Raw genomic sequence first — 55,538 nt, 5'->3', positions numbered from 1 at the left:
GTGATCGCAGCCGTCAGCGACGTCTTGCCATGATCCACATGGCCGATCGTGCCAATGTTGCAGTGCGGCTTCGTCCGCTCGAACTTCGCCTTCGCCATTGTCGTGCCTCTGCCCGGACGGGTCTTCTATGGGTTTGTCAGCGCCGCACCCCTCGAGGAGGGGCCGAGCGGCTTACCAGCGATAGTGGCTGAAGGCCTTGTTCGCCTCGGCCATCCGGTGCGTGTCTTCGCGCTTCTTCACAGCTGCGCCGCGGTTGTTGGCCGCGTCCATCAGCTCGGCGGAGAGGCGATCTTCCATCGTGTGCTCGCCACGCTTGCGGGCCGACTCAATGAGCCAGCGGATCGCAAGAGCCTGGCGGCGCTCGGGGCGAACTTCGACGGGCACCTGGTAGGTAGCGCCACCGACACGCCGCGAACGCACCTCGACGGCGGGCTTCACGTTGTCCATGGCCTCGTGGAACACGCGAAGCGGATCGGCCTGCGGACCGCCACGACGCTTGAGCGTGTCCATGGCGCCGTAGACGATCCCTTCGGCGGTGCTCTTCTTGCCGTCATACATCAGCACGTTCATGAAACGGCTAAGGACGACATCCCCGAACTTCGGGTCCGGCAGGACTTCGCGCTTCTCTGCGCGATGGCGACGCGACATCTCTCAGTTCCTCACTTCGGCCGCTTGGCGCCGTACAGCGACCGGCGCTGGCGCCGCTTGGCAATGCCCTGGGTATCGAGCACGCCGCGCAGGATGTGGTAGCGAACGCCCGGAAGGTCCTTCACGCGGCCGCCACGGATCAGGACGACTGAGTGCTCCTGGAGGTTGTGACCCTCGCCAGGGATGTAGGACACCACCTCGTAGCCATTCGTCAGGCGCACCTTGGCAACCTTACGAAGGGCCGAGTTCGGCTTCTTCGGCGTCGTCGTATAGACGCGCGTGCAAACGCCGCGCTTCTGGGGGCAGCTCTGCAGGGCCGGCACCTTGTTGCGGCTCGGCTTCGGCTCGCGCCCCTGCGCGATAAGCTGGTTGATCGTCGGCATGACGCCCCTTCGTGACCCTTCAGTGTCCGACCGCATCCAAGCGAAGGCGCCCGCAAAACCGCGCATGCGCGGCCCAGCGGGCTACTCTCTCGTCCCCGGCCTGACCCGCCCACCGAACCCAGGCAAGCCTGGCGTTCAATCAGGGGCGGAGGCGTCGGCAACGCTGAATTGGTCGTCCAAACTCGTTCGAACCCTTGGCGCTGCCGTGGGGCTCGTAGAGGGGCGGACACCTACCCCCCCCTACCCCATGAGTCAAGCGATTTAGGCCCAGGTTAAACTGGCGTGACAGAGGTTCCTGCCCCTGCCGCGCCCATAGCCCGCTCCGGGGCCCTGCGAAGGACCCCGGAACGCTGTCGTACTTACTCGGCAGCCTGCTGTCCGGTACCCGGCAGCGCGGGCTGTGACGCCGGCAGGCGCCCCTTGTCCCGCTGCGCGGCTAGGGAGCGCAAGCGATTCATCACGGAACCCGTACCCGCCGGGATAAGGCGCCCGACGATGACGTTCTCCTTCAGCCCTTCCAGGCGGTCCACCTTGCCGGCCACGGCCGCCTCGGTGAGCACCCGGGTCGTCTCCTGGAAGGAGGCGGCCGAGATGAACGAATTGGTCTGCAGGCTGGCCTTGGTGATGCCCTGGAGCACTGGCTCGGCCCGGGCGGGCCGCTCCTTCATTTCCAGCCGCTTCTCGTTCTCGATGTCGAACTCGATGCGGTCCACCTGCTCGCCGATCAGATAGGTCGTATCTCCCGGCTCGAGGATCTCGACCTTCTGCAGCATCTGGCGAACGATCACCTCGATGTGCTTGTCGTTGATCTTCACGCCCTGCAGTCGATAGACGTCCTGGATCTCGTTCACGAGGTAGTTCGCGAGAGCCTCGACGCCCAGAACGCGCAGGATGTCGTGCGGCACGCGCGGACCGTCCACCAGCGGGTCACCGGCCCGAACATAGTCACCCTCCTGGACGGAGACGTGCTTGCCCTTGGGCACCAGGTACTCACGAGAAGCAGGCTGCTCGTCACCGACGGCGTCGGGCACCACCACGATGCGGCGCTTCGCCTTGTAGTCCTTGCCGAACTCCACCCGCCCGTCGATGTCGCTGATGATAGCGGCATCCTTGGGCCGGCGCGCCTCGAACAGTTCCGCCACACGCGGCAGACCGCCGGTGATGTCGCGGGTCTTGGACGATTCGCGCGGCAGCCGGGCGATGACGTCGCCGGCATGGACCGTCGCGCCGTTCTCCACGTTCAGGATGGAGGAGGGCTGCAGCGCGAACTGCGCCACCACCTTGCCCCCTTCCCGCAGCACCATGCTGGGGCGGAGATTGGCGTTCTTGGCCCGTTCGACCGGCTCGCGCACCACCTTCGAGGTCAGGCCCGTCACCGGGTCCGTCTCCTCGTAAAGGGTGAAGCCCTCAATGAGGTCGGTGTACTCCACCACGCCCGCGCGATCGATGATGATCGGCAGGGTGAAGGGGTCCCAATCGGCCAGCTTCTGGGCGCGGACCACCTCGGCACCGTCCTCGACCAGCAGCCGCGCGCCGTAGGGCACACGGTACCGGGCGCGCTCACGTCCCTGCGCATCGCTCAGCACGATCTCGCAGTTACGCGCCATGACGATGTTGGCGCCCTCACTGTTCACGACGACGGCCTTGTTCAGGACCTTCACCGAGCCGTCGCTGGTCGCCTCGACATGCGACTGCTCCGCCGAACGCTGGGCGGCGCCGCCGATGTGGAAGGTGCGCATGGTCAGCTGTGTGCCGGGCTCACCAATGGACTGGGCGGCGATGACACCGACCGCCTCACCGGTGTTCACCGGCGTGCCGCGGGCGAGGTCACGCCCATAGCACATGCCGCAGACGCCCTGGCGCGCGTCGCAGGTCAGCACGGAGCGAATATAGACCTCCTCCGCGCCGGACTGCTCCACCGCATCCGCCATCACCTCGTCGACCAGCGAATTGCGGGGGGCGACCACCTCGCCCGTCTCCGGGTTGGCGACGTCCCGCTGGATCGTCCGGCCCAGGATCCGCTCGGACAGGGAGGAGACGACCTCGCCCCCGTCCATCACGGCGCGAACCGTGATGCCGCGCTCCGTGCCGCAATCGTTGTCGACGATGATGCAGTCCTGCGCCACGTCGACGAGGCGACGCGTCAGGTAGCCCGAGTTGGCCGTCTTCAGCGCCGTGTCCGCGAGGCCCTTACGGGCGCCGTGGGTGGAGTTGAAGTACTCAAGGACGGTCAGGCCTTCCTTGAAGTTCGAGATGATCGGCTGCTCGATGATCTCGCCCGAGGGCTTGGCCATCAGGCCGCGCATTCCTGCCAACTGGCGCATCTGCGCCGGCGACCCACGCGCACCGGAGTGGGACATCATCCAGACCGAGTTGGTCTGCACGCCGATCTCCTGGCGGGAAATCTCCTTCATCATCGCACCGGCGACCTCCTCGGTCGCGCGCGACCAGGCGTCCACCACCTTGTTGTAACGCTCGCCGGCGGTGATCAGGCCGTCGAGATACTGCTGCTCGAACTCCTTCACCTCGCCCTTGGTGCGATCGATCATCTCGGCCTTAGAGGCCGGGATCATCATGTCATTCTTGCCGAAGGAGATGCCGGCCTTCGCAGCGTTGCGGAAGCCGAGGCCCATCAGGCGGTCGGCGAAGATCACCGACTCCTTTTGGCCGCAGTGGCGGTACACCGCGTCGATCACGTCCGAGATGCTGCGCTTGGTCAGCTGCCGGTTGATGATCGAGTAGGGCACGTTGGGATGATGGGGCAGAAGCGAGCCCATCATCAGGCGGCCCGGCGTGGTGATCACCGTCTCCCGGCTCGGTTTGCCATCCTTGAAGGACGGCACAGCGGCCAGAATGGCCGTGTGCAGCGTCACCGCACCGGCGGCCAGCGCCTGCTCCACCTCACCCAGGCCGTCGAAGACGGTCGGGCGGAAGGACAACGCGTCGCGCTCCTCGGCGGAGAGCTTCTCCGCCGTCTTGCCGGACGTGCCAGAGATCAGGCTGCGCTTGGCCTCGATATTGGCGTGGGCCGCGCGGAACTCCGGCGTCTCCAGGCTCAGGTAGTAGAGGCCCAGCACGATGTCCTGGGACGGCACGATGATCGGCTTGCCGTTGGCGGGACTGAGGATGTTGTTGGTCGACATCATCAGCACGCGCGCCTCCAACTGAGCCTCAAGGCTCAGCGGGACGTGCACGGCCATCTGGTCGCCGTCGAAGTCCGCGTTGAAGGCGGTGCAAACCAGCGGGTGAAGCTGGATCGCCTTGCCCTCGACGAGAATCGGCTCAAAGGCCTGAATGCCCAGGCGGTGCAGCGTCGGCGCCCGGTTCAGCATGACCGGGTGCTCGCGGATCACCTCCTCGAGGATGTCCCACACCTCGGGACGCTCCTTCTCCACCATCCGCTTTGCCGCCTTGATGGTGGTGGCGTGACCATACTTCTCGAGCTTTGAGTAGATGAACGGCTTGAACAGCTCGAGCGCCATCTTCTTCGGCAGGCCGCACTGATGCAGCTTCAGCTCGGGACCGACGACGATCACCGAACGGCCGGAGTAGTCGACGCGCTTGCCGAGCAGGTTCTGACGGAAACGGCCCTGCTTGCCCTTCAGCATGTCGGAGAGCGACTTCAGCGGGCGCTTGTTGGCACCCGTGATGGCGCGGCCGCGACGCCCGTTGTCGAACAGCGCGTCCACGGCCTCCTGCAGCATGCGCTTCTCGTTACGGACGATGATGTCCGGCGCGCGCAGCTCGATCAGACGCTTGAGGCGGTTGTTGCGGTTGATGACGCGGCGATACAGGTCGTTCAGGTCCGACGTCGCGAAGCGGCCACCATCCAGCGGAACCAGCGGGCGCAGCTCCGGCGGGATCACCGGGACAACGTCCAGGATCATCCACTCCGGACGCGCGCCACCTTCGGCAAAAGCCTCGATCAGCTTCAGCCGCTTGACCAGCTTCTTGCGCTTGGCCTCGGAGGTTGTCTCCTTCAGCTCGGCGCGGAGCCGGGTGCTTTCCTTGCCCAGCTCGATGCCGGTCAGCATCTGCTTGACGGCTTCGGCGCCGATACCGACGGTGAAAGCATCCTCACCGAACTCGTCCTGCTTGGCCTGGAACGCATCCTCGGTCAGCAGCTGGTGCAGCTTGAGATCGGTCAGACCCGGCTCGAGAACCACATAGCTCTCGAAGTACAGAACCTTCTCCAGCTCCTTCAGCGACATGTCGACCATCAGGCCGACGCGGCTGGGGAGAGACTTCATGAACCAGATATGTGCGACGGGCGAGGCCAGCTCGATATGGCCCATGCGCTCGCGGCGCACCTTGGCCAGCGTCACCTCGACGCCGCACTTCTCGCAGATGATGCCGCGGAACTTCATCCGCTTGTACTTGCCGCACAGGCACTCGTAGTCCTTGATCGGACCAAAGATGCGCGCACAGAACAGCCCGTCCCGCTCCGGCTTGAAGGTGCGGTAGTTGATCGTCTCGGGCTTCTTAATCTCGCCATAGGACCAGGAGCGGATCTGCTCCGGGGAGGCGATCGTAATCTTGATCTGATCGAAGGTGACGGCCTGGCCAGTCTGGCCAAGGATCTTCATCAGCTCGTTCATGGGGCCTTCCTTCTACGTCCAGCCTGCCCTGCCGAAGCAGGGCAACATCAGCGGCCGGCCCCGCTGGGATGGGGCCGGCGCGATCCTGTCAGCGGAAAATCAGCTGCCGCGGTTCTCGAGATCCACGTTCAGGCCAAGGCTCTTCAGCTCCTTGGTCAGAACGTTGAAGCTCTCGGGAATGCCGGCCTCGAAGCTGTCCTGGTCGCGGACGATCGCCTCATAGACCTTGGTGCGGCCGGACACGTCGTCCGACTTCACCGTCAGCATCTCCTGCAGCGTGTAGGCGGCGCCGTAAGCTTCCAGCGCCCAAACCTCCATTTCGCCGAAGCGCTGGCCACCGAACTGCGCCTTACCACCCAGTGGCTGCTGCGTGACGAGCGAGTAGGGGCCGATGGAGCGGGCGTGGATCTTGTCGTCCACCAAGTGGTGCAGCTTGAGCATGTAGATGTAGCCCACCGTCACCTTGCGCTCGAAGAGGTCGCCCGTGCGGCCATCGACCAGCTGAACCTGGCCGGAGGTGTCGAGCCCCGCCTTGGTCAGCATGTTCTCGATGTCCGAGATGCGGGCCCCGTCGAAGACCGGCGTCGCGATCGGCACGCCGCGCTTGAGGTTGTCGCCGAGCTCGAGCAGCTGGTCCTCGCTCATGCCGACAATGTCACGATCCGTGATCTCGTCGCCATAAACGTCGCGCAGCTTGTCGATCAGCGCCTCGCGCGCAGCCCCGGCGCGGCGGTAATCCTCGACCACCTCGCCAATCTGCTTGCCGAGCGTGGCACAGGCCCAGCCTAGATGCGTCTCGAGAATCTGGCCGATGTTCATGCGCGAGGGCACGCCCAGCGGGTTCAGCACGAGGTCGACCGGCGTGCCATCCTCAAGGAACGGCATGTCCTCGATCGGCACGACGCGGGAGACGACGCCCTTGTTGCCGTGACGGCCGGCCATCTTGTCGCCCGGCTGCAGCTTGCGCTTCACCGCCACGAACACCTTGACCTGCTTCATCACGCCGGGCGGCAGCTCATCGCCGCGCTGCAGCTTCTCGACCTTGCTCTCGAAGCGCTTCTGCAGGCGCTCAACCGCAGCGTCGAACTCGCGCTTCAGGGCCTCGAGCTGCGCCTGGGCGGCGTCGTCCGAGACGCCGATCTGGCGCCAGGTCATGCGGTTAAACTCGTCCAGCACCTCGTCGGTGATGACCGTGCCCTGCTTCACACCCTTGAAGCCGCCCGCCGCCTTCCGGTTGAGCAGGATCTCGCGGAGACGCCCCGTGAAGGACCGCTCCTGGATGGCCCGCTCGTCGTCGCGGTCCTTGGCCAAACGCTCAATCTCGGCGCGCTCGATCGCCATGGCGCGCTCGTCCTTGTCCACGCCACGGCGGGAGAAGACGCGCACGTCCACAATCGTGCCGGAGACACCCGGCGGCAGGCGCAGCGACGTGTCGCGGACGTCGGAAGCCTTCTCGCCAAAGATGGCGCGGAGAAGCTTCTCCTCCGGCGTCATCGGGCTCTCGCCCTTCGGCGTCACCTTGCCGACCAGGATGTCGCCCGGCTGCACTTCGGCACCAATATAGACAATGCCGGCCTCGTCGAGGTTCCGCAGCGCCTCCTCGCCCACATTCGGGATGTCGCGGGTGATCTCCTCCTGGCCCAGCTTGGTGTCGCGGGCCGAGACCTCGAACTCGTCGATATGGATCGAGGTGAAGATGTCCTCCTGGGCGATGCGCTCGCTGATCAGGATGGAGTCCTCGAAGTTGTAACCGTTCCAGGGCATGAACGCGACGAGCGCGTTCCGGCCCAGGGCCAGCTCACCCAGCTCCGTGGAGGGGCCGTCGGCAATGATGTCGCCGCCGCGCACTTCGTCACCCACACGGACCAGCGGGCGCTGGTTGATGCAGGTGGACTGGTTGGAGCGCTGGAACTTCCGCAAGCGATAGATATCAACGCCCTGGGTCGTGCCGTCCTCGCCGGTGGCGCGCACCACGATGCGCGCACCGTCGATGCTATCCACCACGCCATCACGGCGCGCGACGATAGAGGCGCCGGAGTCCCGCGCAACCGCGGCCTCCATGCCCGTGCCCACCAGCGGCGCGTCGGAACGGACCAGCGGCACCGCCTGGCGCTGCATGTTCGAGCCCATGAGCGCGCGGTTCGCGTCGTCGTTCTCGAGGAACGGGATCAGCGCCGCGGCCACGGAGACCAGCTGCTTCGGCGACACGTCAATGGCGGTCACCTCCTCCGGCTTCACCAGCCGGAAGTCGCCACCCTGACGCACCGAGACCAGCTCGGAACGGAACTCGCCGCTCTCGCGATCCACGTCGGCATCCGCCTGCGCGACCACGAGGCGCTCCTCCTCCATAGCGGAGAGATAGCGCGGGTCGCCCACGATCTTGCCGTCCCGCACCATCTGGTACGGCGTCTCGATGAAGCCGTACTTGTTCACCTTGGCGAAGGTGGCGAGCGAGTTGATCAGGCCGATGTTTGGGCCTTCCGGCGTCTCGATCGGGCAGATGCGGCCGTAATGCGTCGGGTGCACGTCGCGCACCTCGAAGCCGGCACGCTCGCGCGTCAGACCTCCCGGGCCAAGCGCCGAGAGGCGGCGCTTATGCGTCACCTCGGACAGCGGATTGGTCTGGTCCATGAACTGGGACAGCTGAGAAGAGCCGAAGAACTCGCGCACCGCAGCAGCCGCCGGCTTGGCGTTGATGAGGTCCGTCGGCATCACTGTATCGATGTCGACCGAACCCATCCGCTCCTTGATGGCGCGCTCCATACGGAGCAGACCAACGCGGTACTGGTTCTCCATCAGCTCGCCGACCGAACGCACCCGGCGGTTGCCGAGATTGTCGATGTCGTCGATCTGGCCCTTGCCGTCCTTCAGCTCGAGCAGCGTCTTCACCGTCGCCAGGATGTCCTGCTTGCGCAGGGTCCGCAGCGTGTCCGGCGCCTGCTCCAGCGTGAAGCCGAGGCGCATGTTCATCTTCACGCGGCCGACTGCGGAGAGGTCGTAGCGCTCGCCATCGAAGAACAGGCCGCGGAACAGCGTCTCAGCCGTCTCGGGCGTCGGCGGCTCGCCCGGGCGCATGACGCGGTAGATGTCCATCAGCGCGTCGTCGCGGTTGGAGTTCTTGTCCACCGTGAGCGTGTTGCGCATCCAGGGACCGACAGAGGAGTCGATCGCGAGCGTCGGCAGCCGGTCGTAGCCAGCGGCCTCAATGGCGGCGAGCTTAGCCTCGGTCAGCTCCTCGCCGGCCTCGGCATGGATCTCACCGGTGGACATGTCCACCAGATCCTCGGCCACAAAGCGCCCCATCAGGTCGGCGCGGCTGACGAGCACCTCCTTGGTGCCCTCATCCGCGATCTTGCGGGCGGCGCGGGGGTTCAGCTTCGTGTCCTTGGCGGCCACGACTTGGCCGGTCGCGGCGTCGATCAGGTCCTCGGTCAGCTTCAAGCCGCGGAAGGCGTCGGGCTCATAGGGGCGCGACCAGCCCTGCTTGCCGTTGGAGAACACCACCTGGCTGTAGAAGGTGGAGAGGATCTCCTGCGCGTCCATGCCGCGCACCTCGCCCGGCTCCAACGGCGTCTCGCGCTCGGCGCGCTTCGCCTCCGTCTCGGAGGAATCCAGGGCGAGCAGCAGCGTAGAGGCCGGCAGCTTGCGCTTCCGGTCAATGCGCACGTAACAGATGTCCTTGGCGTCGAACTCAAAGTCGAGCCAGGAGCCGCGATAGGGAATCACGCGGGCAGCGAACAGGTACTTGCCCGAGGAGTGAGTCTTGCCCTTGTCATGGTCGAAGAACACACCGGGCGAACGGTGCATCTGCGAGACGATGACGCGCTCGGTGCCGTTGACGATGAAGGTGCCGTTATCCGTCATGAGCGGGATATCGCCCATGTAGACGCCCTGCTCCTTAATGTCGCGGATCGAGCGGGAGCCGGTGTCCTCGTCGATGTCCCAGACGATCAGGCGCAGATGGGCTTTCAGCGGGGCGGCATAGGTTAGCCCGCGCTGGATGCACTCCTCCACGTCGTACTTCGGATCCTCGAACTCGTAGCGGACGAATTCCAGGCTGCCGCGGCCAGCGAAATCATTGATTGGGAAAACGCCCTTGAAGACCTCCTGAAGGCCAGCATTGGCGCGCATCTCGGGCGCGACCTCCGCCTGCAGGAACGCCTCGTAGGACGCGCGCTGCACGTCGATGAGGTTCGGCATCGGTGCCACCTCGGGCAGCCGTCCGAAGGACTTGCGGATGCGCTTGCGCCCGGTGAAGCCCTTGCCCTCGAAACCCTTCGAGATCGCGTTCATGCCAGCCCTGCGTCCTCTCACCACCCGGGAAGACCTGGACGCCGCCGCGCGCCCCGCCCCTCCCGCAGACCCACCGGATGGAACCAACCACCCGGCGAAAAGCGGGCACGGGCGGAAACCCTGAGGTTTCCGCCCGGCCCTTCGAACCACTCTGTCTCCCCGGCCACTCCCTCGAGAGGAACGGCCAGGGGATAGCCGACCGAGGTCTTACTTGACCTCGACCTTCGCGCCGTTCTCCTCGAGGACCTTGCGGATCTTCTCCGCCTCGTCCTTGGAAACGCCTTCCTTCACGGTCTTCGGAGCGCCCTCGACCAGGTCCTTGGCCTCCTTCAGGCCCAGGCCGGTGATCGTACGGATCTCCTTGATCACGTTGATCTTCTTGTCGCCACCGGCGGCCAGGATCACCGTGAACTCCGTCTGCTCCTCGGCGGGAGCAGCGGCGCCGCCACCACCGGCAGCCGGGGCCGCAGCCATGGCGACCGGCGCCGCGGCGGAAACGCCCCACTTTTCCTCAAGCATCTTGGAAAGCTCGGCGGCCTCCAGGACGGTGAGGGAGGAAAGCTCGTCAACGAGCCTCGCGAGATCAGCCATGATTATGTCCTTCGATCTAATGGCTTGGCTTGATGTTTGCAACCCCGGGCAGCAACCCGCCTGGTATTGCGGCGTTTCAGGCGGCTTCCGCGCCCTCTGAAGACCCATCCTTGTCGGCATAGGCCTTGAACACCCGCGCCAGCTGCCCGGCCGGAGCCTGCAGCACGCCCGCAATGCGCGTCGCCGGGGTCTGGATCAGACCCAGGAGCTGCGCACGCAGCGTTTCGAGCGAGGGAAGCTCGGACAGAGCCCGGACGCCAGCGACGTCCAGGGTCTGCGTACCGAGCGCCCCGCCCAGGATCACGAACTTGTCGTTACCCCTGGCGAACTCCACGGCAGTCTTCGCCACGGCCACCGGATCTGTCGACCACGCGAGCGCGGTCGGACCCTTCAGCAGCGGCGAGATGCCCTGGAAGCGGGTGCCGTCGAGGGCAAGAGTGGCCAGCCGGTTCTTGGCAACCTTGTACGTCGCACCAGCCGCCCGCATCCGGCGCCGCAGATCATCCACCGCCGCGACCGTGAGCCCATTGTTCTGGGCCACGAGCACGAAGGAGGTGTCGGCGAACACCGAACCGAGGGAGGCGACGAACGCGGTCTTCTCCGAACGGTCCATTCCCGTCTCCTACGAAATACCGATGCCTTGTGGAGGGGCCCCGGCCGGTTCACGCAGGAGCAGCCCCGAAAGGGGCCACTCCGGTTCGCCTGTCAGATGAAAGCCGGAAGCCAAGCCAAGCCCACCGGGACGAACCCGGCGGATCATCGTCTCTGGCACCCCGTCTCCCCGTTGCGGGCTCTCGCCCATCAAGCCCCACCAAATGAATGGCTTCGCACACCGGGTCTCGGACAGGTCAGGCGGGTTACCCCGCCCTGCCCGCGCGGCTCCGAAGAGCTGCGCGAATCTCGTTCAGGCGGACAGGCTCGCCACGTCCACCTTGATGCCGGGCCCCATGGAGGAGGACACCGCCACCTTCTTCACATAGGTGCCCTTGGCACCCGTCGGCCGCGCGCGCTGGATGGCGTCCACGAAGGCGCGGGCGTTCTCAAGCAGCTTGTCGGCCTCGAAGCTCGCCTTGCCGATGCCGGCATGGACGATGCCGGCCTTCTCGGCGCGGAACTCCACCTGGCCGGCCTTGGCGGCCGTGACGGCGCCCTTCACGTCCATGGTGACAGTGCCGAGCTTCGGGTTCGGCATCAGGCCACGCGGGCCCAGGATCTTACCCAAGCGGCCAACGATACCCATCATGTCCGGGGTCGCAATGCAGCGGTCGAACTCGATGGTCCCGCCCTGCACGGCCTCGAGCAGATCTTCGGCGCCCACGACGTCGGCGCCGGCCGCACGGGCCTCTTCGGCCTTCGGCCCACGGGCGAACACGCCCACGCGCACGGTCTTGCCGGTGCCGTTCGGCAGGCCGACCACGCCGCGGACCATCTGGTCGGCATGGCGCGGGTCGATGCCCAGGTTCATCGAGATCTCGATCGTCTCGTCGAACTTTGCGTTCGCGTTGGACTTGGCCGTCGCGATGGCCTCGGCCAGCGCGAGGGACTTCTCGAGGTCCAGGCCCTCAGTGATCTTGCGGAGACGCTTGCCCTGCTTGGCCATCGATCAGCCCTCCACCACGCTCATGCCCATGGCGCGGGCAGACCCGGCCAGCATCCGAACCGCGGCCTCTTCGGACTCGCAGTTCATGTCCTTCATCTTCACCTTGGCGATCTCGGCCAGCTGCGACTTCGTCACGCGGCCGATAACGCCACCCTTGCCCGGGGTCTGGCTGCCCTTCTCGAGCTTCGCCGCCTTCAGCAGGAAGTAGGTGTTCGGGGGCGTCTTGGTGATGAAGGAAAAGGTGCGGTCCGAGAACGCGGTGATGACCACCGGCGTCGGGGTCCCGGGCTCCATGCCCTGGGTCGCCGCATTGAATTCCTTCACGAACTGCATGATGTTCAGGCCGCGCTGACCCAGCGCGGGGCCCACCGGCGGGGACGGATTCGCCTTGCCCGCGGGGATCTGCAGCTTGATGTAGCCGACGATCTTCTTCGCCACTCTCTGGCACCTCTCAGTTCTGAGGCCCGCGGTGCCTGCGGCCCGCCCCGATAGGCTGGGGCCGAACCTCCCGCGTTCCTGTCATCCCGCATTCCGGGAAACGCGCGACGGCCAGGCGGGGAAGACCCCAGCCTGGCCGACGCGGAGGCGGCGTATAGGCCCGGGCAGACCGGGAGTCCAGCGATAGTTGCAGGTCGATGAACCCAGGAACGGAAAAGGGGGCCCGGCGCATCCGCCAGCCCCCCTGCCCCTTGCCTTCGGTAAGTGCCCCTGCGGGCCGGTCCTCAGGCCTTCTCGACCTGACCGTATTCCAGTTCCACCGGCGTCGCGCGGCCGAAGATGGAGACGGAGACCTTCACCCGGCCCTTCTCCTCGTCCACTTCCTCGATCACGCCGTTGAAGCTTGTGAACGGGCCGTCGGCTACGCGGACATTCTCGCCCACCTCGAAGGTGACGGCGGGACGGCGCGGCTTCTCGACCGTGTCCTGCACCTGCTGGAGCATGCGCATTGCCTCGCGCTCCGGGATCGGGCTCGGCTTGTTGCGGGCGCCCAGGAAGCCGGTGACCTTCGGCGTGTCCTTCACCAGGTGCCAGGCGTCGTCCGTCATCTCCATCTTCACGAGCACATAGCCCGGGAAGAATTTGCGCTCGGAATTCACCTTCTGGCCGCGGCGCACCTCGACCACCTCCTCAGAGGGGACGAGCACGTCCTCGATCTGCTCGGCCAGCCCCTTCTGGGCGGCCTGCTCCTTGATCTGCCCGGCGATCTTCTTCTCGAAGCCGGAATAGACGTGCACGACGTACCACTTCTTATCGGCCATGGCCGCGACGCTCCCGATCTGTGGCGCCCCCACCTCCGGCCCGGGGCGTCCCCCGGCCTCCGGCGCGGCGCGCTGAAAACCAATGCCTGAAAGGGGGAACCCCCTCAGGCGAAACCGAACAGCAGCCGCATGCCGAGCTGGATCAGCCAGTCCGTCACCAGGAAGAACACCGCCGCCAAGGCCGAAAGCGCCAGCACCAGCCCCGTGGTGATGAGCGTCTCCTTGCGGCTCGGCCAGGTCACCCGGCCGATCTCCTGCCGGACGTCGCGCAGATACCCTATCGGGTTGAAACCGGCCACGTCAGGCCCCTCCCGGCGCCAGGGCCCAGATATGTCCCCCGGCTCTCGCCCGACGGGGACTGTCCCTGGACCATCCAGGCGCGATGCCGTGAAAATGGTCATGCGCGGCCCGCCCTGGCAGGGGCGGAGGGTCTCGAACCCCCAACCTCCGGTTTTGGAGACCGGCGCTCTAGCCAATTGAGCTACGCCCCTAAGGCAGGGCCGCGCAGGGGCCGTGCCTTAAGCCAAGGTTCGCGCCCTGTCGAGAGGCTGAAGACAGCGCATTCGCGCCTTAACGCGGCAGCCGGTCCAGGTAGTCCTGGCACAGCACACGCAGCACGGCACGGCGGAACGACAGGGGATCGCGCGTGTCGATCTGATACCCGTGCATCGCCAGGAACAGGAACCGTCGAACGAAGGCGGGATCATGCCCCGATTCGGCAGCACCGAGTGCCTCCACGGCCGAGTCCGGATCGGTCAGCGGCGTCGCCGCCACCGCATACTCCGCCCTCCCCGCCGCGATCACCGGCTTCCCGTGCAGCAGGGCCTCGAAGCCCACGCCGGAATTCACTGTCAGCACCGCGCGGGCACGCGGGATCAGCGTGTGGACGGACGCTTTGCTGACCGAAACCGGCCCGGCGGGCAGCGCCTCCAAGAAGCGCCCCACGACCGGATCCTTGCAGTGTGGATGCCGCTTCAGCACCACGGGGATCCCCGCTCCTGCCAGCGCCGCCACCATGCGCCGGATTCCCTCCAGGTACGGCGCCTCGAAGCTCTTCAACCCCGTCACCGGGTCGTTCAGCAGTTGCATGGGCAGGAAGACGAACCCCTCCCCCTCCACCGGCACCGAAGGGTCTTGCCGATACTTGGACCGCCCCTCGGCCAACCAGGGCAGCGTCCGCGTCTCGTGGAAGGCATCCGCGGAGGCCTGGTCCACTGCCAGCACCTGCCGCCGCTCGACGGCCGCGAGCGAGGACCAGCCAGCGGTGCCCAGCCGGTCGAAGGTCAGCATGTGCGGCAGCGCCGCCTGGGTGAAGTTCCAGCGCCCCACCGCCTTCCCGATCCCGTGCCAGACCAACCGGATCTGCGGCTCCCCCGAGAGTGCCGCGGGCGGCGGTTCATGGGGCGAGTGCAGGAGAAGGGTCGCGTTGGCCTCGGCCAGTACCTCCACCAGCCCGGCCAGCAGCCGGCGCTGCTCCGGCGCCTCCACCCGGTGCGCCATCGTCCAGATCGGGCGCGTCACGCCCTGCAGCAGACGGATTGCCGGCATGGGGTCATCCACCCGCCAGCTCTCGCGGCCCATCTTGCGGACCAGGGGGAGGAAGTCCGTCCGCCCCTTCCAGAACAGGGCCTGCAGCCCGGCGGCATCGGGGATGGCCAGCGCGGCCTCGTCGATCACCGGCATGGAACGGCCCTAACCCCGGCGCGGCGGGTCCTGCACCACAAGGGTGCGGGCCAGCCGGTCGTGCCAGCACTGCCGGCGCGGGTCCCAGATCATCCAGAAATAGCCGAGGCCGAGCGGCAGCCCCGAGACGATGTAACCGAGATAGCGCGCCACCAGCCTCGGCCAGGGCGGGGTGTCCCCGGTCTCGGCATCCACCACGCGCAACCGCATCAGAAGCTTTCCGGGCGTCGCCTGCCGCGTGGCCCAGAACAGCAGGGTGATGAGGGCGGAGATGAGCTGCAGCATCAGGTCCGAACCCGGCGAGAGCCCCTCCTGGCCCCGCGCGGCCTCACCAAGTTGCACGAGCACAAGCCCCAGCGGCAGCATCCAGGCCGCGTCCAGCAACTGTGCCGCCACACGCGGCCAGAACCCGGCCAGCTCAACCCCGCCACGCTCGGCCATTCCGCCCTCCATGCCCCGGGTTGTCCGTGCCGCGGCAGGGCTTGTCCAGCCCTGCCGCCGGCGAGCGGTCAGGCCTGCGCCGCCTCCGGTGGCGGGCATTCCGGGCGAATCGCAAGCCGGCCCGCCAGGGCACGCCGCAGCGCATCCTCCAGCCCCCAGAGCGCCAGGGAGAAACGCTGGTGGTTCGCGGCCCTGACGTCCCCGGGCGGCAGTTCGTCTACGGCGCGCGGGTCCATGTCGATGGCGGAGGCGTCGTCGAGATAGGAGCGGTTCGAGGTGGCGCTGGCGACGTGGTAGACGATGGTCGGCCGCTGCAGCAGCCATGAGGAAACCTGCGCCCCCGTGCCCTGGGTTGTGAGCGCGAGATCGCAGCGCGCGAGATCGGGCACCTTGGCGAGGGAGGAGCGGTCGAAGATCCGGACCTGCTCGCCCAGCGGCACCTCAAGCCCCTCGGTGATCGCCGCGATCATCGCCTCAATCCGTTCCATCACGACGACATCCTTCGGCCCGGGTTCGCCTGGCACGGTCCATCCATCCCACACGACTTCGAGGACGGTGTCCTCCGCCGCGCAGGCTTCGCCGAGCTTGCGGAGGATAAAGCGAAAGGCCTCCACCGCGTTGAGGACGCGCTCCCGCTCGGCATCCAGCGAGATCATCACGCGGTACCGCCGCCCGTCCCGGGCCGCGGCCGCCTCCAGCGCGGCCGAGATCACCGGGGCGAGGCGCCGTCGCAGCCAGGCGGCATCGGGGTGGATGTTGAAGCGATAGACGCGATGGGCATCCAGCCCGTCGGCGAGGATCGTCTCCATCAGCCGCTCGCTCCGCACCCTGAGCCGCTCCAGCGGCGCCAGGGCCGGAAAAATCTCGAACGGGTCCATGGCGCAGAGGTCGGACACCTCCACCAGCAGCCCGCCCCTGCCGGCAAAGTCCAGAACCGCCGCCTCCTCCACGTCGAGATAGGCAAGGCTCTGGCGGACGAAGTGGCTGGGCCGGTTGTCGCCCAGGACGAAAGCCCGGCGGAGCCCCCCCGCCCGCGCCCGCCGCAGCCATTCCGCCCAGAGGCGCGGCCGGCTGGTGAACTGGTCGAGGAAGGCGCGCAGCACGGCCGGGATGAACAGCACGAAATTCGTCAGGACGGTGAAAAGGTTCTCGGCCGGGTACAGGATGCCGACGGGCATGTAGCCGATGCCGATGAACACGATCAGCCGCCCATCATCCAGGCAGGGCGTGACCTGGTACTGCGCGATGGTGACGCTGCCCAGGATCGTCGCCTCCCCGCCCGAAAGCGGCGACGGGATGCGGCGATCCCCCTCATGCGCCAGAAAGGCGGTATTCAGTGCCTTGTAGTGGGCGATCCAGGTCTTGTGTCGGTAGGCCCGGTGGATGCGCTGGTGCAGCTTCCTGTCCCGGGCGTGAGGACCATTCCCGGGCCCTGCCGGATCGAAAACGTTCAGGATCTCGCAGCCACTGGTGACGGCATGGCCGCCGAAGCTGCGATCCGTCGGACCACCGCGATAGCGGAAATGCCGAAGATCCAGGCCGGTGAGGTCCGAGAGCTCGCGGGCCGCCTCGACATCCCGGGGATCTGCGATGCGCACCGGCTTCGGCGCCCCGTCCGTCCCGGCCTCACCCATCGCAGCCGTGCCCTGCAATCACCCGCACCCCGCAGCCCTGTGAGGCCGGAGCAGCCGCCCGGCCCGAACCCTGTCGCGCCGATATGGACCCGCTAGGCCAGCCCCTCAACAACCCACGGGAACCGGGGCTCCGGTCAGAGCAGCGGATAGCCGTCCAGTGCGCCGTCGAGGAGGGCGACGTTGCGCAGGCATTCGGCGATCGCCTCCACATCCCCTTCCGAGGCCCCGAGCCGCCGGCGGCGGTGGCGGCGATAATTAATCCAGGTCGTGACGTCCGCGATGCAAGCCGCCCTGTAATCCTCGACATTCCAATGCGGGGCGAGGTCCAGTCCGAGCTCCTCCGACAGCGCCGGCAGCAGAAGCACCGGGTCCAGCACCATCAGCCCGTTGCTCACCTCGAACCCGCGCCCGTCACGACGGGTGCCGCAGATATGGCCATCCATCGCGTTGATCCAGCTCACCCGCGGGGCTCGCCGCGCCAGCACGCCCGACGCCATCCGCCCCTTCGGCCGGCGCAGGAGGACGCCGACCGGGGTCGTGATCCGCCCCAGCAACTGCAGCCCGTGCAGCGCCGATCCCTCGGAGAACAGCAGCCGGCCGGCATTCTGGTAGAGCCGGACCTGCTCCGCGACCGTCAGCGTCTCGGGATGCACGACCAGCACGCCCGCCGCAGCCAGCACGCCGTCCAGATAGGTCTCGCCCGCGATGCGCCCCATCAGGCTGTCCGTCCGGAATCGCCCGCGGGAGACGTAGACGGTGGTCGCTTCCAGGGATGGGTCGTGCTGCCGCCTGACCGTGCGGTCGAGCAAGTCGAGATAGGTTTTCTCGGGCGGCGGGCCGTTCATCCGCTCGGCCTGGGGAAGCACATGCAGTGTGCCGACCCGGACCGGCTCCTCCACCAGCACCACCCGGTCCCGCTCCACGCCGAACTGCTCGAGAATGCCCCAGAAGAAGGTGGGGACCATCGCTGCCTGCCCAGGGGCCACAGAGAAGAGCAGCGGCAGGCCCGGCAACCCATGCGCCGAGACGGCGATCCGCATGCCGAAATCCGTGATGGCATGTCCGAAATGCGTGCAAACCGGCCCGCACCACACCGCTTCGGGCAGAAACGCATCGACCGATTCTGGCGGGTCGGGCTGGCTGTCGAAAGGGGTGGGCTCGCGGTCGCGGCAGTGGCGCGCCAGGAGCTGCGACGAGAAGTCCGGCCATAAAGGGCCGCCCTTGAATTCGAAGGGGGCAGGCTTGCTCAGGATCGCGGCGGTGGGCGTAACAACGACGTTCCGGAAAGATATCGTATCCATCGTGCCACGATAGCAGCCCGGCCTTGCCCTTCCGTCAACAATCGGACCGGCGGCTCACACCGGCGCCGGCCCCAAAAGAGAAGGGGCGGGCCGCCTTCCGGCAGCCCGCCCCCGTTTCGCATCCGCCTGACGGCGAAAGCTTACTTCTCGATGCTCGCGACGACGCCGGCGCCGACGGTGCGACCACCCTCGCGGATGGCGAAGCGCAGGCCCTGGTCCATGGCGATTGGCGCGATCAGCTCGACCGTCATCGCCACGTTGTCGCCCGGCATCACCATCTCCACGCCCTCGGGCAGCTGCACCACGCCCGTCACGTCGGTCGTGCGGAAGTAGAACTGCGGGCGGTAGTTGGTGAAGAACGGCGTGTGGCGACCGCCCTCCTCCTTCGTCAGGATGTAGGCCTCGGCCTTGAACTGCGTGTGCGGCGTGATCGCGCCCGGCTTGCACAGCACCTGGCCGCGCTCGACGTCCTCGCGCTTCGTGCCGCGCAGCAGCGCGCCGATGTTGTCGCCGGCCATCCCGCTGTCCAGGAGCTTCCTGAACATCTCGACGCCGGTCACCGTCGTCTTCACGGTGTCCTTCAGGCCGACGATCTCGACCTCCTCGCCCACCTTGACGATGCCGCGCTCGACGCGACCGGTCACCACCGTGCCGCGGCCCGAGATCGAGAACACGTCCTCGACCGGCATCAGGAACGGCAGGTCAACCGCGCGCTCCGGCTGCGGGATGTAGGCGTCGACCGCCTCCATCAGCTTCAGGATCGCCTGCTCGCCGATCTCGGGGGACTTGTCCTCCAGCGCCATCAGCGCCGAGCCCTGGATGATCGGGATGTCGTCGCCCGGGAACTGGTAGGAGGAGAGCAGCTCGCGCACCTCCATCTCGACCAGCTCCAGCAGGTCGGGGTCGGCCATGTCCACCTTGTTCAGGAACACGACCAGCGCCGGCACGCCGACCTGGCGGGCGAGCAGGATGTGCTCGCGCGTCTGCGGCATCGGGCCGTCGGCCGCCGACACCACGAGGATCGCGCCGTCCATCTGCGCCGCACCCGTGATCATGTTCTTCACGTAGTCGGCGTGGCCGGGGCAGTCCACATGCGCGTAGTGGCGGTTGGCCGTCTCGTACTCGACATGCGCGGTCGAGATCGTGATGCCGCGCGCCCGCTCCTCGGGGGCCTTGTCGATCTGGTCATACGCCGTGAAGGACGCACCACCCGACTTCGCCAGGATCTTCGTGATCGCAGCCGTCAGCGACGTCTTGCCATGATCCACATGGCCGATCGTGCCAATGTTGCAGTGCGGCTTCGTCCGCTCGAACTTCGCCTTCGCCATTCGCGTATCCAGTCCTGTCCCGTTCAGGGGCCGGAAGGCCCCCCGCCCGCCGGTGGGGCTGTGTTGATCGCTATATGGTGTCGGAAGTGGCCCGTATCAGGCCGTCCTGCCGCCGCGGCGCGGCCCCGCTGAGCGGGGTTGGAGCGGGTGACGGGAATCGAACCCGCACAGCCAGCTTGGAAGGCTGGAACTCTACCATTGAGCTACACCCGCCCACCGACACCGCGCGCTCCGCGCCTGACGGGCCAGCACGGGGCTGGCCGGGATGGGACACATGGAGGGGGTTGGATTCGAACCAACGTAGGCGCAAGCCAGCGGATTTACAGTCCGCCCCCTTTAGCCACTCGGGCACCCCTCCACAGGGTGTCCCCGACCCTGACGGGCGGGAGCCGGCGGACTATCCGAGAAGCGCCGGGGCTGTCAACGTGATGCACCCGCGAAGCGCGACGGCACCGCCCCTATTTCTTCATCCAGGGCCGCCGGACGCCGCCAGCGCATTTGCCCTGGGCGAAGCCCGCGCTCTACAGGATCGCCATGTCCCCGCCCCGCAGGCCGCACGGCCCCCGCCCCCCGCAATCGAACGCCGGCACCGGCCCCGCGAATGGCCCCAATAACGGCCCCGGCAATGGGCCCCGGTCCGGTGCGCCCGCCCGGCCCCGGGCCTTCGACGGCAAGCGAGGGTGGAAAGGCGGCGAGCCCGCCGTGGAGGAAGCCCCTCGCGGCCGGGGCGCCCCGTCCGGCCCCAGGGCACCGGGCAAGCCGCCCGCCCCGTTCCGCCAGGCCCGTTTCGCCGCCCGCGCCGATGCGCCGCCGGAACCGGGCGGCCGCGGCCCCCGTCCCGGTCCCCAGCGCCCGCCGGAGGGCCCGCGCCCGCGCCCCGAGATCTCGCGGCGCGAGGAGGACCGCGCGCCCGCCAACACGCTCTGGCTGCACGGCCTGCACGCGGTGGCGGCCGCCCTGCAGAACCCGCGCCGTCGCCTGCGCCGCCTGCTGGTGACCGCGGATGCTGAGGCTGCCCTGCGCGAGCGTCTGCCCGAGGACATCTTCGCCACCCGCAAGATCCAGCCCGAGCGGGTGGAGGATCGCGCCCGCTTCCACACCTTCCTGCCAGAGGATTCCGTGCACCAGGGCGCCGCGCTCCTCGCCGAGCCGCTGCCCCAGCTGCAACTGGACGACGTGCTGAAGACCTCCCCCGGCCCCGTGTTGCTGCTCGACCAGGTGACGGACCCGCGCAATGTCGGCGCCATCCTGCGCTCAGCCGCTGCCTTTGGCGCCGCCGCGGTGGTCGTGCAGGACCGCCATGCCCCGCCCGAGACCGGCGCCCTGGCCCGTGCCGCCTCCGGCGCGCTGGAGATCGTGCCGATGGTGCGGGAGGTGAACCTCTCCCGCGCCATCCGACACCTTCAGGACGGCGGCGCCTGGGTGCTGGGCCTGACCGGCGACGCCACCCGCACCCTGGCGGAAGCCAAGCCCACCGATCGCCGCGTCGGCCTGGTGCTGGGCGCTGAGGGCGGCGGCTTGCGCCGGCTGCAGCGCGAGACTTGCGACGAGCTGGTGCGCCTGCCGATCGGCACCGCGATGGAGAGCCTGAACGTCTCCGCCGCCGCCGCCGTGGCGCTCTACGAGCTCGGCCGCGCATGACCGACGCGCCCGCCGACGGTCTGGCCGAACGCATCCTCGCCGAGCGCCGGGCCGCGCGCGGCCTTCCCGATCTTGGTGCGGACGCCCCGGCCGACCTCGCGGCGGGCTACGCCCTGCAGTTCCGCCTCGCCCGCGCCCTGGGCGCCGTGCCGCCCGCGGGTTTCAAGATTGGCGCGACGGCCAAGGGGATGCAGGCCTATCTCGGCCTGGACCATCCCTGCGCCGGCTTCTGCCCGGCCGAGGGCCTGCACGAGCGCGAAGGCCGGTTCCGCCTCGCCGCCCTCCGCCGCGCCGGGGTGGAGTGCGAGATCGGGATGCGCCTCGGCCGCGACATCGCCTATGGCGAGCACAGCCGCGAATCGGTGGCCGAGGCGGTGGAGCACGTCTTCGCCGCGATCGAGGTGGTGGAGGATCGCTACGGCGATTTCCGCGCGGTCGGCGCGCCCGCGATGGTGGCGGACCAGCTGTTCCATGCCGGCGCCGTGGCCGGTGCCCCCGCCTCGGGCTGGCCAGGCCTCGACCTGCCGGCCGCCCGCGGCCAGATCTTTGTGAATGACGGGGGGCGGGCCGAGGGCACGGGAGCGGAACTCCTGGGCCATCCGCTGGACGCGCTGGCCTGGCTCGCCGCCTCCCCGGCGGCCGAGCTGTTCGGCGAGCTGCGGGCGGGCCAGCTGGTGTTCCTCGGCTCCGTCACGCCGGTGATCTGGCTGGACGGCCCTTGCACGGTCACGGCACGCTTCGATCTGCTGGGCGAGGCGGTGGCGCATTTCGCCTGATGCGCACCCCGCGGTGACGGAGGGTTAACCCTTTCCGGGCAGATTGCCTCTGCACCCGCGAGGGGCCCCCCCGCGCCAAGAAGGCTTTCCGGAGAAGGAAATCCTTCGATGCAGTCCGCCCCGCGCCACCCCGCCCATGCCACCGTCGTCCCGAGCACCTGGCACTCCCTGCCGGACGATCTTCAGCTCACCCTGTCGCGCGAGGCGCTACGCCGGGCGGCCGAGACCCTGGCCGAACATGCCGAGCTGCTGGCCTCCGAGATGGATTCGGGCACGCTCCTGGATCAGGGCGGGCCGGAAGCCCTGCGCCTCTTCGCCTCCGTCGTACGCGCCACCAACCGTGATGGATTTGCCACCGTCGGCACCGCCTGAGGCGGCGGCGTCAACGCGGCATTTCTCGCCGAAAACTCCGTCGCCCCCTGGACATGCTGCACTGCAACATCCACCTTTGGAGCAGGGATAGGGAGGAACAAGGCAAAAGGCGCCATCCCATGTTTATCCTGTCTGCCATTATCCTCGGCGGCCTCGTTGCCGCGCAGCTGACCGCCCGCCTCGCACAGAGCCATTTTGAGGAATTCCGGGGTCTGCCGCACCTCCACCAGGAGGGCTGATCGCCGCCGCCGCGCTCCGGGATCTTCCCGGGCGCGGCAGGCTGGTGCCGGGTGAGGGGATCGAACCCCCGACCTTCGGTTTACAAAACCGCTGCACTACCGCTGTGCTAACCCGGCATATCGCTGGCCAGAGCCGCTTCTCTGACGTCCGTCACTCTCTCCCGGAACAACTAACCCGGGGTTTGTGCCGGCATCGTCTCGGGTTCGTGCCGAACGGGGTCCATCCTACCCGGGCTGCTTGCAGGCGGGAACCCCGCCATCGTGACTGGAACTAAACAAGAACAGTCGGCACAGTCCCAGTCCCGAATCGCTCGCCAGGTACCGCCCGATGCTCAATCACCTCTCCTCCCTCCCCGCCCCCTTCCGCACGGGACCTGCATGGGCGGAGATCGAGCGTATCTGGGACGGCCTGGATACGGATTACCGGAAGCAGCTTCTCGCCACTGCCCGGGCCCTTGCCGAAGCCAGTGGCCGGGTTCCGCCGGCAGCGCCCGTCGATGATCGCCAGCTCGTCCTTCCCTGCTGAGAGGGCGACGGCACGGCGAATCTGGCCGAAGCCGCCTGCGAAGGTCGCTTGGTGGCCGGTGTGAGGTTTCCCCCTCGTGGAAAGCCGTCCGACTTAGCGGTTCCCCAATCCTCCCTGGTTAAACTTACCAGCGACTCTTCATTGTTTGAGGCTTGGAAGAAGGCTTGCGATGCCAGTCCCGTCCATAGCTCCTCTGGCATCCGCTTTCCTAGCTCAGAGAAGCGGATGCCCGGCCGAACTGTCTATCGGAATGGACGAGTTGCTTCAGGAGATGATCGCGCTCAGCCACAGCCACCACCATGCGATGGCGATTTACGCGTTCAATCTGGCGACGACCTTGGACGAGGCCAGAGCTGCGGTTGCTCAGTTTTACGAGCTCGGGGACTTCCTCAGGGCAGAACCGGCTCCCAAGCCGCTGTAGCGTCCTGAGCCGGGCCATAATGCGCGCCCGAAAAGGGCTGCAACCCGCCCCCGTCCACCCTATGTTCTCCGGGCCATGGACACCCTCCCGTCGACCCTCTTCCACCCCAACCGCCGGCCTGTCCCGGCGGGCGGGAAGGCCCTTACGGTTGTCTCCCCCTACGAGCCCGCCGGCGATCAGCCGCGCGCGATCGAGGAGCTGGTGGAAGGGCTGAAGCAGCGGAGCGAGCGCGACCAGGTGCTGCTCGGCGTCACCGGTTCGGGCAAGACATTCACCATGGCCAAGGTGATCGAGGCAGTGCAGCGCCCGACCCTCATCCTCGCGCCGAACAAGACGCTGGCGGCCCAGCTCTACGGCGAGATGAAGTCCTTCTTCCCCGAGAACGCGGTGGAGTACTTCGTCTCCTACTACGACTACTACCAGCCCGAGGCCTATGTGCCGCGGACCGACACCTACATCGAAAAAGACGCTCAGATTAACGAGCAGATCGACCGCATGCGCCACTCCGCCACCCAGGCGCTGCTGGAGCGGCGGGACGTGATCATCGTCGCCTCCGTCTCCTGCATCTACGGCATCGGCTCGGTCGAGACCTACGGCAATATGACCGTGAAGCTCGAACTCGGCGGCAAGATCGAGCGCGAACTGCTGCTCAAGGCGCTGGTCGAATTGCAGTATCGCCGCAACGACACCGCCTTCCAGCGCGGCACCTTCCGCGTGCGCGGCGAGACGGTGGATGTGTGGCCCTCCCACCTGGAAGACCGCGCCTGGCGCATCTCCCTGTTCGGGGATGAGGTGGACGGCCTCCGCGAATTCGATCCGCTGACGGGCGAGGTGGCCGGCGAGATGGAGCGCGTGGCCATCTACGCGAACAGCCACTACGTCACGCCCCGCCCGACGCTCATCCAGGCTATCCGCGACATCAAGATCGAGCTGCGCGAGACACTCGCTCGCCTCCATGCCGAGGGCAAGCTGCTGGAGGCCCAGCGGCTGGAGCAGCGCACCACCTTCGACATCGAGATGATGGAGACGACCGGCGTCTGCAAAGGCATCGAGAACTACTCCCGCTACCTCTCCGGCCGCGCCCCCGGCGAGCCGCCGCCGACGCTGTTCGAATACCTGCCCGAAGGCGCGCTGCTGATCGTCGATGAAAGCCACGTCACCGTCGGCCAGATCGGCGGCATGGCGCGCGGCGACTTCGCGCGCAAATCCGTGCTCGCCGATTTCGGCTTCCGCCTGCCCTCCTGCCTCGACAACCGCCCCCTCAAATTCGAGGAGTGGGAGCAGTTCCGCCCGGAAACCGTCTTCGTCTCCGCCACCCCCGGCGCCTGGGAGATGGAGCGCACCGGCGGCACCTTCGCCGAGCAGGTCATCCGCCCCACCGGCCTGATCGACCCTCCCGTCGAGATCCGCCCCGTCGAGCGCCAGGTGGACGACCTGCTGGCCGAGTGCCGCGAGGTCATCGCCCAGGGCGGCCGCGTGCTGGCCACCACGCTCACCAAGCGCATGGCCGAGGACCTGACGGAGTACATGACGGAGACGGGCATCAAGGTCCGCTACCTTCACTCCGACGTGGACACGCTGGAGCGCATCGAGATCATCCGCGACCTCCGCCGCGGCGTCTTCGACGTGCTGGTGGGCATCAACCTGCTGCGCGAAGGCCTGGACATCCCGGAATGCCGCCTCGTCGCCATCCTCGATGCCGACAAGGAGGGCTTCCTCCGCTCCACCACCTCGCTGATCCAGACCATCGGCCGCGCCGCCCGCAACGCCGAGGGCCGCGTCATCCTCTACGCTGACCGCAGGACCGACAGCATGCGCCGCGCGATCGAGGAGACCGACCGCCGCCGCGCCAAGCAGGTGGCCTACAACACCGAGCACGGCATCACGCCGCAGACGATCAAGCGCGACATTTCCGACGTGCTGCAATCCGTCTACGAGCAGGATTACGTCACGGTCGAAGCGGTCGAGAACGATCCCAGCGCCAACTTCATCGGCCACAACCTGCGCGCCAGCATCGCCGAGATGGAGCGCCGGATGCGCGCCGCCGCCGCCGACTTGGAGTTCGAGACCGCCGCCCGCTTGCGCGACGAGATCAAGCGGCTGGAAGCCCTGGAGCTCGGCCTCGACGCCCCGCCCCCCTCCGGCCACGAGGCCCGGGCCAAGGCGGATTGGAAGCCCAAGCCGCTCGGCCCGGGAGGCGGCGGCTATGACCCGGACAAGCGCTCCACCCGCACCGCCAGCCGGGGGGCGCCCAGGCGGAAGAAAGCCGGCTGATTCCATAACCGGATTGTCATCTTAAAGTCATTCGAACGAATCGCAGGGCGGCGTAAGCTGCCCCTGTGACAGACTCATCCCCCACCCTCCCGAGCTGGCGCGACGTGCAGGAGGCCCTGACCGCGGAAATCCGCGCGGGCCGCCTCGCCCCCGGCCAGCGCCTGCCCACTGAGCCGGCGCTGATGGCCCGGTACGAGGTCGGCCGCCATAGCATCCGCCGCGCCGTCGCCGAGCTTGAGGCGCGCGGGCTGGTCCGCACCCGGCAGGGCAGCGGCACCTATGTCCGGGAAGCCCCGGTCCTCGACTACCGCCTCTCGGACCGCACCCGCTTCTCCGAGAACCTGCTGGACCAGGGCCGCGAGCCCTCCGGCGTTTCCCTTCTCGAGCGCGAGCTGCCGGCCCCGCCCCATGTGGCCGACGCCCTGCACCTGCCGCCCGGCGAGCCCGTGCACAACATCCTCCGCCTCAGCATGGCCGACGGCGTGCCCGTGAACGTCGCCGACGCCTTCTACCCCGTGCGGCGCTTCCCCGGGATGATCGAGGCCCGGCGGTCGGACGACCGGGTGACCACCATCCTCGCCCGCTACGGCGTGGCCGATTACCGGCGCCTGAGCAGCGCCGTGCTGACACGCCTGCCCACGGCGGAGGAGGCGCGCTGGCTCGACCAGTCCGCCGCCGCCCCCGTGCTGGTGGTGCGAAAGGTGGATGCCGACCTGGCCGGCATCCCCATCGCGTTCTCGGAAACGGTCTGGGCCGGGGAGCGCGTGCAGCTCTCGGTCGACCATGCGCGCCCGGATGCGGGCGCGGGCTTGAATGGGGATGAAGCCTGATGTGGATCGCTGATCTCCGGCTGGTGCTGCCGGATCGTGTCGTGCCGCGCGGCGCCGTGCGGATTGAGGACGGGCGCATCGCCGAGGTGGTAGAGGAAGCCGGCCGCGGCCCCGCCGCCAGCCTCACCCTGATGCCTGGGATCGTGGACCTGCATGGGGACATGATCGAGAAGGAGGTGGAACCGCGCCCCGACTGCGCTTTCCCCCTCGATGTCGCGGTGGCCAACCTCGACTCCCGCCTCGCTGCCGCCGGCGTCACCACCGCCTATGCCGGCGTCTCCTTCGCCGAGGGCAAGAAGGGCCTGCGCAGCGAGGAGCGGGCGGGCGAGCTGGTGGAGGCCCTGGCCCGCCTGCGCGGCCATGCCCGCACCGATCTGCGCGTCCATGCGCGCTTCGAGGTCAGCAACGTCCGCGCCGAACCCCTGATGCGGGACCTGCTGGCGCGCGGGATGGTGGACATGGTGTCCCTCACGGACCACACGCCCGGCCAGGGCCAGTACCGCAACGTCGAGCAATACGTCGCCTATTACAGCCGCACGCAGAACCGCACGGAGGAGGAGGCGCGCGCCCGGGCCGAGGCCCGCATGGCCGCCCCGCCCGCCTGGGAAATCGCCCGCGCCGTGACGGAACTGGCCCGCGCCCAGGGCCTGCCCATCGCTTCCCACGATGACGACACCCCCGCCAAGGTGGCGCTGATGCGCTCCCTCGGCGCCACCATCTCCGAGTTCCCCGTCACGATCGAGGCGGCCGAGGCCGCGCGCGAGGCGGGCATGCTCACGCTCATGGGCGCTCCCAACGCGCTCCGCGGCCGCAGCATGACCGGCAACATCACCGCGCTCTCGGTCCTCCAGGCCGGCCTGCTGGATGCGCTGGCGGCCGACTACCACCAGGGCGCCATGCTCCCCGCCGTCTTCGCCTGGGTGCGCGAGGGCCATCTGCCCCTGCATGCCGCCATCGCCCTGCTGACGATCAATCCCGCCCGCGCCGCCGGGCTGGACGACCGCGGCGCCCTCGCCCCCGGCCAGCGCGCCGACCTCGTGCTGCTGGACGCCTCCGAGGCCCCCGGCGCCCCGCCGCCCCGCGTGCGCGCCGTGTGGCGCGACGGCCGGATCATCCACTCCGACGGCTGGACGTCCGCCGCGATGCAGGTGGCGGAGGCCGCATGACCGCGATCACCGACATGCAGCCCGCGAACGACGGCGCGCGTCGCCGCGCGGACGACGCGGCGCGTCGCCTCCCGGACGACGCGGCGCGTCGCCGGTGGATGGGCATCCTCGCCCGCGCCGGTGCCGCGCGCATCGAAGCCCGCCTGGCCGCCGCCCCGTCCCTCCCCACCCATGCCCGCCTGCGCGGCCCGGAAATCGGGCTGGTGATGGTGCGCGGCCGCGCCGGCGGCGATGGCGGCCCCTTCAACCTCGGCGAGATGACCGTCACCCGCTGCGCCGTGCGGCTGGAGGACGGCACGGTCGGCCACGCCTATCACGCCGGCCGCGACAAACGCGCCGCCGAGCTGGCCGCCGCCCTCGACGCCGCCCTGCAGGACCCCGTCCGCCGCCCCGCCTTGCTGGAGGCCGTGGTCGACCCGCTCGCCGCCGAGCAGGAGGCCGCCCGCGCCGCCGAGGCCCGCAAGGCCGCCGCCACCCGCGTGCGTTTCCTGGCCATGGAGACTACCCGATGAGCGGCCTCGTCCCCGGCTTCGCCGATCCCGTCGCCGACGCGCAATCCAGCTTCCGCGCCGTGCTGGAAGCCATGTCCCGCCCCGGCCGAGTGCAGCGCCTGCTCGCGCCCCCTGCCCCGCCCGCGCCGCTCCTGCCCGCCGCCGGCGCCGTGCTGCTGGCGCTTGCGGATGCCGAAACCCCTCTCCTGCTCGATGCCGGGTCGGACGCCGAGGAATGGGCCCGCTTCCACGCCGGCTGCCCCATCGTCACCGACCCCGCCGAGGCCGAGTTCGCGCTCGCCACCGGCACCCCACACGCCCTCGCCGCGCTGAACCCCGGCACGGATGAGGACCCGCACCGCTCCGCCACGCTGATCCTGCAGGTGGATGGGCTGGAGGAGGGCCAAGGGGCGGGCACCGGCTGGCGCCTGACCGGCCCAGGCATCGAGCACGAGCACCGGCTGCAGGTGCAGGGCACCCCAGCGGACTTCCTCGCCCAATGGGCCGCCAACCGCGCGCGCTACCCGATGGGCGTGGACGTGATCCTCTGCGCCGGGGACCGCATCGCGGCCCTGCCGCGTGGAACCGAAATCGCGGCCCTGCCGCGCAACACCGCGATCGAGGAGGGCTGAGCCATGTATGTCGCGGTGAAAGGCGGCGAGACCGCCATTGCCAACGCCCATGCCTGGCTGGCCGAGGAGCGCCGCGGCAACCCCGCCGTGCCCGAGCTCGGCACTGACCAGGTGGCCGAACAGCTCACCCTCGCGGTCGATCGCGTGATGGCCGAGGGCTCCTGCTACGACTCCGACCTCGCGGCGCTGGCCATCAAGCAGGCGCGCGGCGACCTGATCGAGGCCGTGTTCCTCCTCCGCGCCTACCGCACCACCCTTGCCCGGTTCGGCGCCAGCGCACCGGTCGAGACGGGCGCCATGGCCGTGCGCCGCCGCGTCTCCGCCACCTACAAGGACCTGCCCGGCGGCCAGGTGCTCGGCCCGACCTTCGACTACACGCACCGCCTGCTGGACTTCGCCCTCGCCGCCGAAGGCGAGGTCCCGGCCCCCGCTGCCGAGACCGACCCCGGCGAGGACGCCGCCTTCGGCCGCGTCACCGCGCTGCTGGCGGCGGAGGGCCTGATGGCGCCCGAGATCCCCTCCGAGGAGGAGCCGGTCGACGTCACCCGCACCCCCACCACCTTTCCCGCGACCCGCGCGCTGCGCCTGCAGCGCCTGGCCCGCGGTGACGAGGGCTTCCTGCTGGGCATGGCCTATTCCACCCAGCGCGGCTACGGCAACAACCACCCCTTCGTCGGCGAGCTTCGTCAGGGCAGCGTGGCCGTGTGCTTCACCCCGCCCGAGCTCGGCTTCGAGATCGAGATCGGCGAGATCGAGCTCACCGAGTGCCAGATGGTGAACCAGTTTCACGGGTCCCGCAGCGAGCCGCCGCAGTTCACCAGGGGTTACGGCCTCGTCTTCGGCCGCACCGAGCGCCGCGCCATGGCGATGTCCATCGTGGACCGCGCGCTGCGGGCGCAGGAGCTGGGCGAGGACATCGCCGCCCCCGCGCAGGACGAGGAATTCGTCCTCTCGCATTCCGACAACGTGGAGGCCACCGGCTTCCTCGAGCACCTCAAGCTCCCGCACTACGTGGATTTCCAAAGCGAGCTGGAATCCGTCCGCGCCATGCGCCGCATGCAGCGCGAGGCAGCCGAGACGCCTCAAGACGCGATGAAGGAGGCTGCCGAATGAGCGGCTACAACTTCGCCTATCTGGACGAGGCGACGAAGCGGATGATTCGCCGTGCCCTCCTCAAGGCGGTCGCGGTGCCAGGCTTCCAGGTGCCCTTCGGTTCGCGCGAGATGCCGCTGCCCTATGGCTGGGGCACCGGCGGTATCCAAGTGACGGCGGCGGTGATCGGCCCGGAGGACACGCTGAAGGTCATCGACCAGGGCGCGGACGACACCACCAACGCCGTCTCCATCCGCCGCTTCTTCGCCCATGTCGCGCCGGGCCTGCGCACCACCGAGCGCACCACGGAGGCAACGGTGATCCAGACCCGCCACCGCATCCCAGAGACGCCGCTGCAGGAAGGCCAAATCATGGTCTACCAGGTGCCGCAGCCCGAACCCCTGTTCAAGCTGGAGCCCCGCCGCGCCGAGACGCGCCGCCTGCACGCGCTCGCCGATTACGGCCTGATGCAGGTGAAGCTCTACGAGGACATCGCGCGCCACGGCCGCGTCGCCTCCTCCTACGACCACCCGGTGATGGTCGGTGGCCGCTACCTCATGGCCCCCTCCCCTATTCCGTCCTTCGACAACCCGAAGATGCACCGCTCGCCCGCGCTCCAGCTCTTCGGCGCCGGCCGCGAGCGCCGCCTCTACGCCGTGCCGCCCTACACCGAGGTGCGCAGCCTGGACTTCGAGGACCACCCCTTCGAACCGATGCGCGCCAAGGGCCATTGCACCCTCTGCGGCTCCGGCACGAGCTACCTGGACGAGGTGGTCACCGACGACCGTGGCGGCCGCATGTTCGTCTGCTCCGACACCGACTACTGCGGCACCCGCCAGTCCGCCCTCAAGGAGGCCGCGGAATGACCGACCCGCTGAACGACCGGCCGATCCTCACCGCCCGCGGCCTGGACCTCTCCTTCGGCCCCGTCCGCGCGCTGGACGGCGTGAACATCGACCTCTGGCCCGGCGAAGTCCTTGCGATCGTCGGTGAATCCGGCTCCGGCAAGTCCACTCTGCTGCGGGCGCTGGCCGGCGAGATGCGCCCCGATGCCGGCACCGTCACCTACCGCGCCCCCGATGGCACCGAGCGGGACGTCCACAGCATGACGGAGGCCGCCCGCCGCCGCCTGGCGCGCACCGAATGGGGCTTCGTCCACCAGGACGCGCGCGACGGCCTGCGCATGGCCGTCTCTGCCGGCGGCAATGTCGGCGAGCGGCTGATGGCCGTGGGTGATCGCCACTACGGCAACATCCGCGAGGAGGCCGCGCGCTGGCTCGAGCGTGTGGAAATCCCCCGCTCCCGCATCGACGACGCCCCGCGCCTCTTCTCCGGCGGCATGCGCCAGCGCCTGCAGATCGCCCGCACCCTCGTCACCCGCCCGCGCCTGGTCTTCATGGACGAGCCTACCGGGGGCCTCGACGTCTCCGTGCAGGCACGCCTGCTGGACCTGATCCGCGCCCTGGTGGCCGATCTCGGCATCGCCGTGATCCTCGTCACCCATGACATTGCCGCAGCCCGGCTGCTCGCGCACCGGCTGGTGGTGATGCGCCACGGCCGCGTGGTGGAGGAAGGATTGACCGACCGCGTGCTCGACGACCCGCGCCACCCCTACACCCAGCTCCTCGTCTCATCGGTGCTCGCGGCATGACCCCCTCACAGAAAAGCTGGACCCTGAAGGCCGAGAACCTGGCCAAGGACTTCACCCTGCACCTGCGCGGCGGTGTCACCATCCCCGTGCTGCGCGATGCGGCGCTGGAGGTCGCGCCAGGCGAATGCGTTGCCCTCTCCGGCCCGTCCGGCGCCGGCAAGTCCACGCTGATGCGCCTGCTGCACGGCAATTATGGCGCGGATGGCGGCACCATCCTCGTCCGCGGACGCGACGGCGCCATCACCGACCTCGCCACCGCCCCGCCACGCGCCGTCATCGCGCTGCGGCGTGAGACGCTGGGCTATGTCTCGCAGTTCCTGCGCGTCATTCCCCGCGTGCCCACGCTGGAGGTGGTGTCCGAACCCCTCCTCTCCCGCGGCGTGGCACCCGACGAGGCCCGCACCCGCGCCTCCGCCCTCCTCCGCCGCCTGAACCTGCCCGAGCGCCTGCACGGCCTGCCCCCCGCCACCTTCTCCGGCGGCGAGCAGCAGCGTGTGAACCTCGCCCGCGGCTTCGTGGCCGACTTTCCGCTGATGCTGCTGGACGAGCCCACGGCCAGCCTCGATGCCGCCAACCGGGAGGTCGTCATCGCCCTCATCGGGGAAGCCAAGGCTCGCGGCGCCGCCCTCGTCGGCATCTTCCACGACACCGAGGTGCGGGACCGTGTGGCCGACCGCGTTCTCGAGGTCGCGCCGCTCCGGGACGCCGCGTGACCGGCGTGCTCGTCGCGGTCGTTGGTCCCTCGGGGGCCGGCAAGGACACGCTGATGGACGCCGCGCGCGCCGCCCTCGAAGGCGATGCGCGCGTGGTCTTCCTCCGTCGTGCCATCACCCGCCCCGCCGAGGCCGGCGGCGAGGACCACCTCCCCCTCACCCGCGAGGCCTTCCTCGCCGAGCGTGACGCCGGCCGCTTCGCCCTGTGGTGGGAAGCCCACGGCCTCCTCTATGGCATCCCGCGCGACGCGCTCGATTCCGCCCTCGCCGCCGGCCGCACCGCCGTCGCCAACCTCTCCCGCCGCGCCCTGCACGATGCCGCCGCGCGCTACCCCCTGCGCGTGCTCGAAATCACCGCCCCATCCGAGGTGCTGGCCGCGCGCCTGGCCGCTCGCGGCCGCGAGGACGCCGCCGATGTCGCGCGCCGCCTGTCGCGCGAGGTGCCGCTACCCGCGGGCCTGCCGGTCGATCGGGTGATAAATGACGGCACGGTGGAAGCTGGTGCCGAGCGCGTCCTGCTCGCGCTTCGGGGCGTTCGGAAGAACGCGGTTTCAGCCGTCTGATCTGCGTCGCTCGCAGGGGGCTTGCCCGCTTCACTCCAGGACGAACGCGAAGCGTTTGTCCCGCACTGGGGACCCGGCAGGGTCCCCAGACCCCAGCGTCAAGGCTGCCGCGGATACCATAATCGAACGCGCGCCTTTGAGTTCACAGGCGGCGCGAACGGCCATGTCCCACACCGAGGCTCATTGGGCCTGGGCGAGCCGCCAGCCCCGCATTCGGTGGCAGTCCGTTAGAAAAAGATGAGGGAGGTCCAGGAGGGAGAACTCCTTCTTCCTCCTGGGGCCACCCGCCCGCCTCACCCCGCCAGCGAAGCCCGCAGCCGCCCCGACACCGCGTCGATCGCCACGACGGTGACGAGGATCAGCAGCACGATGAAGGAGACCACGCCCCATTCGAGCGTGCGGATCATCTCCGACAGCATCAGCCCGATCCCGCCCGCGCCCACGATGCCGATGATGGTGGACGACCGTGTGTTGCTCTCGAACATGTACAGCACATGCCCGGCCATGACAGGCAGCACCGCCGGCAGCACGCCGAAGCGGATGCCCGCGAGCTTGCCGCCACCCGAGGAGGTCACCCCCTCCACCGCCTTCCGGTCCGCCGCCTCGATCGCCTCGGAGAACAGCTTGCCGAACGTGCCGATATCGCTCGTCATGATGGCCAGCACGCCCGCGAAGGGCCCGAGCCCGACGACGCTCACCCAGATCAGCGCCCAGATCAGCGCGTCTACCCCGCGAATGCTGTCGAGCATGCGGCGGGACAGGAAGTGCACGATGCGGCCGATGGAGGTGTTGCGCGCGGCCAGGAATCCCAGCGGCAGGGCGATAACCGCGGCCAGCAGCGTACCTAGGAAGGCGATGGCCAGCGTCTCCGCCAGCCCGCGCAGGATCAGCATCGCCCGAGACCAGGTGCCGGGATCCGGCGGGATCATCATCCCCAGGAAGTGCACCAGCTGTGCGAAGCCGCCGGCGATGCGCCCGGGCGAGAACTCCAGCCGCCACAAGCCGAAGCCCAGCAGGCCGATGGCCAGCGCCAGCACCGCTAGCGTGCGTACCCGCGCGGCTGTGACGCGGCGGAACACCTGCGGATGGCGTGCGGCAAGGCCCGGCAGATCGGCCAGAGCGGCCTGGCGCAGGGTCATCGGGCTGGCGGCGCTCATGCGGTGCGCTCCATGGCGCCAATCAGGCGGTGGCGCAGGCGCTCCGTGCCCAGGTCGATCAGCATGACGGTCACGATGATGAGCAGCAGGATCGCCGAGATGTCGTTGTAGTAGAACTTGCGGATCGCCTCGATCAGGTCCTGCCCGATCCCGCCCGCGCCGACGAAGCCGAGCACCGAGGCCTGGCGCACATTCACCTCGAAGCGCAGCAGCGCGTAGCTGGCGAAGTTGGGAAGCACCTGCGGCACTGCCGCGAAGCGCACCACCTCGGCCCAGGAGGCGCCGGCGGCGATGGCGCCATCCACCGGCTTGCGGTCGATGTTCTCCACCACCTCGGAGAACAGCTTGCCCAGCGCGCCCATACTGTGGATGGCGATCGCCAGCACGCCCGGCACCGGACCGAGCCCGAAGGCGATGACGAAGATCAGCGCGAAGACGATATCGGGAACGGTACGGCAGAACTCGAGAAAGCGCCGCGCCGTGCCGCGCAGCCAGGGATTGGCCACCAGATTGGCGGAGGCCACGAAGGAGAGCAGGAACCCTCCCACCGCGCCGAGCGCCGTTCCGACATAGGCGATCAGCAGCGTGTCGAGGAGGAGCAGCCCCCACTTCTTCCAGCCCCAGAACCACTCGCCCGGATCGGTCCAGACCCGGCCACCGCCGCCCTCCAGCGCAGTCAGACGGTCGAAATAACCGAAGAAGCCGCCGAGATGATCCCACAGCCGCCCGAGATCCACCTCCGCCACCCGCCCCGCGAGCAGGGCAAGGGCGGCGACGGCAAGGGCAAGCAGCAGGGCGCGGCGGCGCGGGCCGCGGCCGGCCTCGCGGTATCCGTCCAGCAGCTCCGAGAGGCGCTGGTCGGGCAAGCGTGTGAGGGTACTGGCCAGGGGACGGGTTCCCGAAAGGCCCACCGCCTGCCCGTGGGCCGCGGCGGGCAGCAGCCGCTACTGGCGGCGGCGCAGGTTGTCGACGAAGCGGTTCAGCTCGATGATCGGGTTGTAGGCGGCGTTGTCCACCGCCACGAGCGGACCCTGCTTGCCCTCGTAGATCGCGTCGAAGGCGCGCTTGTCGGCAGTGGCGAGCTCCAGCACCGCCGTGCGGATCGCGGCCTTCAGCTCGTCCGGCATCGCGTTCAGATAGGCAAGCGGCGAGTTCACGATCTGCTCGGACTTGAAGATCGTGCGGAAGTCCTCTGCCTTCACCATGCCCTTGCGCGCCATGCGAAGCAGGTTGCTCTCCTGCTCGTCGTTCCACCAGTTGGCGCACATGTCGACCGTGCCCTGGTTGAGCGCGATCACCGCGTTCTCATGGCTGCCGGTGTACACCACGCGCCCGAAGAACTGTTCCGGCACGATGTTCATCGTGTTCAGCGCGAAGCGCGGCACGTTGTTGCCCGAGGTGGAGTTGGGATCCACCAGGCCGAGGTTCTTGCCGCGCAGATCCTCGATCTTCTGGTACGGGCTGTTCGCCTTCACGTAGAACACCGAGTAGTAGCCCTTGGTGCCATCGAGATTGGTCTCGATGGCAAAGGCGGTGATCTGCGAGCCCGTCATCAGCGCGCGCGCGAAGGAGGAGGGGCCGTAAGAGGCGATGTGGATGTTCCCCGCCCGCTGCCCTTCGATCACTGCCGCATAGTCATTGGCGATGCGCAGCGTCACCTTCGTGCCCAAGCGGCGCGAGAGGTACTCGATGAAGGGGCCGTAGCGCTCGGTCACGCCCGAAGCGTTCTCGGCCGGGATCACCGCGAAGACGATCTCGGGATAGCGGCTGGCCCAGGGCGTGGCGCCCTGCGCGCGGAGAACGGACGGGGCGGCGAGCATGGCGCCCGCGGCGCCGATCAGGGCGCGACGTTGCATGGACATGGAAGATGTCTCCGTGAGAGCGGGTGATTCAGGCGTTGATGAGGAAGGGCGTGACGCGCGGCGCCGCCTCGGCCGGGCGCGCGGCGGCATCCATCACCTCGCCCGCCTCCAGCCCGTAGAGTTCGCGTGCCGCCGCTTCGTCCAGCGCATCGGGCGGGCCGTCGAAGACCAGCCGGCCGGCAGAAAGGCCGACGAGCCGGTCGCAATAGTTCCGCGCGATATCCAGCGCGTGCAGGTTGCAGAGGATGGTGATGCCGTATTCCCGATTGATGCGCGCCAGCGCATCCATCACCACCCGCGTGTTGCGCGGATCGAGCGAGGCGATCGGCTCATCGGCCAGGATGATGTCGGGCTGCTGCACCAGGGCGCGGGCGATCGCCACGCGCTGCTGCTGCCCGCCCGAAAGATGTTCGGCCCGCTGCGCCGCAAGGTCGGCGATATCCAGGCTCTCCAGCGCTGTGAGAGCGATGGCGCGGTCCTCCTCGGACCACATCCGCAGCAGCGAGCGATGGGCCGGCACCTGGTTCAGCCGTCCGACCAGCACATTGGTCAGCACGTCCAGCCGGCCGGAAAGGTTGAAGCCCTGGAAGATCATTGCGCAGCGCGCCCGCCAGTCGCGCAGAGCGCGCCCGCGCAGCGCTGTCACATCGGCACCGTCCCACAGCACGCGCCCGGCGGTCGGGTCCGCCAGGCGGTTCACCATGCGCAGGAAGGTGGACTTCCCCGCGCCGGAACGCCCGATGACGCCCACGAAGGCGCCCCGCGGCACCTCGAGGCAGAGGTCGTCCACCGCGACCCGGTCGCCGAAGCGCCGCGTCAGTCCTTCGATAATCAGCATGGGGCGCGGCTTACCCTGCCCTGGCTGACCTCCAGATGATGGAACGGTGAAGGATCAATGACAGACCGGGCGGGTCAGCCGTCCAGCCGCACATCCGCGTTCCGTGCCACCTCCCGCCATTTCGCGATCTCCGCGCGCACGAAGGCATTGGCCTCCGGCACCGTCTGCGGCGCGGGAGTTCCGCCCACGGCGACCATCCGTGCCGCGAAGGCGGGATCGCGCAGCAGCGCCGTCACATCGGCATTGATGCGCGCGACGATCGGCTCCGGCGTGCCGGTGGGAACGCAAAGCCCGGCCCAGCCGATCGCCTCGAATCCCGGAACCGTCTCGGCGATTGCGGGCACCTCGGGCAGCTGCGTCGCCCGCGTGGCCGAGGTGACGCCGAGCGCCTTGATCCGCCCGCCCCGGATATGGGGCAGCGCGCTCGCCACGCTGTCGAACATCAGCGGGATGTTGCCCGCCAGCAGGTCCGCCATGGCCGGCCCGCTGCCGCGATAGGGCACATGGGTCAGCTTCGCGCCCACCCGGCTGCAGAACAGCTCCGCGGACATGTGCTGCGACGTGCCCGGCCCACCGGACCCGTAGGTAATGCCGCCCGGATCCGCCTTCGCCGCCGCGACCAGCGCCGGCACGTCGCTCGGGGCGAAGGAGGGATGCGCCACGATCATCAGCGGCACGGTGAACATCAGCGTGGCGTAGGTGAAGTCGCGCTCCGCATCATAGGGAAGGTTGCGGATGACGCTGGGGTTGATCCCGTTCGTGCCGCTGGTGGAGACGACGATCGTGTAGCCGTCCGGCGCCGCGCGGGCGCCCGCCTCCGTGCCCACCACCCCGGCCCCGCCGGCACGGTTCTCCACCACCACGCGTTGCGGCCATTTGGCCGAGAGCCCCTCGGCCACCAGCCGGGCGATGGTGTCTGAGGCCTGTCCCGGCGGGAAGGGCATGAGGATCCGCACCGGGCGCGCCGGCCAGCTATCCTGAGCCGTCGCGCCGCGAAAGGCAGGAAGGGCCAGCGCCGCGCCAAGCATGGCGCGGCGGCCGAGTGAAGATGTCATGGCGTGTCCTTCCGCGTCCGTTTGCGGGGGATACGAGCAGCCGCAGGATCGAGCAAGCTTCGGAAACCAAGTAGACCCGCAGCACAACAATGTTGCGTTCAACAGACCTCTTGCCCCCGGGGCCGAACGCCCCGGTCCTCATCCCTCGCACAGTTGGCTCTAAGCCACACCTCGCGAAGCTTCGCCGCATGCCGGGCTTCCGCTGAAACCCGCCCCCTCGCTGCTGCCTTGTAGCGGCAGCGCAACCAGGGGTTACAACATGTTCGGGCGCGCATGGCGGCTCATCAAGGATGCCCTCTCGGGCTTCGTGGAGCATGAGGCGATGACGCGGGGTGCCGCGATTGCCTGCTACACCCTCTTCTCGATCGCACCGCTCCTCGTCGTCGCGGTGGCCATCGCCGGTTTCTTCTTCGGCCGCGACATGGTGAGCGAGGCTGTCTCCGCCCAGCTCACCGGCCTTGTCGGCAAGGAGGGCGGGCAGGCGATCGAGGCTGTCATGAAGGGCAGCTCCCATGAGGACGGTGCCAGCAAGGGCTTCGCCGCCCTGATCGGCTTTGGCGTGCTTTTCGTCACAGCCTCCGGCGTGTTCGGGGAACTGCAGGGCGCGCTGAACGTCATCTGGCAGGCCGAGGCCAAGCCGGTCTCCGTCACCGCGCTGGTCAAGGCACGCGCCCTCTCCATGGGCCTGGTCGGCGCCACCGGCTTCCTGCTTCTGGTCTCGCTGATGATCAGCGCCCTGCTCTCGGCCTTTGGCGGCTGGATCACCGGCTTCCTGCCCGCCGTGGAAATCCTGCTGAAGGTGCTGAACTTCATCGTCGGCCTCGGCCTCGTCTCCCTCCTCTTCGCGGCGATCTACAAGATCCTGCCAGACCGCCACCTCGCCTGGCGCGACGTGGCAGTGGGCGCCGTGATCACCGCCTTCCTGTTCAGCATCGGAAAGACGGCAATCGGCTGGTATATCGGCGGCTCCGGCATGGCCGAGAGCTACGGCGCGGCCGGCGCGCTGATCGTGGTGCTGGTCTGGGTGTACTACTCCGCCCAGGTCTTCCTGCTCGGCGCCGAGTTCACCCGGGCCTGGGCCGCGCGCGAAGGCGCCTGGAAGGGCCACTTGCCCCTGCGCAGCGCGCCCAACCCGATTGGCGCCGACGCGCCCTAAGCGGACGCGCGGTTCCGCACCGTGCCGTACGGCGCCACCCTCAGCGGGGCGCCGGCGTCACCGGCCAGACAAACATCAGTTCGTGCTTGTTGTACGTCCCATGGAACAAGGCCCCATCGGGGATGGCTGCAAAGCTGGCGGCCGTCTCGTGATCCGTCTCGCCCTGGAACTTGACGGTGACGCAGATATTCCGCGCCGCCCCCGCATCCTTCCAGCGCCGCACCAGCGCCAGCAGCCGCGCCGGGTAGCAGATCACGTCGCTGAACAGCCAGTCGACCGGATAGGGGTCCAGCCCGAAGGCGCTCTCCCGCCGCACCGTCACGTTCGGCAAGGCGGCCACACCCGGGTCCATCTCCGCCTTGTCCACCGCCGTCACCTCGGCGCCCAGCTGCGCCAACGCCCAACTCCAGCCGCCCGGCACCGCCCCGAGATCGAGGCATCTCTCCCCTGCGGCGGGCCAGCGTCCCAGCCGGGTCAGTGCCTCCCACAGCTTCAAATAGGCGCGGCTCGGCGGTCCCTCCCGGTCCTCGATGAAGACGGGCGCACCGTTCACGAAGGGACTGCTCTTGCTCGGGCTCGCCAGCATCCGGTCCGTCGCCAGCAGCGTCCAGGCGCCGAGATGTGACGCGGGCGGCAGCTGCGGAAAGGCGATCGGCTTCGGCCGCAGCACCGGCAGCGCATCCCGGATCAGCGCGGCCCGCCGATGATGCGCCACATCCAGCAGCGCCCAGTTGCGCTGGATCGCCCGCAGCGCATCTGCCCCAGCCTTGATGGATGGCACCAGAATCTCCCGCGGCGCATCCCACACGTCCAGCGCCCAAGGCGTCGCATTCGGCACCTCGGGTATCGGATCGGGCGAGAGAGCAAGCGGCCCGTGCCACCCACTGATCCGCCGCCCCGCCCGGCGCAGGTCCTCGGTCAGCTCCGGCTCGAACCCCTCGGCCGCCAGATAGGCGGAGCCGATCATGCCCGGTGCGTGATGGCGGAGAGCGCCAGCAGCAGCCATCCCAGCATCAGCAGCATTCCCCCGGTCGGGGCCACACGGCCAAGGCTGTTGCCGGTCACGGCCACGTACCAGACGGCGCCGCAGAACAGCACCATCCCCGCCAGGAAGGCCGCCCCTGCTCCATTCGCGGCCCAGCCGCCCCACCGGTCCGCCAGGATCCCGGCCGCGATCAGCGCCAGCGCGTGCCAGCCCTGCTGCGTCAGCGCGTTGTCGATCATGCGGGTGCGCGCCGCATCCAGCGCCAGCCCATGGGCTGCATAGGCGGAAAGGCCGACGGCAAGCAGCCCGGCCAGGGCACCGGCCGCGATCAGGAAACGGGACATGCCCCAGGGGTTAGCAGACCTGGTGCTCACGCGGGAAGCACTGGCCGGATGTCGCACCTGTGCCGTCCTGCAGGGCAGCACCACGTCCGGCCTCTCCGCCCTGGGTTGCGCGGAACGTCGGCGTAACGCTTGCTTCGCGGCTCCCGCCGCGGACTCGGGGCGGGGACGGGGAGAGAAGCATGGCTGGAACGACGGTGCGGCGCGGCCGCTGGATGGGCGCCGCCCTCGCGGTACTTGGCCTGGTGCTTCCGGCAGTCGCGGAGGCGCAGGGCGTCGCTGCCGGGCCGACCCTGTCCGCCGTGCGCGGGCGCGGTGCCCTCGTCTGCGGCTCCAACACCGGCTCCGCCGGCTTCGGCGCGCCGGACAGCCAGGGCACCTTCCGCGGCTTCGACCCGGATATCTGCCGCGCCATTGCCGCCGCGATCTTCAGCGACGCCAGCAAGATCCGCTTCGTCCCGCTCACCAGCCAAACGCGCATCCCCTCACTCCAGTCCGGCGAGGTAGACGTCGTCGCCCGCACCTTCACCTGGACCATGTCGCGCGAGGTGGTCGCCGGGCTGCAATTCGGCCCCACCGTCTTCTTCGACGGCCAAGGCTTCATCGTGAAGCGTTCCGCCAACCTGCAGCGCGCCGCCCAGCTGGATGGCGCGACGATCTGCGTCAGCGCGGGATCGACCAACGAGCTGAATCTGGCGGACTGGGCGCGTGCCAACAACATCACGATCCGCCCACTGGTCTTCGAGCAGAACGAGGACGCCCGGAAAGCCTACGAGTCCGGCCGCTGCGACAGTTACACCTTCGATGCCAGCCAGCTCGCCGCCTTCCGCAGCACTTTTCCGAACCCGGCCGAGCACGTGATCCTGCCGGACATCATCAGCAAGGAACCGCTGACCATCGCCATCCGCAAGGGTGACCAGCAATGGTACGACATCATGCGCTGGACCATCTACGCGCTGATGCTGGCCGAGGAATTGGGCGTCACCCAGGCAAATGCCGAGTCGATGGTGAACAACCCCAACCCCGACGTACGTCGCCTGCTCGGCGGCACTGGCGACTTCGGCCCGGCTATGGGACTCGATCGCCGCTGGGCGCTCAATGCGATCCGTGCAGTCGGCAATTACGGCGAGATCTTCGAGCGCCATCTCGGCCGCGGCACGCAGATCGGGCTGGAGCGCGGCCTGAACAACCTGTGGAACCGCGGCGGCCTGATCTACGCTCCGCCCATCCGCTGAACGGCGGTCAGGAGCCCTTGCGGAGGGTGCCCGCAACAGCGGCCACCGCAAGGGCGCCGAGCAGCGCCCCTGCCATGACATGAGTGGCAAGAATGGCGCCCGCATGCAGCCCAAGCAGGGCGTTGCCGGGGTTCAACGGGTTCGGCGGCAACAGCATCACAGGCGCTCCATCAGGACGCGGCGGCCAAGATGGAGGCCGCAGGCCGCTGCAACCCCCAGCGGCACCCCGATGCCCAGCCCCGTGAGGGCGAGGGTGATGGAAGCGAAGATCGGCATGGTGGCAGCTCCGGCTCGTCTTCCCGCCATTTGGGCCCGAGCCGCCGCCTGCAAAGGGCCGCCCCTCAGAAGGAAGCGCGCCACCTAGGCACGCCGACCACCGGAGCCGCCCTGTCCTCCCACAGGCACTGCGCCAGCAGCCATAGGCAGCTGCAGGTTTCGGCCGCCAGAGCATCGAAGCGGCGCGCCCGGCGGCCCGGGATGAAAAGGGCGTCATCTGCGGCGCGGACAGGACGCAGGAGCCAGCGCCCTCTTGGACGCGCGTCTCAGCCCTCGCCCCGCATCGCCGGCACGATGAGCCCGGTGTTGTGGCGGATCAGCCCCTCATAGCTAGGTGCCGGCCCATCGGGCGGGGACAGTGCATCGGAGTACAGCCGACCGCGGATGCGAGCCCCGGCCTCCTGCGCCAGGCGGTCGAGTGTTGCGGTGGAGGTCATGTTCTCGACGAACAGGGCGGTGATGCGCTGGGCGCGCGCCTGGCGGATCAGCCCGGCCACTTCGGCCGCCGAGGGTTCCGCATGGGTGTTCACACCCTGGGGCGAAAGAAAGGTGATCCCATAGGCATCGCCGTAATAGCCGAAGGCGTCGTGGCTTGTGATGACCTTGCGTCGCGCCTCGGGGACTGCGCCCACGGCCGCGCGCACCTCCGCATCCAGCGTCGTCAGCCGCGCAGAATAGGCCGCGGCATTGCGCGCGTAGTCGGCCGCATTCCCGGGATCCGCCGCGGAGAGGCCCGCCGCGATATTACGGACATAGACCTGTACATTGCGCGGATTTCCCCAGGCATGCGGGTCCGGCGTGCGGGACGGCGCCGCCGCATTCGGCCGCCGACGGGCGGCACCGCCATGGTCATGCCCGGCATGCCCACCCTCGGACGCGCGAACCGTGACGCCTTCACTGGCAGTTACAGTGGTGCCCCGGAAACCGGCGGCACTGGTCAGCCGACCCAGCCAGTCATCGAAGCCAAGCCCGTTGCGGACCAGTACAGCCGCCGCCCGCAGCCTTGCCGCATCCGATGGGCGGGGCTGGAAATCATGCGCATCACCATCCACGCCGACGAGCACCTCGAGCGCGATCGGGCGGTTGCCCGCCACCTGCCGCACGAGGTCGCCCAGTATGGAGAAGCTGGCCACCACAGGCAGGGCAGCCTCGGCCTGGGCCGGGCGGAGGGAAGGAAGGGCAAGCGGGGCAGCCAGGAGGGCGCGGCGCAGCATGGGGCGTCATCCACTACGTTATAACGTAACATATCCTTTGCACAGGAGAGCGCGCAAGGCCACGCCTCGCGCCGACCCTGTTAGCCGCCCCGGCGCCACATCCGGCGCAGCCTTTCCCACAAACCGCCACCCCGGCGCGCGATCGTGCCATGTGTCGCATGCGGCCGACGCGCCGGCGGCGGAAGGGCGCTGGCCACGGTGTGCCGGCCCGCATCCCGCAACCCGATCAGCCGCTGCTCCAGCGCGATCACCCCGGCCACCGCTTCGGGCGGATGGGCGGCCGCCAACTGGTCAGCCGTCGCCCCTGCATCCTCGAAAGCCTCGGCCCGGCGCAGCGCATCCACCACCCGGACCGTCTGCTCGGCGTCGAGCGGCGGCCCAGCACGCCACAGGGCCACTGCTTCCCCCCGCCAGGCCCGCGCCAGATCCGGCTTGCGCGCGTCATCCGCTGCCCAGGCCGCCTGAAGCGTGGCCTCGGCCGATGCATGCAGCGCCCCCGTCTCCTCCAGCACATAGGCATAGGCGAGGAACCGGCGGGACAGCGGCGGATGCGTGGCATCGGCTATCAGCGCGCGGAAAGGCGCCGTACCCACCGCCTCGATCGCCGCGGGATGCGCGTGCGCGATCTCGGGCGCCACATAGCCACAATGCGGGCATTGCTGCAGCCAGGACGCCATGGTGCTCCGCAGCGGCTCGCCCGGGCGCAGATCCAGGTCCGGCGCTCCTTCGGGCGGAACGGGGCGGAACCGCGTCTGCCGGCTCTCCGTGCCGCAGACCGCACACCGGATCTCCGCCGCGCGTGCCGCACCACCGCGGGGCCCCGGCTGGGGGCCGTTGCGGGCGGCATGGAACGGGCCTGGGGTGGTGCGGGGCATCAGACACAAGTTAGGCGCGGCATCCCCCCGCGCGAAGGGGCGAAACCCCCGGGAAAGTGCCACGCGGCCTGGATAGCGCGCGAAATCGCCGCGCCGGGGCATGTCGCCCCGTTGCGCGCCGGGTGCTGCATGCGCGAAACAAGGGGATGCCGCGCGGCGACCTTTTCCCAGACATCGCCCCCTATGAGACGGGCCTGCTGCCACTCTCCCGCTCTCTTCCCGGCGGCGCCGGGGGGCCGGGGCATGTCATGTACTGGGAACAGGTGGGCAATCCGCGCGGCCAGCCCGTGCTGTTCCTCCATGGCGGCCCGGGCGCCGGCGCCGGCGCCGTCCATCGCCGCTTCTTCGATCCAATGCACTGGCGCGTGGTGATCTTCGACCAGCGCGGCGCCGGCCGCTCCCGCCCGCTCGGCGAACTGCGCGAGAACACCACCCCCCATCTCGTCGAGGACATCGAGACGCTCCGGCGCTTCCTCGGCATCGACAAATGGCTGCTTTTTGGCGGCTCCTGGGGCTCCACCCTCGCGCTGGCCTATGCCCAGGCACATCCCGAGCGCGTGGCCGGCTGCGTGCTGCGCGGCGTGTTCCTCGGCCGCGCGGATGAGGTGGACTGGTTCCTCTACGGCCTGCGCCGCATATTTCCTGATGCCTGGGCCTCCTTCGCCGAGCACATCCCGCCCGCCGAACGGCACGACCTTCTCTCCGCCTATCTGAAGCGCCTGACCGACCCGGACCCGGTCATCCACCTCGCCGCCGCCCGGTCCTGGAGCAACTACGAGGGCCTGTGCAGCACCCTGCTGCCAAGCCCCGAGACCGTCGCCTCCTTCGCGCAGGACCGCTCCGCCCTCGGCCTCGCCCGTATCGAGGCGCATTACTTCGCCTACGACCTGTTCCTGCCGCCCGAGGGCCTGCTCGCCGGCATGGACCGCCTGGCCCATGTGCCCGCCGAGATTGTGCAGGGCCGCTACGACATGGTTTGCCCGCCCACCTCCGCCTTCGAGCTCGCCGAGGCTTGGCCCATGGCCCGCCTTACCGTGGTGCCGGATGCCGGGCATTCCGCACTGGAACCGGGGGTGCGGACCGCACTCGTGGCGGCGGTGGAGCGGTTCCGCCGGCGGTAGGAGAGGCCGGAAGGGGGAATTCTCCCTGTCCCTTGTCGTTCTCTATCCGGCTCCTGCTGCGCCACCGACCGCGGCGCACCGAACAGTCCTATGGGGCGACAACTCGGCCCAGCCACGCCGCCCCGCCCGCGATGGCACGCCGCGCCGCCGCCACATGGTCCCGCGCGCGCAGGAAGCCGTGCACCGTGCCCGCGAAGGTCTCCTCCTCCACCACGACCCCCGCCGCGCGCAGGGCGCGCACCATGTCCCGGTTCTCGTCCGACAGCACGTCCAACTCGGCGATCTGCACGAGGCAAGGCGGCAACCCGCGCAGATCGGCCCGGATGGGGGCAGCGAAAGGCGACACACGATCCGCCAGACCGGGCGCGTAGCAATCCCAGTAGAAGCGCATCTTCTCGGCGGTCAGTCCGTAGCCATCCGCGAACTCGCTGTAGCTCGGCGTCGCCATCCGGTCGTCGAAAACGCCATAGTTCAGCAGCAGCCCGCGCAGCCGCAACCCGGGATCCGTCTCCCGCAGCAGCAGCGCTGCCCCGAGCGCGAGGTTGGCCCCGGCGGAATCCCCGCCCAGCACGATCCGTGCGGGGTCCAACCCCCATTCCGCCCCGCTCGCCGCCACCCACCGCACCACGGCCGCCACCTCCTCGAGCGCCTGCGGAAACACGGCTTCCGGGCTCAGTGCATAGTCGGGGCCAATCACTGCGCAATCCGCGCCGGAGGCCAGGCTGCGCATCAGCGGATCATGCGTGTCCACGCTGTTCCACACCCAGCCGCCGCCATGCAGGTAGATCAGCACCGGCAGCGGCGCATCGGTGCGGGGCCGGTGCAGCCGGCACAGCATCCTTCGCCCGCGGGCGAGCACCCAGCGGTCCGCGCTCTCGGCCATGCGCGGCTCGGGCCCGGCCAGCGTGAGGTTCAGCGCGTCGTTCACGGCGCGCGCGGCGTCGAGCGGCCGCTCCAGGGTCTGGGGCGGGTATCCGGCGGCGCGCGCCGCCATCATCTCGACGAAGGCGGCCATCTCGGGGTCGATGCGGGGGTCTTGCGGCATGACCGGCAGTGGAGGCCGGTTCGGCGCTGCACTCAAGAGCCGGGGCTTTGCCGAAGGACCGCGGACGGCTAGTCTTGGTGGGCGTGTCTCCGTAGCTCAGCAGGATAGAGCACGGGATTCCTAATCCCGGGGCCATGGGTTCGAATCCCGTCGGGGACACCATCACCTCTCGAGTTCTCGTGGCTTCTTGTCCTTGGTTCTGAGGGTCCGATTAGGCCGCGTGGCGGCTTTTGATCTCGTTCCAGGCAATGTCCAGCATCAGACCACCACCCGGGCCCGTGATGAACACCTCCGGCCATTTCTGCCGCGCGCCACCCTCGGGCGGGCAGCTGAGCTATCCGAAACTCAAAACCCCTGTCACCCTTGCGGGATGCTAACGAAGTCCTCTCTGCGTTCACCACCTCAGGCAAGAGATCCACGATCAAGTCAGCGGCCACAGCTTGGCGAAAGTAGCCCGTTCCGAAATTCAGCCCTGGACCATAGTTCCGCGGGTGCCACGTCGCACCCAGGTACAGCCCCTAAATTGCCGCTGGTTCAGGCGCTCCGTGTGGTTGCCGCAGTGGCCGTTCTGCTTTTCCACACGAGCTTCCTCTTATCCGCGCATGGATACACCGGCTGGCCTGCGGAGGTCTTCGGATGGCGTTTCGGCCGGTTCGGTGTCGTGCTCTTTTTCGTAATCTCCGGTGCCTTGATGGCCACCTTAGTCCCTCGAACCGACGTTGCCCGGTTTCTGTCCCACCGGCTCGTGCGCATCTATCCGATCTTCTGGATCGCGACAGTGACGACGACTCTATTGCAATGGGTCCAGGGGGCGCGTGTCGGTCTGGACCTCAAAGCTCTTGCCCTGATTCCGGGAGGCGCCTGGCAGTATCTCCTTGGAACGGAGTGGACGCTCCCTTACGAACTGGTCTTCTACCTAATCGTCTCCGCCCTGATTGCGTGGGGCGCTAAAGGATGGCTGCATCTCGTAGCGCTTGCTTGGCTGGTCGCGATCGCTGCCGCGAACGCAGTCCTGCCGGAGGTGCAAGCCGCGTGGCAGTTCCCGCCTTTGCTCTTGCTGCCTTTCACTGAATTCAGCGCTGCTTTCGCCTGCGGGCTGGCTGTCCCCTGGCTTATGCAGCAAAAGAGGACGTGTGCGGTCGCACCGGCTCTTGGGGGCTTGTTCATCCTCGGGTCTGAAATCCATCCCCCCGCAACGCTATGGCTGTTGGCTCTAGGTAGCACCGGGATTGTCATCGGAGCTCTGGGAGCTCAAGCCAGAACCGGGGTCATGAGCCGCTGCATGGTCGTGCTGGGCGACCGAAGCTTCGCGCTCTACCTCTGCCACGTGCCGATCATCCTGGGCGTACTTCAACTCGTCCGCCACGAGGCAACGCTATTGCCTCTCTGGATCGGAACCATTTCCCTATGTCTCGTTGCAGGTTACTTGTTGGGAAGCCTCGATATCGCACTGCACCGACAGTTACGGAGTTGGATCGACAAGAGGACACCTATTCTGCGGTCCAGCCTGAGCGCGGCTTTTGTCGTCGTATTCCTTTTGGCCAGCCTCGTCGTGCATTGGCAGGGCCCATGAATCGATTGAACCAGCCTGATCGCAAGAGGCGCTTTTTGGGGCAAAGGCCGGATTAGAAATCTGCGTTCAATCGGCGCGGTCAAATACGCAAACGCTATTGCGCTTCGCTTGAGCACCTGGCCCGAGTTGGCGGCTCAGCTCCGCCACCCGGCTGTTTGCCGGTTTCCAGGCGCCGCATGGCTGAACGGCCAAACTTTTGTGGCGAACCGGCCCGCCCAGGGGCGGGTCCTCAGTTCAGCCGCGGCGCCGCCTTCGCATAGATCGGCGTCGAGACATCCAGCGGGTTGCGGATAACGAGCCCCGGATCGGGCAGGTAGTCCACGAACAGGTTCACCCGGTGCGCCCGCCCCTTGTTGCGAACCGAATGCCGCACCCGATTGTTGAAGTCATAGGCGCGGCCCATCGCCATGGTGAACTTCCGCCCGTCGATCTTGTACTCGACCGTCGGCGTGCTGCTCAGCGAGACATGGATGCGGTGCGCCCGCGCTGCCATTACCTGCCCGTCCACGTGCGGCGCGATATGCGCGCCCGCCCGCAGCCGCACCAGCGCCAGCCGCGTCACCACCCCGCGCGGCGTCCGCAGTGGCGCGATCGCCTGCTCCACCACCGGTGCCAGCACGTCCTTGAAGCGCAGCCAGTCCGGCATGGTGTAGACGGGCCACAGATCGGTGTCCTCGCGCCCGATCGGCAGCAGCGGCTCCGGATCCAGGCCCTTCGTGGTGGCCCAGGCATAGACGAGGTCCTCGAAGTGCTGCAGCCCGCTGGTCGAGGCGGAGGGGTGCCACTCCGTCTTCATCATGATGTTGTCGGTCACCGCATGCGGGCCGCCCGCCACCGCATCCTGGCGGAAGGTGTTGCCCGTCCAGTCCTCCTCGGTGAGCGTGCCGACCACCTTGAGCAACCCGCTCACATCGATGGGGCCGAGATCCTTCAGGGGAACGCCGATATCCATGGTCCGGTCCAGCCAGTCGTGACGCCGCCCCGTCACGGAACGGCCATGCCCGCCGCCGCGCAACGGGCAGTGCCCATCGCAGAGCAGCCATCCCCGCCGCCACGAAGCGGCCGGCCCTTCGCACAGGCGCATCAGGCCCCGCACGGCGGAACCCGAACCGTATCCGCGATGGCCACGCCATGCCATCCCGGATCGCCGCGCCCCTCATCGCGTGTTCAGCACGGCGCAGGGCCGCGCCATCCCGCCCGCGGCCGTGCGAAGCGCGCAGGAGACCCCGCGATGAGCGGCAACCGGTTCTCGCAGGAATGTTCTGCGGCCATTGCCGTCGCGGCAGCGGCCGTCCTTTTCACATTTCGCTGGCATCGCACCCGCGTGGTCCGCACGCCACCATCGGCCGCCTTGCGATCACCCCAACCCAGCGCTATAGCCAAATGGGAACAGCGGGCGGGAACCGATGCGCCGTCATCTCCTGCGCACGCTCGCGGCCGGCTTCGCCCTTGCCACCGTGCTGCGCGCCCGCGCGGACACCCCGCCCCTCGTCTTCGCCGCCAGCAGCCTGACGGACGCGCTCCGCGCCCTCGGCCCGGAATGGGCCGCACGCGGCAACCCCGCCCCGCGCTTCTCCTTCGCTGCCTCCTCGGCGCTGGCTCGCCAGATCGAGCAGGGCGCCCCGGCCGACATCTTCGCCTCCGCCGACGAGCCCTGGATGGACTATGTCGCCGGGCGCGACCTGATCCTGCCCGAAACCCGCCTCTCCCCCATCGCCAACGCACTCGTCCTCATCGCCCCTGCCGACCGGCCCGCCACGCCCGTCGTCCTCGCTCCCGGCACGGATCTGGCCGCCCTGATCGGCCCGAACGGCCGCCTCGCCACCGGCGACCCCTCCAATGTCCCTGTCGGCCGGTATGCCCAGGCCGCCCTCACCTGGATGGGTGCGTGGGAGGCCATCGCTCCCCGCCTCGCCCGCGCAGACAATGTCCGCTCCGCCCTGCTGCTGGTCGAGCGCGGCGAGGCCCCGCTCGGCATCGTCTATGCCACCGACGCTGCCGCCTCCCGCGCCATCCGTGTCCTCGCCACTTTCCCGGCCGAGAGCCACCCGCCCGTCACCTGTCCCTTTGCCCTCACGCGCCGCGCCTCCGGCAATGCACAGGCGCGCGCATTCCTCGCCTTTGTCACCGGCCCGGATTCTGCCGAGACCTGGCGCCGCCACGGCTTCACGCTCCGCGCGCCCTGATGCTCACGCCGGAGGAATGGGACGCGGTCCGGCTCAGCCTCTCTGTCGCCCTCCGCTCGGTCGCCTTCGGTCTGCCACCCGCCGTGCTGGTGGCCTTGCTCCTGGCCCGCGGCCGCTTCCCCGGCCGCGCCCTGCTGGATGCTCTGGTCCACCTCCCCCTTGTCATGCCGCCCGTCGTCGTCGGCTGGCTCCTTCTCGTGACCTTCGGTCTGCGCGGTCCGGTCGGTGCCTGGCTGAACGAGCTCTTCGGCATACGCCTCGTCTTCACCACCGCAGGCGCCGCGCTGGCCACCGCGGTGATGTCCTTTCCCCTTATCGTCCGCGCCGTCCGCCTCAGCCTCGATGCCGTGGATCCCGGGCTGGAAGCCGCCGCCCGCAGCCTCGGCGCCGGCCCGATCGACCGCTTCATCACCGTCACCCTGCCCCTCGTCGCGCCCGGCATCCTGTCCGGTGCCATCACCGCCTTCGCCGCCGGGCTGGGTGAGTTCGGCGCCGTCATCACCTTCGTCTCCAACATCCCCGGCGAGACGCAAACCCTGCCCCTCGCCATCTACAGCGCGACGCAAACGCCAGGCGGCGAAGCCACTGCGGCCAAGCTCGCCGCCATATCCCTCACCCTGGCGCTTGCCGGCCTGCTGCTGGCCGACCTCGCCGGCCGCCGCCTCGCCCTCCTGCTCGGCCGGGCCCCGCGCTGATGCTCGAAGTCGCGCTCCGCCACCGCTACCCCGGCTTCACGCTGGAGACCGCCTTCACCACCCCAACGCCGGGCGTCACCGCCGTCTTCGGTCCCTCTGGCTGCGGTAAGTCCACGCTTCTCTCCGCAGTCGCCGGCCTGCTCCGCCCCGACACCGGCCGCGTCGCGCTCGACGGCACCGTGCTGCTCGATACCCCCGCTCGCATCACCATCCCGCCCGAGCGCCGGCGCTGCGGCGTCGTCTTCCAGGACTCCCGCCTTTTCCCGCATCTCTCGGTGGAAACGAACCTCCGATACGGCCTCCGCCGCGCGCCCCGCGACGCCGAGGGACCGGGGCTGGAGGAGGTGACCGACCTCCTCGGCATAGCTCCCCTTCTCCCGCGCCGCCCCGCGTCCCTCTCGGGCGGCGAACGCCAGCGCGTCGCCCTTGGCCGCGCCCTCCTCTCCCACCCGCGCCTCCTGTTGATGGACGAGCCCCTCGCCTCGCTCGACGCCCCCCGCCGCGCCGAGGTCCTCCCCTTCCTGGCCCGCGTCCGCACCCGCTTCCGCCTGCCCATCCTCCTCGTCACCCACGCCCTGGACGAGGTGGACCGCCTCGCCGACCGACTCGTGCTGATGGAGGCTGGCCGCGTCCTCGCCTCCGGCACCGTCGAGGCCCTCTCCGCCCGAACCGACCTCCCCCTCCTCGCCGGTCGCCGCGATGCCGGCGCCGTCCTCGCCTGCACGGTGCTGGACCACGACCCCGCGCGCGGCCTCACGCGGATGGGCTTTTCCGGAGGCGAACTGCGCGTCCCGATGCGGGACGAACCGCCCGGCGCCGCACTGCGCGTCCGCGTCCGCGCCCGCGACGTTTCCGTGGCGCTCGAAGAACCGCGCGGCCTCTCCGTCCAGAACATTCTTCCCGCCGAGCTGGAGGCCATCGAACCCGCCGCGCCGCACGAAGCGATGCTGCGCCTCCGCACGGGCGGCGCCGTCCTGCTCGCCCGCGTCACCGCCGATGCCGTCGCCCGCCTCTCCCTGCGACCGGGCCTCCGCCTCTGGGCCCTGGTGAAATCCGCCGCCTTCGCCGCCCCGGGCTGACCAGCTTGGCGGCCCCTGCTCCCACCCCCTAGACTGACGCCGAGTCCCGCCCCGTCCCGACCGTGACGGCTCCGCCCTCCGGTCGGATGGCGCGCCGGCGGGCTTCGATCGGGGGCGGGACGCATGGCGCTGGTAAAGACATCCGAACTGACGCGCCCCGCCGCCCAGGTTCCCGACCAGGCCCCGGCGCCGAAGGTCGTGCCCTCCGCCTCCGCCCTGCAGAACACAACCGCCGCCCTCGCCGCCAGCCAGCGCCGCGCCCAGGACCGCGCGCGCAACCGGCGCGAGAAGGCCGCCGAGCGCATCGGCGCCGCCACCGAGGAACTGGCCTCCGGCATCACCGAGGCCGCCGCCGCCGCCGAGGAGCTGAGCCGTGCCCTCGTCCAGATCGCCGCCGCCTCCGAGGAAGCGGCGGGCGCCGCGCAGCAATCCCAGGGCAGCATCGACAGCCTGGGCGCCATCTTCGTCCAGGCGCGCGACCGGGCGGAGGATTCCCGCCGCCGCACCGCCGCCCTCCAGGCCGCCCTTGCCGATCTGGGCAGCGGCATCGAGGCCTCCTCCGCCTTCGCCGGGGAGAACGCCGCCCGCCAGTTCCGCGCCGTGGAAGTGGCAACGGCGCTGGAGGAACGGGCCGCGCGCATTGGCGAGCTGATCGGCACCGTCGGCGACATCTCCGACCAGACCAATCTCCTCGCCCTCAACGCCGCGATCGAGGCGGCGCGCGCCGGCGAGCACGGCCGCGGCTTCGCGGTGGTGGCCGAGGAGGTGCGCGCCTTTGCCGAGGGGTCCGAGGCGAGCGCGCGCGAGGTGCAGTCCCTAGTCGAGGGCATCCGCGCCGAGGTCCGTACCGTCGCCGCCCGCATTCGCGATGCCGCCGCGGGCGCCGAGGAGCAGGCCGGTCAGGGCCGTGCCGTCGTCGCCACACTGGAAGGCGTGCGGGAGGGAATGAGCGCGCTCGCCGAAGGTGCGCAGACTATCCTCCTCGCCACCGTTGAGGCCGAGACCGCGGCGCGCGAGGCACAGCGCGGCGCTGAGGGCGTGGCCTCCGCCGCCGAGGAGCAATCCGCCGCCACCGCCGAGGCCCAGCGCGCAGTCGGCCAGCAGAGCACCTCCCTGGACGAGAGCCAGCGCACCGCCCAAGCCCTCGCCGCGGTCGCGGAGGGGCTGCAGGCCGGCAACACCGCCTCGGCCGAGACCGTCGCCTCCTCCGCGGAGGAACTCTCGGCCGCTGTGCAGGAGATGTCCGGCGCCGCCGGCGAGATCATGACCGCGCTGGAGCAGATCAGCCGCGGCGCCCAGGTCCAGGCCGCCGCCACCCACCAGTCCTCCGCGGCCATGGCGCAGATCGAGCGCGCCGCCGCCGGCACCCGCGCCGCCGCGGCCGCCGCAGTTGAACGACTCGCCACCATCAGCCCCCGTCTTACCCAGGGCCGCGCGTCCATCGCCGGCATCGCGGCGGGGCTCGAGGAGGCGACAGTGGCGGCGCGCGACCTAGCCGGCCAGGTCGCCGCGCTGGACACCTCGGGACGCCGGATCGAGCGGGTGGTCGATTCCATCGCCCTCGTCGCCGTGCAGACGAACATGCTGGCCGTCAGCGGCTCCGTGGAGGCGGCGCGGGCCGGCGAGGCCGGGCGCGGCTTCGCCGTGGTCTCCACCGACATCCGCGCCCTGGCGCGCGACGCCGCCGCCCAGGCCGATGGCATGAAGGAGGTGGTGCGCGACATCCGCGACCAGCTCGCCCTCGTGCGCGCAGAGCTCGGCGCGGTCGCCACGGCCTCCTTGGGCGAGATCGCCAAGGGACGTACGGTGCTTACTCGACTGGAGGCGGCCGAGGCCGACCTGCAGGAGCTGCGCACGGGCGCGGATGAGGTGCTGACCGGCACCGACCGCATCCTCACCTCCGTGCGCGAGGTGCTGGCCGGCACCCAGGGCATCGCTGCCGCTGCCGAGCAGGCCAGCGCCGCCGCCGCCCAGGCCTCAACCGCCGCCCGCGAACAGGCGCGCGGGGCCGAGGACCTGGCCGCCGCCATCGAGGAGATCGCCGGGCTGGCGGACGAGCTGCGGTCCGCGGGGGCCTGATCCGGTGCCCGATTCCGCCGGGACGGAGGCGGCGGGCGATGCCGCCATGCTGACCGTCGGCGTGGCGGGCGAGGTCCTGGCCCTGCCCGCTGCCGCAGTGCGCGAGGTGCTGCGCCCCACACCCCTCACCCGCGTGCCCCAGGCGCCGCCCAGCCTTCTCGGCCTGTCCAACCTGCGCGGCGCCGTGCTGCCCGTGCTGTCCCTGGCCCGTATCACCGGCCGGGCGGAGACGCCCTCCTCCCCCGCTTCCCGGGTCGTGGTGATGGAGGGCGCGGCGCCCTTCGGCCTTCTCGTCGAGTTGGTGCGCGGACTCGGGCGCGGCGAGACCGCGCAGGCCATCGACCTCCCCGCCCTGCTGGCGCACGATTTTGGCGCGCCGGCGAAAACCGCACCCCAGCCTCCACCGGAACCGGACGTCGCATCCACGGACCCCACCGCCCGGACGGTCGCGCTTCTCGCCTTCACCCTTGCCGGCCAGGACTACGCGCTGCCGCTGGACCGCGTCGCGGCAGTGGCTCGCCTCCCCGAGGGCCTGGCCAACCTGCCGGGCACGGATGACGCGATGCTCGGCGTCCTTCCCTTCCGGGGAGAGGTGCTGCCGCTCGTCTCCCCCCACGCCCTGCTCGGCCTGCCCGCCATGGCCGCGACGTCACACACCCGCCTTCTCGTCACGCGCCTCGGCAGCCTCCGCGTCGGCCTGGTGGTGGATGCCCTGCGCGCGATCCTGCGCCTGCCGGACACCGCACTGGACCCGGTTCCCCCCGTCCTCACCCGCGGCCGTGGCGAGGCGCGGGTGGAGGCGATCGCGCGGCTCGACGGGGGCCGCCGCCTCATCTCCGTCCTCTCCCCGACCCATCTTTTCGACGAGGCGACGACGGCGCGCCTGCTGGCAGGTGTATCCGACAAACCGATGGAGGAGACCGCTCCAGCCGCATCCGCCGATGCGGAGGAGCGCTTTGTCATCCTCCGCCTGGGCGACGCGCAATTCGGCCTGCCCGTCCCTGCGGTGGACGAGGTGGTGCGCCGCCCCGCCACCCTCGCCCGCATCCCCCGCGCGCCGGACTTCGTCCTGGGCACGATGAATCTGCGCGGCGCCGCCCTGCCCGTGATCGACCAGCGCCGCCGCTTCGGAGGGGAGGCGAGCGGCAAGGGCGGCCGCGTGGTGGTCGTGCGGATGGACGGGCTGCGCGCCGGCTTCGTGGTGGATGCCGTGCCGGAGGTGCTCGCCGTCGCCGCCGCCGACCTCATCCCCGCGCCGGCCCATGCCACGGGCGGCACGGTATTCGACCGCGTGGCGCGCGTGGAGCGCGACGGCCGGATGATCCTGCTGATCAACCCCCATGCCCTGCTCGAGGGTGCGGAACGAGACCTGCTGGCCGCCCTGGCCAAGCCGCGCCCGGAACGCGCGGGGAAGGCCGCAGCCCCGTGATCCGCGTGCTCGTCGTCGATGATTCCGCGCTGATGCGGCGCCTGCTCGGCGGCGTCCTCACGCAGGCGGGCGGCTTCGAGTTGCGCTTCGCCCGCGACGGGCAGGAAGCGCTGGAGGCTATCGCCGCGGACCCGCCCGATGTGGTGACGCTGGATGTGCAGATGCCGCGCATGGACGGCCTCACCTGCCTC

53 protein-coding genes and 5 tRNA genes (2 of these 58 cut by a window edge) are annotated in these 55,538 nt (G+C 69.4%); 26 read left to right on the top strand and 32 right to left on the bottom strand.

The window, feature by feature from the left end:
• The 19 genes from tuf (ACVBD7_RS02665) to ACVBD7_RS02575 form a co-directional block, all read right to left on the bottom strand.
• Positions 1-98, bottom strand: partial view of an elongation factor Tu gene (gene tuf / locus ACVBD7_RS02665; protein ID WP_458095963.1) — the start only. It extends 1,090 nt beyond the left edge of the window; 98 of the gene's 1,188 nt are visible here — the first part of the coding sequence; its start codon is at positions 96-98; the stop codon falls past the left edge of the window.
• 73 nt (positions 99-171) lie between these two features.
• Positions 172-648: a 30S ribosomal protein S7 gene (gene rpsG, locus ACVBD7_RS02660; RefSeq protein WP_458095976.1), complete on the bottom strand. Its 477-nt coding sequence runs from the start codon at positions 646-648 to the stop codon at positions 172-174.
• An 11-nt stretch (positions 649-659) separates the two neighbouring features.
• Complete coding sequence (rpsL, locus tag ACVBD7_RS02655; protein ID WP_073139794.1) at positions 660-1,031, bottom strand: 30S ribosomal protein S12; 372 nt, start codon at positions 1,029-1,031, stop codon at positions 660-662.
• Positions 1,032-1,390: 359 nt separating this feature from the next.
• On the bottom strand, positions 1,391-5,629 hold the full coding sequence (gene rpoC / locus ACVBD7_RS02650; protein ID WP_458095975.1) for a DNA-directed RNA polymerase subunit beta': 4,239 nt from the start codon (positions 5,627-5,629) through the stop codon (positions 1,391-1,393).
• A gap of 99 nt (positions 5,630-5,728) precedes the next feature.
• Positions 5,729-9,922 carry a DNA-directed RNA polymerase subunit beta gene (rpoB, locus tag ACVBD7_RS02645; protein WP_458095974.1) on the bottom strand — a complete coding sequence of 1,398 codons (4,194 nt, stop codon included), beginning with the start codon at positions 9,920-9,922 and terminating at the stop codon, positions 5,729-5,731.
• 207 nt (positions 9,923-10,129) lie between these two features.
• Positions 10,130-10,513 (bottom strand): 50S ribosomal protein L7/L12, encoded by a 384-nt coding sequence (rplL, locus tag ACVBD7_RS02640; protein ID WP_458095973.1) that lies wholly within the window; start codon positions 10,511-10,513, stop codon positions 10,130-10,132.
• A 76-nt stretch (positions 10,514-10,589) separates the two neighbouring features.
• Complete coding sequence (gene rplJ, locus ACVBD7_RS02635) at positions 10,590-11,126, bottom strand: 50S ribosomal protein L10 (RefSeq protein ID WP_458095972.1); 537 nt, start codon at positions 11,124-11,126, stop codon at positions 10,590-10,592.
• A gap of 291 nt (positions 11,127-11,417) precedes the next feature.
• Positions 11,418-12,113, bottom strand: a complete 696-nt coding sequence (rplA, locus tag ACVBD7_RS02630) for a 50S ribosomal protein L1 (protein ID WP_458095971.1) — start codon at positions 12,111-12,113, stop codon at positions 11,418-11,420.
• 3 nt (positions 12,114-12,116) lie between these two features.
• Entirely contained in the window at positions 12,117-12,551 is a 435-nt protein-coding gene (gene rplK, locus ACVBD7_RS02625) for a 50S ribosomal protein L11 (RefSeq protein WP_458095970.1), read from the bottom strand.
• 284 nt (positions 12,552-12,835) lie between these two features.
• Entirely contained in the window at positions 12,836-13,372 is a 537-nt protein-coding gene (gene nusG, locus ACVBD7_RS02620) for a transcription termination/antitermination protein NusG (protein ID WP_458095969.1), read from the bottom strand.
• 104 nt (positions 13,373-13,476) lie between these two features.
• Positions 13,477-13,671, bottom strand: a complete 195-nt coding sequence (secE, locus tag ACVBD7_RS02615) for a preprotein translocase subunit SecE (protein ID WP_458095968.1) — start codon at positions 13,669-13,671, stop codon at positions 13,477-13,479.
• Positions 13,672-13,786: 115 nt separating this feature from the next.
• Positions 13,787-13,863 (bottom strand) — tRNA-Trp (locus tag ACVBD7_RS02610).
• A gap of 79 nt (positions 13,864-13,942) precedes the next feature.
• Positions 13,943-15,055 carry a capsular polysaccharide export protein, LipB/KpsS family gene (locus tag ACVBD7_RS02605; protein ID WP_458095967.1) on the bottom strand — a complete coding sequence of 371 codons (1,113 nt, stop codon included), beginning with the start codon at positions 15,053-15,055 and terminating at the stop codon, positions 13,943-13,945.
• A gap of 9 nt (positions 15,056-15,064) precedes the next feature.
• A complete protein-coding gene (locus ACVBD7_RS02600; protein WP_458095966.1) occupies positions 15,065-15,496 on the bottom strand; it encodes an RDD family protein in 432 nt (143 codons plus the stop codon).
• A 68-nt stretch (positions 15,497-15,564) separates the two neighbouring features.
• Entirely contained in the window at positions 15,565-17,130 is a 1,566-nt protein-coding gene (locus ACVBD7_RS02595) for a hypothetical protein (protein ID WP_458095965.1), read from the bottom strand.
• Between the two features lie 134 nt (positions 17,131-17,264).
• Entirely contained in the window at positions 17,265-18,431 is a 1,167-nt protein-coding gene (locus ACVBD7_RS02590; RefSeq protein WP_458095964.1) for a glycosyltransferase 61 family protein, read from the bottom strand.
• A 140-nt stretch (positions 18,432-18,571) separates the two neighbouring features.
• Positions 18,572-19,759, bottom strand: coding sequence for an elongation factor Tu (gene tuf / locus ACVBD7_RS02585; RefSeq protein ID WP_458095963.1), 1,188 nt, complete (start codon positions 19,757-19,759; stop codon positions 18,572-18,574).
• Between the two features lie 139 nt (positions 19,760-19,898).
• Positions 19,899-19,972: transfer RNA gene (locus tag ACVBD7_RS02580), tRNA-Gly, on the bottom strand.
• A 62-nt stretch (positions 19,973-20,034) separates the two neighbouring features.
• Positions 20,035-20,117, bottom strand: a tRNA-Tyr gene (locus ACVBD7_RS02575).
• Positions 20,118-20,461: 344 nt separating this feature from the next.
• Here ACVBD7_RS02575 and rlmB point away from each other — a divergent pair.
• From rlmB to ACVBD7_RS02560, 3 genes are all read left to right on the top strand, one after another.
• Positions 20,462-21,400, top strand: a complete 939-nt coding sequence (gene rlmB / locus ACVBD7_RS02570; protein WP_458095962.1) for a 23S rRNA (guanosine(2251)-2'-O)-methyltransferase RlmB — start codon at positions 20,462-20,464, stop codon at positions 21,398-21,400.
• Entirely contained in the window at positions 21,397-22,176 is a 780-nt protein-coding gene (locus ACVBD7_RS02565) for a 2-keto-4-pentenoate hydratase (protein WP_458095961.1), read from the top strand. The genes rlmB and ACVBD7_RS02565 overlap by 4 nt, the downstream gene beginning before the upstream one ends.
• A gap of 108 nt (positions 22,177-22,284) precedes the next feature.
• Positions 22,285-22,548 (top strand): hypothetical protein, encoded by a 264-nt coding sequence (locus ACVBD7_RS02560; RefSeq protein WP_458095960.1) that lies wholly within the window; start codon positions 22,285-22,287, stop codon positions 22,546-22,548.
• Between the two features lie 281 nt (positions 22,549-22,829).
• Here the strand turns inward: ACVBD7_RS02560 and ACVBD7_RS02555 are convergent.
• A tRNA-Thr gene (locus ACVBD7_RS02555) sits at positions 22,830-22,904 on the bottom strand.
• 211 nt (positions 22,905-23,115) lie between these two features.
• Here ACVBD7_RS02555 and ACVBD7_RS02550 point away from each other — a divergent pair.
• From ACVBD7_RS02550 to phnN, 12 genes are all read left to right on the top strand, one after another.
• Positions 23,116-23,313 carry a hypothetical protein gene (locus ACVBD7_RS02550; RefSeq protein ID WP_458095959.1) on the top strand — a complete coding sequence of 66 codons (198 nt, stop codon included), beginning with the start codon at positions 23,116-23,118 and terminating at the stop codon, positions 23,311-23,313.
• A gap of 250 nt (positions 23,314-23,563) precedes the next feature.
• Positions 23,564-23,734 (top strand): hypothetical protein, encoded by a 171-nt coding sequence (locus tag ACVBD7_RS02545; RefSeq protein WP_458095958.1) that lies wholly within the window; start codon positions 23,564-23,566, stop codon positions 23,732-23,734.
• A gap of 75 nt (positions 23,735-23,809) precedes the next feature.
• Positions 23,810-26,008: an excinuclease ABC subunit UvrB gene (gene uvrB / locus ACVBD7_RS02540; protein WP_458095957.1), complete on the top strand. Its 2,199-nt coding sequence runs from the start codon at positions 23,810-23,812 to the stop codon at positions 26,006-26,008.
• 65 nt (positions 26,009-26,073) lie between these two features.
• On the top strand, positions 26,074-26,838 hold the full coding sequence (gene phnF / locus ACVBD7_RS02535; RefSeq protein ID WP_458095956.1) for a phosphonate metabolism transcriptional regulator PhnF: 765 nt from the start codon (positions 26,074-26,076) through the stop codon (positions 26,836-26,838).
• A complete protein-coding gene (locus ACVBD7_RS02530) occupies positions 26,838-28,004 on the top strand; it encodes an alpha-D-ribose 1-methylphosphonate 5-triphosphate diphosphatase (RefSeq protein WP_458095955.1) in 1,167 nt (388 codons plus the stop codon). Before phnF ends, ACVBD7_RS02530 begins: the two co-directional genes overlap by 1 nt.
• Positions 28,001-28,516 (top strand): phosphonate C-P lyase system protein PhnG, encoded by a 516-nt coding sequence (phnG, locus tag ACVBD7_RS02525; protein ID WP_458095954.1) that lies wholly within the window; start codon positions 28,001-28,003, stop codon positions 28,514-28,516. Before ACVBD7_RS02530 ends, phnG begins: the two co-directional genes overlap by 4 nt.
• Positions 28,513-29,127, top strand: a complete 615-nt coding sequence (gene phnH, locus ACVBD7_RS02520; protein WP_458095953.1) for a phosphonate C-P lyase system protein PhnH — start codon at positions 28,513-28,515, stop codon at positions 29,125-29,127. The genes phnG and phnH overlap by 4 nt, the downstream gene beginning before the upstream one ends.
• Positions 29,128-29,130: 3 nt before the next feature.
• Entirely contained in the window at positions 29,131-30,240 is a 1,110-nt protein-coding gene (locus tag ACVBD7_RS02515; protein WP_458095952.1) for a carbon-phosphorus lyase complex subunit PhnI, read from the top strand.
• Positions 30,237-31,085 carry an alpha-D-ribose 1-methylphosphonate 5-phosphate C-P-lyase PhnJ gene (locus tag ACVBD7_RS02510; protein ID WP_458095951.1) on the top strand — a complete coding sequence of 283 codons (849 nt, stop codon included), beginning with the start codon at positions 30,237-30,239 and terminating at the stop codon, positions 31,083-31,085. The genes ACVBD7_RS02515 and ACVBD7_RS02510 overlap by 4 nt, the downstream gene beginning before the upstream one ends.
• The gene (gene phnK, locus ACVBD7_RS02505) at positions 31,082-31,870 is read left to right on the top strand and encodes a phosphonate C-P lyase system protein PhnK (protein ID WP_458095950.1); all 789 of its coding nucleotides are present in this window, start codon (positions 31,082-31,084) and stop codon (positions 31,868-31,870) included. Before ACVBD7_RS02510 ends, phnK begins: the two co-directional genes overlap by 4 nt.
• Entirely contained in the window at positions 31,867-32,583 is a 717-nt protein-coding gene (gene phnL, locus ACVBD7_RS02500; protein ID WP_458095949.1) for a phosphonate C-P lyase system protein PhnL, read from the top strand. The genes phnK and phnL overlap by 4 nt, the downstream gene beginning before the upstream one ends.
• A complete protein-coding gene (gene phnN, locus ACVBD7_RS02495) occupies positions 32,580-33,146 on the top strand; it encodes a phosphonate metabolism protein/1,5-bisphosphokinase (PRPP-forming) PhnN (RefSeq protein WP_458095948.1) in 567 nt (188 codons plus the stop codon). Before phnL ends, phnN begins: the two co-directional genes overlap by 4 nt.
• Positions 33,147-33,439: 293 nt before the next feature.
• On the opposite strand, the gene phnE (ACVBD7_RS02490) is transcribed toward phnN, so the two are convergent.
• The 5 genes from phnE (ACVBD7_RS02490) to ACVBD7_RS02470 form a co-directional block, all read right to left on the bottom strand.
• Positions 33,440-34,303 carry a phosphonate ABC transporter, permease protein PhnE gene (phnE, locus tag ACVBD7_RS02490; RefSeq protein WP_458095947.1) on the bottom strand — a complete coding sequence of 288 codons (864 nt, stop codon included), beginning with the start codon at positions 34,301-34,303 and terminating at the stop codon, positions 33,440-33,442.
• Positions 34,300-35,169, bottom strand: a complete 870-nt coding sequence (gene phnE / locus ACVBD7_RS02485) for a phosphonate ABC transporter, permease protein PhnE (protein WP_458095946.1) — start codon at positions 35,167-35,169, stop codon at positions 34,300-34,302. The genes phnE (ACVBD7_RS02490) and phnE (ACVBD7_RS02485) overlap by 4 nt, the downstream gene beginning before the upstream one ends.
• Before the next feature lie 78 nt (positions 35,170-35,247).
• Positions 35,248-36,165: a phosphonate ABC transporter substrate-binding protein gene (phnD, locus tag ACVBD7_RS02480; RefSeq protein ID WP_458095945.1), complete on the bottom strand. Its 918-nt coding sequence runs from the start codon at positions 36,163-36,165 to the stop codon at positions 35,248-35,250.
• Positions 36,166-36,193: 28 nt separating this feature from the next.
• A complete protein-coding gene (phnC, locus tag ACVBD7_RS02475) occupies positions 36,194-37,003 on the bottom strand; it encodes a phosphonate ABC transporter ATP-binding protein (protein ID WP_458095944.1) in 810 nt (269 codons plus the stop codon).
• A 74-nt stretch (positions 37,004-37,077) separates the two neighbouring features.
• The gene (locus ACVBD7_RS02470) at positions 37,078-38,058 is read right to left on the bottom strand and encodes a Bug family tripartite tricarboxylate transporter substrate binding protein (RefSeq protein WP_458095943.1); all 981 of its coding nucleotides are present in this window, start codon (positions 38,056-38,058) and stop codon (positions 37,078-37,080) included.
• Between the two features lie 259 nt (positions 38,059-38,317).
• On the opposite strand from ACVBD7_RS02470, the gene ACVBD7_RS02465 reads away from it, so the two are divergent.
• Positions 38,318-39,214: a YihY/virulence factor BrkB family protein gene (locus ACVBD7_RS02465; RefSeq protein ID WP_458095942.1), complete on the top strand. Its 897-nt coding sequence runs from the start codon at positions 38,318-38,320 to the stop codon at positions 39,212-39,214.
• Positions 39,215-39,254: 40 nt separating this feature from the next.
• On the opposite strand, the gene ACVBD7_RS02460 is transcribed toward ACVBD7_RS02465, so the two are convergent.
• Complete coding sequence (locus ACVBD7_RS02460; RefSeq protein WP_458095941.1) at positions 39,255-40,220, bottom strand: SAM-dependent methyltransferase; 966 nt, start codon at positions 40,218-40,220, stop codon at positions 39,255-39,257.
• Complete coding sequence (locus ACVBD7_RS02455) at positions 40,178-40,543, bottom strand: DUF423 domain-containing protein (RefSeq protein WP_458095940.1); 366 nt, start codon at positions 40,541-40,543, stop codon at positions 40,178-40,180. Before ACVBD7_RS02455 ends, ACVBD7_RS02460 begins: the two co-directional genes overlap by 43 nt.
• A gap of 179 nt (positions 40,544-40,722) precedes the next feature.
• Between ACVBD7_RS02455 and ACVBD7_RS02450 the strand changes: the two genes are divergently transcribed.
• Entirely contained in the window at positions 40,723-41,775 is a 1,053-nt protein-coding gene (locus ACVBD7_RS02450) for an amino acid ABC transporter substrate-binding protein (RefSeq protein ID WP_458095939.1), read from the top strand.
• Positions 41,776-41,782: 7 nt separating this feature from the next.
• Here the strand turns inward: ACVBD7_RS02450 and ACVBD7_RS02445 are convergent, their stop codons facing one another.
• The 3 genes from ACVBD7_RS02445 to ACVBD7_RS02435 all read right to left on the bottom strand — a co-directional run bounded on the left by ACVBD7_RS02445 (position 41,783) and on the right by ACVBD7_RS02435 (position 44,140).
• On the bottom strand, positions 41,783-41,932 hold the full coding sequence (locus tag ACVBD7_RS02445) for a hypothetical protein (protein WP_458095938.1): 150 nt from the start codon (positions 41,930-41,932) through the stop codon (positions 41,783-41,785).
• Between the two features lie 385 nt (positions 41,933-42,317).
• Positions 42,318-43,265: a metal ABC transporter solute-binding protein, Zn/Mn family gene (locus ACVBD7_RS02440; RefSeq protein WP_458095937.1), complete on the bottom strand. Its 948-nt coding sequence runs from the start codon at positions 43,263-43,265 to the stop codon at positions 42,318-42,320.
• An 80-nt stretch (positions 43,266-43,345) separates the two neighbouring features.
• A complete protein-coding gene (locus tag ACVBD7_RS02435; RefSeq protein WP_458095936.1) occupies positions 43,346-44,140 on the bottom strand; it encodes a hypothetical protein in 795 nt (264 codons plus the stop codon).
• A gap of 146 nt (positions 44,141-44,286) precedes the next feature.
• Here ACVBD7_RS02435 and pip point away from each other — a divergent pair, with 146 nt between their 5' ends.
• The gene (gene pip, locus ACVBD7_RS02430) at positions 44,287-45,261 is read left to right on the top strand and encodes a prolyl aminopeptidase (protein WP_458095935.1); all 975 of its coding nucleotides are present in this window, start codon (positions 44,287-44,289) and stop codon (positions 45,259-45,261) included.
• A gap of 88 nt (positions 45,262-45,349) precedes the next feature.
• Here pip and ACVBD7_RS02425 read toward each other — a convergent pair whose 3' ends face one another.
• A complete protein-coding gene (locus ACVBD7_RS02425; RefSeq protein WP_458095934.1) occupies positions 45,350-46,306 on the bottom strand; it encodes an alpha/beta hydrolase in 957 nt (318 codons plus the stop codon).
• A gap of 85 nt (positions 46,307-46,391) precedes the next feature.
• On the opposite strand from ACVBD7_RS02425, the gene ACVBD7_RS02420 reads away from it, so the two are divergent.
• Together ACVBD7_RS02420 and ACVBD7_RS02415 are read left to right on the top strand one after the other, a co-directional pair.
• A tRNA-Arg gene (locus ACVBD7_RS02420) sits at positions 46,392-46,468 on the top strand.
• A gap of 397 nt (positions 46,469-46,865) precedes the next feature.
• Positions 46,866-47,879, top strand: a complete 1,014-nt coding sequence (locus tag ACVBD7_RS02415) for an acyltransferase family protein (protein ID WP_458095933.1) — start codon at positions 46,866-46,868, stop codon at positions 47,877-47,879.
• 229 nt (positions 47,880-48,108) lie between these two features.
• Here the strand turns inward: ACVBD7_RS02415 and ACVBD7_RS02410 are convergent, their stop codons facing one another.
• Positions 48,109-48,867, bottom strand: a complete 759-nt coding sequence (locus ACVBD7_RS02410; RefSeq protein ID WP_458095932.1) for an aspartyl/asparaginyl beta-hydroxylase domain-containing protein — start codon at positions 48,865-48,867, stop codon at positions 48,109-48,111.
• 418 nt (positions 48,868-49,285) lie between these two features.
• On the opposite strand from ACVBD7_RS02410, the gene modA reads away from it, so the two are divergent.
• From modA to cheB, 6 genes are all read left to right on the top strand, one after another.
• The gene (modA, locus tag ACVBD7_RS02405) at positions 49,286-50,065 is read left to right on the top strand and encodes a molybdate ABC transporter substrate-binding protein (protein ID WP_458095931.1); all 780 of its coding nucleotides are present in this window, start codon (positions 49,286-49,288) and stop codon (positions 50,063-50,065) included.
• Positions 50,065-50,760 carry a molybdate ABC transporter permease subunit gene (gene modB / locus ACVBD7_RS02400; protein WP_458095930.1) on the top strand — a complete coding sequence of 232 codons (696 nt, stop codon included), beginning with the start codon at positions 50,065-50,067 and terminating at the stop codon, positions 50,758-50,760. The genes modA and modB overlap by 1 nt, the downstream gene beginning before the upstream one ends.
• Positions 50,760-51,839 (top strand): molybdenum ABC transporter ATP-binding protein, encoded by a 1,080-nt coding sequence (gene modC, locus ACVBD7_RS02395; protein ID WP_458095929.1) that lies wholly within the window; start codon positions 50,760-50,762, stop codon positions 51,837-51,839. The genes modB and modC overlap by 1 nt, the downstream gene beginning before the upstream one ends.
• Positions 51,840-51,962: 123 nt before the next feature.
• The gene (locus ACVBD7_RS02390) at positions 51,963-53,918 is read left to right on the top strand and encodes a methyl-accepting chemotaxis protein (protein ID WP_458095928.1); all 1,956 of its coding nucleotides are present in this window, start codon (positions 51,963-51,965) and stop codon (positions 53,916-53,918) included.
• 4 nt (positions 53,919-53,922) lie between these two features.
• The gene (locus ACVBD7_RS02385; RefSeq protein ID WP_458095927.1) at positions 53,923-55,347 is read left to right on the top strand and encodes a chemotaxis protein CheW; all 1,425 of its coding nucleotides are present in this window, start codon (positions 53,923-53,925) and stop codon (positions 55,345-55,347) included.
• A protein-coding gene (gene cheB, locus ACVBD7_RS02380; RefSeq protein ID WP_458095926.1) for a chemotaxis-specific protein-glutamate methyltransferase CheB crosses the window boundary here: on the top strand, positions 55,344-55,538 show its beginning. 936 nt of this gene lie beyond the right edge of the window; 195 of the gene's 1,131 nt are visible here — the first part of the coding sequence; it begins with the start codon at positions 55,344-55,346; the stop codon falls past the right edge of the window. The genes ACVBD7_RS02385 and cheB overlap by 4 nt, the downstream gene beginning before the upstream one ends.

The sequence above is a fragment of the Roseomonas sp. WA12 genome (assembly GCF_054165765.1).
This window is presented reverse-complemented; position numbering and strand designations above follow the sequence as displayed.

Coding starts and splice junctions, on each gene's coding strand:
- rpsG (WP_458095976.1), bottom strand. CDS start 648: ATGTCGCGTCGCCATCGCGCAGAGAAGCGCGAAGTCCTGCCGGACCCG.
- rpsL (WP_073139794.1), bottom strand. CDS start 1,031: ATGCCGACGATCAACCAGCTTATCGCGCAGGGGCGCGAGCCGAAGCCG.
- rpoC (WP_458095975.1), bottom strand. CDS start 5,629: ATGAACGAGCTGATGAAGATCCTTGGCCAGACTGGCCAGGCCGTCACC.
- rpoB (WP_458095974.1), bottom strand. CDS start 9,922: ATGAACGCGATCTCGAAGGGTTTCGAGGGCAAGGGCTTCACCGGGCGC.
- rplL (WP_458095973.1), bottom strand. CDS start 10,513: ATGGCTGATCTCGCGAGGCTCGTTGACGAGCTTTCCTCCCTCACCGTC.
- rplJ (WP_458095972.1), bottom strand. CDS start 11,126: ATGGACCGTTCGGAGAAGACCGCGTTCGTCGCCTCCCTCGGTTCGGTG.
- rplA (WP_458095971.1), bottom strand. CDS start 12,113: ATGGCCAAGCAGGGCAAGCGTCTCCGCAAGATCACTGAGGGCCTGGAC.
- nusG (WP_458095969.1), bottom strand. CDS start 13,372: ATGGCCGATAAGAAGTGGTACGTCGTGCACGTCTATTCCGGCTTCGAG.
- ACVBD7_RS02605 (WP_458095967.1), bottom strand. CDS start 15,055: ATGCCGGTGATCGACGAGGCCGCGCTGGCCATCCCCGATGCCGCCGGG.
- ACVBD7_RS02600 (WP_458095966.1), bottom strand. CDS start 15,496: ATGGCCGAGCGTGGCGGGGTTGAGCTGGCCGGGTTCTGGCCGCGTGTG.
- ACVBD7_RS02595 (WP_458095965.1), bottom strand. CDS start 17,130: ATGGGTGAGGCCGGGACGGACGGGGCGCCGAAGCCGGTGCGCATCGCA.
- ACVBD7_RS02590 (WP_458095964.1), bottom strand. CDS start 18,431: ATGGATACGATATCTTTCCGGAACGTCGTTGTTACGCCCACCGCCGCG.
- tuf (WP_458095963.1), bottom strand. CDS start 19,759: ATGGCGAAGGCGAAGTTCGAGCGGACGAAGCCGCACTGCAACATTGGC.
- ACVBD7_RS02565 (WP_458095961.1), top strand. CDS start 21,397: ATGACCGACGCGCCCGCCGACGGTCTGGCCGAACGCATCCTCGCCGAG.
- ACVBD7_RS02560 (WP_458095960.1), top strand. CDS start 22,285: ATGCAGTCCGCCCCGCGCCACCCCGCCCATGCCACCGTCGTCCCGAGC.
- ACVBD7_RS02550 (WP_458095959.1), top strand. CDS start 23,116: ATGCTCAATCACCTCTCCTCCCTCCCCGCCCCCTTCCGCACGGGACCT.
- ACVBD7_RS02545 (WP_458095958.1), top strand. CDS start 23,564: ATGGACGAGTTGCTTCAGGAGATGATCGCGCTCAGCCACAGCCACCAC.
- uvrB (WP_458095957.1), top strand. CDS start 23,810: ATGGACACCCTCCCGTCGACCCTCTTCCACCCCAACCGCCGGCCTGTC.
- ACVBD7_RS02530 (WP_458095955.1), top strand. CDS start 26,838: ATGTGGATCGCTGATCTCCGGCTGGTGCTGCCGGATCGTGTCGTGCCG.
- phnG (WP_458095954.1), top strand. CDS start 28,001: ATGACCGCGATCACCGACATGCAGCCCGCGAACGACGGCGCGCGTCGC.
- phnH (WP_458095953.1), top strand. CDS start 28,513: ATGAGCGGCCTCGTCCCCGGCTTCGCCGATCCCGTCGCCGACGCGCAA.
- ACVBD7_RS02515 (WP_458095952.1), top strand. CDS start 29,131: ATGTATGTCGCGGTGAAAGGCGGCGAGACCGCCATTGCCAACGCCCAT.
- ACVBD7_RS02510 (WP_458095951.1), top strand. CDS start 30,237: ATGAGCGGCTACAACTTCGCCTATCTGGACGAGGCGACGAAGCGGATG.
- phnK (WP_458095950.1), top strand. CDS start 31,082: ATGACCGACCCGCTGAACGACCGGCCGATCCTCACCGCCCGCGGCCTG.
- phnL (WP_458095949.1), top strand. CDS start 31,867: ATGACCCCCTCACAGAAAAGCTGGACCCTGAAGGCCGAGAACCTGGCC.
- phnE (WP_458095947.1), bottom strand. CDS start 34,303: ATGAGCGCCGCCAGCCCGATGACCCTGCGCCAGGCCGCTCTGGCCGAT.
- phnD (WP_458095945.1), bottom strand. CDS start 36,165: ATGTCCATGCAACGTCGCGCCCTGATCGGCGCCGCGGGCGCCATGCTC.
- phnC (WP_458095944.1), bottom strand. CDS start 37,003: ATGCTGATTATCGAAGGACTGACGCGGCGCTTCGGCGACCGGGTCGCG.
- ACVBD7_RS02470 (WP_458095943.1), bottom strand. CDS start 38,058: ATGACATCTTCACTCGGCCGCCGCGCCATGCTTGGCGCGGCGCTGGCC.
- ACVBD7_RS02465 (WP_458095942.1), top strand. CDS start 38,318: ATGTTCGGGCGCGCATGGCGGCTCATCAAGGATGCCCTCTCGGGCTTC.
- ACVBD7_RS02460 (WP_458095941.1), bottom strand. CDS start 40,220: ATGGCTGCTGCTGGCGCTCTCCGCCATCACGCACCGGGCATGATCGGC.
- ACVBD7_RS02455 (WP_458095940.1), bottom strand. CDS start 40,543: ATGTCCCGTTTCCTGATCGCGGCCGGTGCCCTGGCCGGGCTGCTTGCC.
- ACVBD7_RS02450 (WP_458095939.1), top strand. CDS start 40,723: ATGGCTGGAACGACGGTGCGGCGCGGCCGCTGGATGGGCGCCGCCCTC.
- ACVBD7_RS02445 (WP_458095938.1), bottom strand. CDS start 41,932: ATGCTGTTGCCGCCGAACCCGTTGAACCCCGGCAACGCCCTGCTTGGG.
- ACVBD7_RS02440 (WP_458095937.1), bottom strand. CDS start 43,265: ATGCTGCGCCGCGCCCTCCTGGCTGCCCCGCTTGCCCTTCCTTCCCTC.
- ACVBD7_RS02435 (WP_458095936.1), bottom strand. CDS start 44,140: ATGCCCCGCACCACCCCAGGCCCGTTCCATGCCGCCCGCAACGGCCCC.
- pip (WP_458095935.1), top strand. CDS start 44,287: ATGCCGCGCGGCGACCTTTTCCCAGACATCGCCCCCTATGAGACGGGC.
- ACVBD7_RS02425 (WP_458095934.1), bottom strand. CDS start 46,306: ATGCCGCAAGACCCCCGCATCGACCCCGAGATGGCCGCCTTCGTCGAG.
- modA (WP_458095931.1), top strand. CDS start 49,286: ATGCGCCGTCATCTCCTGCGCACGCTCGCGGCCGGCTTCGCCCTTGCC.
- modB (WP_458095930.1), top strand. CDS start 50,065: ATGCTCACGCCGGAGGAATGGGACGCGGTCCGGCTCAGCCTCTCTGTC.
- modC (WP_458095929.1), top strand. CDS start 50,760: ATGCTCGAAGTCGCGCTCCGCCACCGCTACCCCGGCTTCACGCTGGAG.
- ACVBD7_RS02390 (WP_458095928.1), top strand. CDS start 51,963: ATGGCGCTGGTAAAGACATCCGAACTGACGCGCCCCGCCGCCCAGGTT.